This window comes from Lysinibacillus sp. F12 (genome assembly GCF_057773605.1).
Window position 1 is genome coordinate 1,268,772 of sequence record NZ_JBYMLP010000002.1, and the last position, 57,671, is coordinate 1,326,442.

Genomic DNA, 57,671 nt, shown 5'->3' on the forward strand with positions numbered 1-57,671 from the left:
TCCAGATACATACCATTTCCCTTTTAAGAAATAAGATTCATAGCGCTCTGGATTGCCCCAAATTTGACGCATCATAGCTGGCCACCCCCGTTGAATAGCTAAATTCCCCATTGTAAACGGTGGTACTTCGTTGCCAGCATCATCTACAATCGTCGCATGAATACCTGGAAGTGGTTTTCCCATTGAGCCTGGCTTAATATCCATCGAAGGATAATTACAAATCATATGCGCTCCTGTTTCTGTCATCCACCATGTATCATGGATTCGATGACCTAATTCTTCTACTCCCCAGCGAATCACTTCGGGGTTCAATGGTTCACCGACAGATAGCACATGACGCAAAGATGATAGATCATAGCTTTCAAGCAAGCCACTCCCTGCCCCCATCAGCATACGGAATGCAGTTGGTGCACTATACCATACCGTAACACCATAATCTTCAATGGCTTGATACCATGCTTGCGGTGAGAATCTTCCCCCAACAATCACCATTGTTACCCCATTTAACCATGGACCAAAAATACCATAGGCTGTTCCTGTCACCCATCCTGGATCAGCAGTACACCAATAAATATCATCTTCACGTAAATCAAGAACCCATTGCGTAGATTGGTATTGTTGAAGCATTGCATAATGAACATGTAGCACTCCTTTTGGCGCACCAGTTGATCCAGAAGTATAGTGAAGAATCATCCCATCTTCCTGATCTACCCACTCTATATCAAATTGAGCTGAAGCCCTTTTTAATCGTTGATTAAAGTCTAGAATTTGTAATGTTTCTTCAATATCTTCACCTATTAAAAGGACATGCTCTAGGTGAGGTAATTTAGCTATAGGTACACGTTCAAGTAACGCCGGTGTCGTAACCAATACTTTTGCCTCACTATCTGCTAGCCGATCATACACAGCACCTTCCATAAAAGCTTCAAATAATGGTCCAACAATAACACCCATTTTCAACGCACCTAATAATGAAAAATAGAGCTCAGGCGACCGTGGCATAAAAATAAATAAACGATCACCTTTTTGTAGATTAGTAGCTGTTTTAAGAACGTTAGCAGCCTTGTTTGTTAACCTTTTCATTTCATTAAATGAATACGCCTCTTTCCGTTTACCATCATTAAAATAAAGAGCAACTTTATTTTTACGATGTGTTTCAGTATGGCGATCGATTGCCTCATACGCCATATTCACTAAACCTGTCTCGTACCAACTAAATGCTTTTTCTGTATCAGCCCAATTATGAGACTTTGCCACTTCTTCATAATTCATTAACTGGTGCTGACCAGCTAAAGCCGTTAACTTCTCCTTCATTTTCATCCCCATGAAACTACCCCTTTCTTTACGTTTGCTTCAAACTGTTCATTTGCTATTTTCAACAATCCCCTCTGCTGAAATAATAAATTTACGTTCTAAGCAACATATTTACCTAGCTTTTGTTATATAACAGTTTACTGCATCAGAAATGTCCTAACTCTTAATTACGCTACTTTTATCTGTTAAATAACAGAAGCAATATATTATATTTTACACGAATCCAAGGAGATTGTCTTAATATTTTCACTTTTCCAAAAATACAGGTATATTTTGCAAAAATAAGCGTTTTTACGCACGAAATCAGCTATAATGGAATTATTAAACTCAGGTGGTGTCATTATGGAACATAAAAAAACTTTTTTTTCTGTCAAAAGGGAAACTAAGCATGGTACTGTGTATGTGGAAGGACCTGTGCCTCCAGAAAAATTAGCTACATATTCTTTCCATGAAGGCTTGGTTGCCTTTAGACCTCCAAAACAGCAACAACAAGCTATTATTGAAATTGCGGGGCTTCCTGAAGGACGTATAGTTATTATTCGAAACGAAGATATTATTGTAGGCTATGTGACCTATCTTTATCCTGATCCACTTGAACGATGGGCAGAGGATCGAATTGATGACATGATTGAATTAGGTGCCATTGAAGTGATTCCTGACTATCGCGGAACAGGTTCAGGAAAGGCATTACTAGCCGTTTCATTTATGGGTGATGAAATGGAGGATTATCTGGTGATAACTACCGAATATTATTGGCATTGGGATTTAAAGGGGACCGGCTTAAATGTTTGGGACTACCGCAAAATGATGGAGAAGATGATGAGCTCTGTCGGATTTGAATATTTTGCTACGGATGATCCAGAAATCACATCACACCCAGCTAATTGTTTAATGGCGCGCGAAGGTAAGCGCGTGCCTCCTGAGACCATCGAAAGATTTGATAGACTTCGTTTTAGAAATCGTTTCATGTATTAAAACCAATGCAAAGGGGATACGTATATGATCGTAGAAGAAATTATGAATGAAGAACCTTACACATTAGCTCCTACCAATACCGTGTTGGAGGCACTAAAGCTAATGCGTGACAAAAAAGTTCGCCATTTACCTGTTATAGATGAGGAACGTCACGTTATAGGAGTGATTACAGAACGAGACATTAAAGAAGTTTTGCCCTCCTCTTTACAAGATGAACCTAATTCTCCTGTTTTTCATGCAAAAGTAGAAGAAATAATGGTCAAAGATCCGCTTGTTGGTCATCCACTTGATTTTGTTGAAGAAGTCGCTCTTACCTTCTATGAATCTAAAGTAGGGTGTTTACCTATTGTCTCTGGAGGGAAATTAGTAGGAATTGTTACTACAACGGATTTACTCTATACATATATAGAGCTGACCGGCGGAACGGAACCTGGCTCAAAAATTGAAATTCGAGTAGCTGACACGCCAGGTGTTTTATTTGAAATAACAAAGATATTTCATCATCATCATGCCAATGTCCAAAGCGTCTTAGTTTATCCTGATTCTGAAAATACGCAAAATAAAATTTTAAGCGTCCGAGTAAAAACACTGAATCCTTTAGCTATGATTCAAGACCTTCGCAAAGAAGGCTTTGATGTACTATGGCCTAATTTGCCAGGTGTTTCGTTATAATGAAAAAGGCTGTATTCATTTACTCGCCAGAACAACTCGGATATAAATTTTCAGATTCACATCCTTTTAATCATAAACGCTTGACGCTAACGATGGATTTACTAAAAAATATAGATGGACTTGATGATGTAGACATTATTCCCGCTCGTGTTGCAACAGAAGAGGAGCTACTGCTTGCCCATGACCCTAAGTATATTGATATTGTGAAGAGGGCAGGTCATGGTGAATTATCGGTAGCCCAATGTGAAAGCTATGGTATCGGCACTGAAGACACACCGATTTTTGAAAATATGCATGAAGCAAGTGCCCAACTAGTCGGTGGGACGTTAACTGCCGTTGATTATGTAATGGAAGGTAAAGCTGAGCATGCTCTCAATCTTGGAGGAGGGCTACATCACGGTTTTCGTGGTCGCGCATCAGGATTTTGTATTTACAATGATAGTACGGTTGCGATTCGATATTTACAGGAAAAATATAATGCCCGTGTACTATATGTTGATACAGACGCACATCATGGGGACGGAGTACAATGGAGCTTTTACGAGGACCCAAATGTTTGTACATTGTCTATTCACGAAACAGGACGCTATCTATTTCCTGGAACTGGAAATATCACCGAAAGAGGCAACGGACAAGGATATGGTACCTCCTTTAATTTCCCTATGGATGCTTTTACAGAGGATGAAAGTTTCCTAGAAATCTATGAACAATCCATGAGAGAGGTTTTCGAATATTTCAAGCCAGATGTTGTACTCACACAAAATGGAGCAGATGCCCATTTTTTTGATCCTTTGACACACCTTCATGGCACAATGAATATATATCGTGAAATCCCAAAGCTCGCACATCAATTAGCCCATGAATATTGCGATGGTAAGTGGATTGCAGTGGGTGGAGGAGGCTATGATATATGGCGAGTAGTTCCACGTGCTTGGTCCCTACTTTGGTTAGAAATGACTGACCAAGCGTTACCAACTGGACCTCTCCCACAGGCATGGCTTGACCAATGGCAACCCGAAGCTCCCGTACCTTTTATTCCAACTTGGGAGGACCCAATTCCTCTGTATGAGCCCATTCCAAGGAAGGCAGAAATAGAGGAAAAAAATGCTCAAATGTTAGCAAAAGCACTACACCTTATTCGAAATGAAAAACGAGATTAGCACTTTTCCTCACGATTTTCGTGGGGTTTTTTTATTGGTTTGCAGCCAGATCTCCCTGCATTGGTCATTTTATCATGCCTCTTTCCCGCTCCATTTTAAATTAAAAAACACGCAAATCCTTGATAAGATTTACGTGTTCCTACTTATTATTTACTTTTAACAGATTGTCGATGTTCAATACGATGTGGTAAAATCACTGCCTCATCCTCGACAGGCTCCTTACTCATCAATTTAGTAAGTAAGCGCATAGCAACAGCACCAATGTCGTACAGGGGTAATGCAACACTTGTTAGTTGTGGACGAACCATTCGTGCTAGCTTAGAATTCTCAAAGCTAATTACTTCGATATCCTCTGGAACATTTTTACCAGCATCTTGTGCACCATGAATTAAACCAATTGCCAATTCATCACTACCCGCAAAATAGGCTGTAGGTGGCTGTTCAAGCACTGATAAAATCTCCCAAGCTTCTAAGCCCATGTCATAGCTTGATTCTTCAGCAGCAATTAATGCTTCATCTATTGGCAAGCCAGCATCCTGTAATGCTTTCTTATAGGCTGCTAGCTTGAATTTTCCGTTAATTGTATACGAAAGTGGACCTGTTACGAAGCCAATGCGCGTATGTCCATTTTGAATGAGTAAAGATATCGCTTCATAAGCCGCTTGGAAATAGTCTATATTGACCGTAGCTATTGTTTGCGATTCATCTACAGAGCCTGCTAGTACAATCGGGACTGGTGAATGATCCATTGTTTGTTGCATCTTTTCTGTTACTTCATCACTCATCATCACAATACCATCTACTTGTTTCCCAAGCATAGTATCAAGTAACTGTAACTCTTTATCTTCATGTTGATCTGAGTTGGCTAAAATAATATTATAACGGTACATTGTGGCTATATCCTCTACACCACGAGCCAGCTCTGCATAAACATTGTTTGCAATATCTGGGATAATCACGCCAACTGTTGTTGTTTTCTTACTTGCTAATCCACGCGCTACTGCGTTTGGACGGTATTCCAATCGTTCAATTACTTCTAGTACTTTTTTTCGTGTTGCTGGTTTTACGTTTTGATTGCCATTGACTACACGAGAGACGGTTGCCATAGAAACATTTGCTTCTCTTGCAACATCATAAATTGTAACAGTCATCGTACGTGCCTCCCTTTTTTCCTATTATAGCCTTATCATACGATAATTTTCATATTACTTTCAAGAAGAACTACGTAAAAACCAAGTACTAATAGTCCTATTCTAGACATTATTTTGTCACGATATAACAAACACCGCCTGCTAAAGTAAGCAAGCGGTGTGTGCTGTTAACAATTAAGCATGAATTTCATGATTTTTCATGAATTTTTGTAGTGTTTCATAGAATGCATCGAATGTTGGGATATCCATTTGTTGTTGTGAATCAGAAAGTGCTACAGATGGATCTGGATGTACTTCTGCCATGACACCATCAGCACCGATTGCAATGGCTGCTTTGGCACATGGTAACAATAAATCACGACGACCTGTTGAGTGTGTTACATCTACGAATACTGGCAAATGCGTTTCTTGTTTTAACACTGGTACAGCAGAAATATCTAACGTATTACGAGTTGCTTTTTCATAAGTACGAATACCACGTTCACAAAGGATAATATTTTCATTTCCTTTAGACATAATGTATTCTGCTGCATGGATGAACTCATCAATTGTTGCAGCTAAACCTCGTTTTAGTAGGACTGGTTTATTAGTTGCACCTGCTGCTTTTAATAATTCAAAGTTTTGCATATTTCGTGCCCCGATTTGAATCACATCAATATAATCTAAGGCTTCCTCTAAATGACCTGGTGTCACAATTTCTGTAATCACACCTAAACCATATTCCTCAGACACACGTTTTAAGATTTTTAAGCCTTCTAATCCAAGACCTTGGAAGTCGTATGGAGAAGTACGTGGCTTATAGGCACCACCACGGATTAGCTTTTCACCTTTTGCTTTAATAGAAGCCGCTACTGCAGCTACTTGTTCATAAGATTCAACAGCACAAGGACCAAATACGAAAGATGGCTTCCCTTGACCAATTAACTCACCATTGATATTAATAACTGTATCTTCGGATTTTTTCTTACGAGATACAAGTAATTCTTTCTTTTTATCAGCTTCAAGCTGCTTTAAAGCTGTTTTAAAGATTTGTTTAAATATATAGTCTACCGTCATTTGGTTTAATGGACCTTGGTTGTGTTCTTTAATAAGATCAAGCATGTGTCTTTCACGCAGTGGATCATAGCGATTTACACCTTGTTTTTCTTTAATTTTACCGATTTCATCAACTACAGCTGCACGTTCGTTAATAAGACGAAGAATTTCTAAGTTTAATTCGTCGATTTGGCTACGTAAGCTTTCTAAATCTTTTTGGCTCATGCTTTCTTGCTCCTCTCCTCATGACAGACACTTTCAGAACTCTGAAATGTATGTTACATTTTTAGATAATAGCAATATTATAATCAATGTTGTTCAGAATGTCACGCATTTTTAATTTAGCGCTTCAACTCGCTAAATTGAAATTGAGATATAACGCGAAAGGAAGCGATTACATTGAGTTCTAAATTATTTGCACTTGATATTGGTACACGCTCAGTGGTCGGGATTATTCTTCAAGAAGAAAATGACCATTTTCACGTGGAAGATATAGTAGTGAAAGAGCATAAAGAACGTGCCATGGTAGATGGTCAAATACATAATGTCATGTATGTGGCAGAATTAATTAATACAATTAAATACGAACTTGAAGAGAAACATGGTCCTCTTACGAAAGTAAGTGTTGCGGCAGCGGGCCGATCCTTGAAAACTGAACAAGCTAGCGTAACGATTAATATACGTAATCGTCCTATTTTTACAGAAGAAGATATAAGCCGCTTAGAGCTCCAAGCAGTTCAACAAGCCCAACAACAACTTTTACAACATAAAGAAGATGCTAAAATAAGCCACTATTACTGCGTAGGCTACTCAGTTCTCTACTATCGCTTGGATGGTGAAGAAATTGGCAGCCTCTTAGATCAACAAGGGGATGAGGCACAAATTGAAGTCATTGCCACTTTCCTACCTCGTGTGGTAGTCGAATCACTAATTGCCGCTTTAAAACGAGCTGATTTAGAGATGGAAGCTTTGACATTAGAACCTATCGCAGCTATAAATGTCCTTATTCCTTCAACTATGCGTCGCTTAAATGTGGCTCTAGTCGATATAGGCGCAGGTACTTCTGATATTGCCATTACTGATAAAAGTACTGTTGTGGCCTATGGTATGGTTCCAACAGCAGGCGATGAAATAACAGAAGCTTTAAGTGACCATTATTTACTAGACTTCCCTGTTGCCGAAATAGCAAAACGTCAGCTCCAAACAGCAGAAGAAATATTGATTCAAGATATTCTTGGTTTTGATCAGTATTACCCAAAGACTGAAGTTTTATTAGCCATTGAACCTGCCGTCAAGCAGCTTGCCAAGTCCATTGGCGAAGAAATTTTACGACTCAATAACCGAGTGGCTCCAAAGGCTGTTATGCTTGTTGGAGGAGGTAGCTTAACACCTAACCTAACAACAGAACTTGGTCTAGTCCTAGATTTACCAGCAAACCGTATAGCTGTTAGAGGCATTGATGCTATTCAAAACCTGACGAAGGAAGAGCATATTAAAGCATCACCAGAGTTAGTTACGCCAATCGGTATTGCCATTGCAGCGAAAAAAATGCCCATCCAATATATGAGTTTAACTGTCAATAATCAGGTGGTCCGTCTTTTTGAGCTGAAAGAAATGACAGTTGCCGATGCTTTTTTAGCGGCCAATATCCGTGCTAAACAATTGTATGGAAAACCTGGCCACGGTTTATCTATTAGTGTCAATGGACAAGATATATTCATTCCTGGTGGTCATGGGCAGCCGGCTGAAATAGTAGTAAACGGACAACAGGCATCAACGAAAACATTGATTAAAACAGGCGATGCCATTCAGCTAGTGGAGGGACAAGATGGACAGCCAGCCACAGTAACGGTGAGAGATCTTATTGATAATGCTGCAATCAAGACCATTACTATCCAAAATACAAAATATGTAATTGAACCGAAAATTACAGTCAATCACTCTCCTGCATCCATTGATACTGTTTTAAATGATCGTGATAGCGTCGTTTTTGATATAGCGGATACCATTGAGGAAATTTTCAAAGTTACAAATAATTGGGATTTATTAAAGCAATTTGAGTCTTATACCATTCATGTCGATGGACAGCCATTATTTTTACCTGAGTTTTCTTCTCCATTAATGATAAATGGAAAAACGGCAAAATTGAGCTATTCAGTGCAGGATGGCGATGTGATTAACTTTCAGCAGCAATCATTGCCAACTGTTCAGCGAATTGCGGACCAAATGAATCTTTTGCTGGAAGATAAAATGATCATTCATTTCCAAAATGAAGTAGTGGAGCTTTCCAAAACAGTACATGAAGCACTGGTCAATCAAATGATTATATCTCCTCTTTCAACTGTACCGAATGGAGCCACTGTAATTTTTACAGAAAAAGATCGTAGTCCTTGGATCTATCAAGATGTATTTCGCTTTTCTAATTGGCAGCTCCCAAGCACATTCAAAGGAAACTTCACCATTTTAAGAAACGGTCAGCCTGCAAGTTTTGATACGGAAATTTTCGGTGGCGATCGACTTGAAATACTATTAGCCGAAACCCCTATCGTTTAAAAAAGGGATACGTTACACGACGATCATGTAACGTATCCCTTTTCGTTATGCATTATGCACGTACTTCTTCATTTGACTCTTTTGTTTCGTCTTTTTTCTCTTCTGCTTTGACTTCCTCGTTAGGAATAAACTCCTCTAGTGGTTCCTCGCCCTCAAAGGAAACCGTACCATCGTCAAAAACAGCAGGGGCCTTTGCCGTTTTTAAAGTTTTTACTTTCTCCACTAATTGTGTAGATTGTTCTTGAATTTGTTTAGAAAGTTGTACTGTTTTATCTTTTGCAGTTGTCGAGAAGTCTGCACTCTTATCTTTTAAATGAACAGCTTGTACAGCCACATCACTACGTAAATCTTTTCCTGATTTTGGAGCTAATAGTAGACCTGCTGCAGCACCTACAATTCCACCTACTAATGCGCCAATCACAAAATCTTTCATGTTTACACGCTCCTCTTCATAAATCGAGTCTTGCGGATGATAAAGCTGAGGCAATGAACTTTCAAGCTGTTTTTCCTTTACTTCATTAAAATTTGGCTTTTGTGTTGTCATGCAACAATTCCTCCCCATCATATTATCAATTTTGTCTGGACAGGTTGTCCATCTACTTTTTACAGAGGCATGTTCAATTTATGTCCAAGACTTTATTTTTATTCAGACAGTATCAAATACTTACTGAATAATTTTCACTATTTACGACCCCATTTTCTTTTTGGCTTTTCTACTTGTACCGTTTCAAAGCCATACACATCCTCAGATACAGATTCTTGCTCTATGATTTTGCGCTTTTTCCATTTATCAGCAATACCCATTGCAACATTGCTCCACTGTACTACTTGCGCAATTTTTTCTTCATTTTGTTCTACGCTTTTTGAAACAGAAGAAGTAATTTGCTGTACAGAATTATTTAAACCATTGACAGAATCACCAATACCTTTAACAGCTTGAACCACTGAATTTAACTGTTCAGATTTATGTTGAATATCCTCTGCTAAGCTATTTGTTTTGGTTAATAAAGAAGTCGTTTCACGTGTGACCCCTTCCATTTGTCCTTCAATACCTGATAATGTCCCAGATAAACTGCTTAAGATGGACTTGAGCGAGAATAATGTCATTCCTACACTCACACATAAAATTAAAAACCCGATTGCAGCGATAATAGCTGCAATATACAAAATCACTTCCATAAGTTGACCTCCTGCTAGTAAATTCTCTTTACTATTACTTTCCCTATCTTCGACAAAAAAAACGGAATTCCTGCTCAAATTTTAAAAAAACAGCTTAACCCCTACGGACTAAGCTGTTTCATCGTTTTTAAGCACGGCTTCAAAAGCATCTTGGAATTTATGAACATCTCCAGCACCCATAAATAAGAATACTGCACCTTGATGTTTTGTTAGTATATCAATTCCTTCAGTGGTAATCACTGCACTGCCCTCGATTAATGACGCCAAATCTTGAATAGAAAGTGCGCCTTGCGTTTCTCTTGCAGAGCCAAAAATATCACATAAATAGGCTGTATCTGCAAGGCTTAGACTATCTGCGAAATCTTGTAAAAAAGCTTGTGTACGTGTAAATGTATGTGGTTGGAATATAGCAACTAGCTCACGATCTGGGAACTTTTGTCGCGCTGATTGAATGGTAGCACGAATTTCCGTTGGATGATGGGCATAGTCATCTATTAATACATTATCCCCTATATCTGTTTCGGTAAAACGTCTTTTTACACCTTTATATGTGTGCAAACGATCTTGAATAATGTCAGGTGAAATTCCTTCATATTCACATAGAGTAATGACCGCTAATGTATTTAAAATCGCATGATCCCCAAATAATGGAATAAAGAAAGTGCTATAAAATTCATTGCGAACGAAAACATCAAATTTTGTACCTTCTGTCGTTTTTTCAACATTACGAGCTTCGAAATCATTCTCTGAACCAAATCCATAATAAACAACTGGTACTTTTGCTTGGATACGCTGAAGTTGTTCATCATCACCACATGCAATAATAGCTTTTTTTACTTGTAAAGCTAATGATTGAAAAGCAGAATAGACATCCTCTATATTTGCAAAGTAGTCAGGGTGATCAAAATCAATATTTGTCATTACCGCATAGTCAGGATTATATGCTAAGAAATGGCGTCGGTATTCACATGCCTCCATCACAAAGAAGTCAGCATTTGCATGACCAGCACCAGTACCATCACCGATTAAATAAGAAGTTGGTTTGTAACCACCTACCACATGTGCCATTAAACCTGTAGTTGAAGTTTTACCGTGGGCACCTGTTATGGCAATGGAAATATAGTTACCGATATATTCTCCTAAAAATTTATGGTAACGAATAATCTCTACTCCGATTTCTCGGGCACGAATTAATTCTGGATGATCATCAGGAAAAGCATTACCTGCAATTACAGTCATGCCTTCTTTAATATTATCTGCATTAAATGTAAAAATTGGAATATTACGTTCACGTAACGGCTGCTCCGTGAAGAAATATTTATCGACATCTGAGCCCTGTACTTGTTCACCAGCATCAAATAAGATTTGTGCAAGTGAACTCATGCCAGAACCTTTAATGCCTGTGAAATGAAAAACTGTCATTAATTAAACCCCCCGGGAATTTCAATATCCCATCTATCATCTATTAGGTGTATCGTATTATTTCACGAATGATTAGGTATTAATACCTTCACAAGTATTAAAAAATACGTACTATTCAACACATCTTGTCTATTATAGCACTTTTTATGCATAAGGATAGATGTGTAACTTTTCTAAAAAAACTAATTTCGACGTAAATTAGTTAATGTAGACGAAATCAAGGCAATTCTTATTCAAACATAGTAATTAAATCTTCTTCTGTAATGAAACTTTCACGCGGCTTACTACCTCTTGCCTCTGAGATAAAGCCATGTGATTCCAACATATCAATTAAACGAGCAGCACGATTATAGCCAATATGATATTTTCTTTGAATCAATGACGTAGAAGCTCCACCCTGTTCAAAAACAAAACGACAAACATCTTCAAATAAATCATCCTGTTCTGCGGATACCTCTGTTTTCTTCAATAGTTCCTCTTGATCAAAAATATAATCAGGCTCTCCTTGTTCACGAACATGCTCGATAATTGCTTCAATTTCATCATCTGTAACAAATGTTCCCTGGAGACGTACTGGTGCAGACATACCGTTACCTAAATATAGCATATCGCCTCGTCCAAGTAACCTTTCTGCTCCCTGCCCATCCAAAATTGTACGAGAATCAATTTGTGAAGATACTGCAAAGGCAATACGTGTAGGAATATTGGATTTAATTAATCCTGTAATAACGTCTACAGATGGTCTTTGTGTTGCAACAATTAAATGAATTCCACATGCACGTGCCTTTTGAGCAATACGGCAAATTGCCTCCTCTACATCTGCTGGAGACATCATCATTAAATCGGCCAACTCGTCAATAACAATTAAAATATATGGCAATTTCAGGCTATGTTCATTATTTTTATCTGCAATTGCATTATAACGCGTAATATCCCTTGCACCTGCATGCGCAAACAGTTGATATCGACGTTCCATCTCCTCTACAGCCCATTTAAGTGCTGCTGTTGCAGCCTTCACATCTGTGATTACAGGGCTTACTAAGTGTGGGATATGGTTAAATGGCGCCAGTTCTACCATTTTAGGATCGATCAACATTAGTTTTAGTTCATGTGGTGCAGCTTTATATAATAAACTAACCAAAATAGAATTAATACAAACGGATTTACCCGAGCCTGTCGCACCAGCAATTAAACCGTGGGGCATTTTTCGTAAATCTAGTGTAACAGGCTTACCTGTTAGATCAAGACCTAAAGCTGCCTCTAACGGCGAATTTGATTCAAGGAAGGATGCGCTATTCGTCACTTCAGATAATCGTACAGCTCTTGATACTCGGTTTGGAATCTCAATACCAATCGAACTTTTCCCAGGGATCGGTGCTTGAATACGAATATCCTTTGCTGCTAAAGCAAGCTTTAAATCATCTGCTAAATTTCTAATCTTGCTTACTTTCGTACCGTGACTCACAGTAATTTCAAATTGAGTAACTGCAGGTCCCTGCATAATCGATTCAATTTGAGCAGAAACCTGGAAATAAGAAAGTGCTTCCACCAATGTATCACCCTGCTGCTCCATCCAATCTGTATCCTGTGTTTTTTCCTCTGGTGGCTCTAAATATTCGTCAGTAGGCTTTTGATAAACATGAACAGGTTTTGTTTTTTCCTCAACTGGTAGCTCCTGTTCTGCTTCTAAAACCTGTTGTTGGTTTTCCACAGGTTTAACTGGAGAATCCTCTACAATTTCAGGAAGAACTTCAGTAACTGAAATGACCTCTGCTTCTAGCTCTGTTGTTGCAGCAACTTCATCAGCATTAATTCTTTCAATTTCTATTGCATCATTCTCGGATACACTAGTCAAAGTTGTTACAGGAGCCATCGTAATAACCGCTACCGGACTTTCTGATTTAGTTTCTGTGTTAAAATCTCTGTCTTCTTCGTGTCGATGGCATTCAACATCTTCTTGACTACAAAAAGCAGATTGTGAATCACTTTCTTCCTCCAGCTGTGGTTCAACTAGCTGTATAGCATTTGAATCTATGCTCTCAGAAGGCGAGTGTTCCTCTTCTTTAGCTTCCGCCCCATCAATCAGCACATCTTCTACCGCTTCTGGATTACTTTCCACACGAATAGGTTGGACCACTTTCATTTGCTGTTGAATTCGCCATTTTTCTTTATCTGTTTTTAGCATTAGCACATTGAAAGGAATGCGACTTTTTTCTTCTTTTGGGATAGCATCTGATGATGATTGTTCATCAAGCTTCACCGGATGGTCCTCTTCATTACTCGGAGGCTGTACAACCGTTACCTCTCCAATATGAATGGTAGAATTTTCAATTTGGACTTGTTCCACAATCAATTCTTTAACATGAATCTCAGACTGATCTGCTGAAAGCTGTTGTATGGTTTGATCTTGCTTAGCAGCTTCCTTCACTTGATCTTCAAATGCCATGGCAAAAGGTGTGGTTTGTGGTACCACGATATCCGTGGGCGCACTGTCTGGTACATCCTTTTCTTCATCCAATACATCATCATCAAATGTAATAGGTTCAACAATCGGTTCATGGATTTCATGTTCGAATTCAACACGATGAGCTGTACTAGGCGGCTCTTTTTCTTCTAGTATATTTTCATTAGCCTCATTTGTTGTCGCTTCTTTTAATGGCTGATGAATTGTCAATAAATCAGAGGTCATCCTAGTTGTTTCTTGTGACTCATGTTCTTCTTTTCTTTTATCCAATAATTCATTAATAGGACTTGGTTTCGCAAACCCATAGACGGGTGAAGGTACGTCCGTTGGGATAAAGCGTTTACGATTTTCAAGAAAATCGCTATCTACTTTTTGAACTTTTTGTTCTTTCCACTCGAGTTTATCTTTTGGTACAGATGTCGTCTGAGGTATGATTGACTCTTCTCGATCTTGTGCGTCTCGAAAAACTAAACTCGCTCTTGAACGATGTTCGTGTTGGACTGGTTGACTTTTCATTGTTGATTTTCTACCAGTGCGTTTTGAACGATTCGCTAACAAATCTCGAATCCCTGTAACATCTACATCGTAAACACTTGAATCAACGATATGTTGATTTAAATGCTTGGGTAAAGATAAATCCTCAATTTGCCCATAATAATCATCATTTTCTACCTGATCAAACATTTCTTTTTGGCGCGTTTGTGACACGACGCCTTCCTCATCATCGTCAATCAATGGGAAACGGAAAGTTTTTTGCTTAGTCATGGGTTGTTCTTGCTGCATATGTAGCTGTTCTGTTTGTCCCTCTTCGTAGTCCTCATAAAATTCTTCATACTCGTACTCATATTCATCTTTATTTAAAATTTTATTTATTTGTTTTTTAAACCAATTCACTTCATTTCACTCATTTCTCTTACACTTCATTTATAGCATTGTCTAATTTTCTTCAAATCAATAGCTCAATGTCTATATCAAAAGCATACCATAAAAACGATCGCGAAACTTGCATTTAGAGGCTCATTCTACACAAAAAAATCGTTATGTTACTAGCATATTAGTAACATAACGATTTAGGGATTTTCACCTTGACCCATTGGATAATATCATGATAAAAAACTAAACTTTTAATAACTTTATTATCAAAAGATGTATTTATTATTTACCTGATGATTCAAATGCACTACCAACGATAGCATCCTCAGGCAAAACTAAGATTCCTTTTTCAGAAGGAGCATTCGGAATTGCTAGCTCACGTGCTGAACAAAGCATGCCAAATGAATCCACGCCTCTTAAATTCCCTTCTTTTATAAGCATTCCTGAAGGCATGACCGCACCAATTTTTGCAACAACCACCTTTTGTCCCGCCTCTACATTTGGTGCGCCACAAACAATTTGTAAAGTTTCATCTCCAACGTTTACAGAACAGATACTTAATTTATCAGCATTTGGATGCTTTTCTTTCGTTTCTACAAAACCTATGACAAACTTCGGAGAAAAGTCAACATCTAGGCTAATGCTAGCACCGTTCTTTTCGATTGCTGCAGCTAATTGTTCAACTAACACTGGTGTTACCTCAACTAATCCTTTTGCATCTGTTTGTATATATTGGCTCGCGTTAAATAAATTAAATGCTTTAATTTCACCAGTTTGAGCTTCTTTTAATATAGCAATATCCCCAGCACGTTCTACTGCTGTGTTCACGATAGACTCCGTTGCTAGTTGAACTAGTAATACATCTCCTACATGCTCTTTGTTGTAAAATACATTCATTGTTTTTCTTGCTCCTTTTTCACTCTGTTTTTTGCTAAGATAAAGATCGGTTCTAATTCCCCATCTTCATAAATAAAAGATAACGACGTGATCGGTACTGTACCGACTGCAAAGAAATGCATAGTCATCTGCGCTAATACATCATACCCTGTTTCATTCCGAATATCACCTATAATCAGCACATCTTGATGAGGCACAGACAATGTCATATCCCCCTCTATCTGAGTCCGCATATCTTTTAGAAAGCTCTCATTTAAAATTCGACTGGCATCATAGCCATCATTCATATTAACAAAATAAAAGATATTATCGGCGACCTCATCCTTTTTATAGGAAGTTGGTAATTGTTTTACTGAAAAACGTGCCATTTCACGAATTTGCTCTACACTTAATTGTAAAGCTTCTAGCATAGATTCATCGATAAAACGATAGGTTTTGCCTAAATCAAGCGCATAAAAGATGCGTGTTTCCGCTGTATGATCTGTTGTAATAAACGCATGGCCCTCTTTCGATGCTTGAGGATATGATGTGGCACGTATAACAGGATAAATTTGTGTAGTCATTTGAAAACCCTGTTCTTTTTCTTGTTCCATCGCATTAAAAGTTTGTGTAATCGTATACACAACTTCATCAATAGCTGCCTCTTGTTTATCATTGTATTTTGCTAAAATCCCAGGTAGTGAAAGCTCCATACCTTTTTCAATCGTTTTATGATTCAATCTTAATTTTTCGTGCTTTTTATCGAAATGAAAATCGTATTTCTCTGCGTTTAATCGTTTTTTTAAAAGCTCTACAAGTTGCTCTGATTTCAATTGCTTCATTCTTTCTCACATCCTGTCTTCAAAATGAAACGGTTCACATGTTTGTGAACCGTTTTGTTCAATCTTGTTTATTTACTTTATCTTAACCGAATGAACTATTTTCGTCATCTCTCGTAAATTATCTTCTATATGCTTTGCCTGAGAAATCGTGGTCATTTTCACGCCACCACTACTCACAATGAGCTCCATTTCATTCTCATCATCTGTTTTTAGTACCGCTGTAAAGCCAAAACGACCATCCTTATCATAAGTGGTTTCCTGAATGATTTTATCAGCTTCATTTTCTTTTAAAAGTTGATAATAAAGTTTACTATTTGGTGCCTCTCTATCGTTAATGAAAAGGATATAGCTTTCTTTTCCTTTTGAAATAACAATATTGTAAGCATCTGAACTATCTTCAACTTTAAAATTTGAAGGTAGGTAAAAATTAATATCTCCAATTTCCTCGGTATGTTCTTCAGGCTCTTCTGCAAAAACCGTTTCTGTGAATTGAAGCCCGTTGGCAATTTGCTCATCGATCGATTGATTGCAGCCAGAAAGCATCAGAAGTAACAGCGTCAGGCCAATAGCTTTTAGCCATTTATATGACATGTCTCTCTTCCTTTCTCTTTCACTACTAACTTTTTTCTATTTTAAAAAAATTATTAGGAAGATGCAACCTCTCCGCATACGCACCACTAATTCCATTTAACTATTTTTCGGGAAATGTGAACAAATATTGACCAACCAATAGTGATACAATATGCTCAAACATCATTTGTCGACTGACTAAACCTTGAGTGAAAATCCCTACTGCTCCAGCCCCCTGTCGAATATCTCTGCGCTGTGTATATTGCTCCATGAGTGGGCCAAGCTCTCCACCAGCTCTAATTTCCTGGGCAATTTCTTTTGGTAAAATAATTTGTGCACCTGCCGCTGTAAACGTTGTCCCATCAGAGACTGTTAATGCACCCCAATTACATACATACATCTCGCCTTCGATTTCAGTGACACCGCCTTCCAAGCCAAAGGATAATGATGCATCTGTTTTTAGCATGGCATTTTTGGCGCGGTTGATGGCACCTAATCTCGTTTCCTCATTCGACATAGGTTGATCTGACACTTCTGAAGCAGCTTTCACATATGTAAAGATTGTATCCACAAAATAATTTTGAGCAATAGCTTCAACTGCTTCAGTTTTCGCTTTATTAGTTGTTCCAATTGCTATTTTCATCAAACCCCTACTTTCTTTCCATAGAAAAAGATGCCTTTTACAGGCATCTTTCCAACTACTTATACATTAGCGCGAATAGACTCTAAAGTCGAACGATCTGCTTTTTTCACTAATTCAACAATTAATGCTTTAGCAGCAGCATAATCATCAATGTGAATGATAGACGCAGATGTGTGAATATAACGTGAGCAAACACCAATTACTGCACTTGGTACACCATCGTTCGCTGTATGTACTCGCCCAGCGTCAGTTCCACCCTGTGATACAAAGTATTGGTATGGAATATGGTTGGACTCGGCCGTATCTAAAATAAACTCTCTCATTCCACGATGTGTCACCATTGTACGGTCTAGAATACGAAGTAATGTTCCTTTACCAAGCTGTCCAAATTGATCTTTTTTACCTGAAGTATCATTTGCAGGTGATGCATCTAATGCAAAGAATAAATCTGGTTTAATCATGTTTGCTGACACTTGAGCACCACGTAAACCAACCTCTTCCATTACATTTGCGCCTGAATATAAATGAGATCCGAGCTTATCATTTTTGACTTCTTTCATTAATTCAATTGCTAAACCACAGCCATAACGGTTATCCCAAGCTTTGGCCATAATTTTTTTCGGATTGGCCATAGGTGTAAATGGACAAACAGGAATAATGGATTGTCCTGGACGAACCCCCATTGCGACCGCATCTTCCTTGTTGTCAGCGCCAATATCGATTAACATATTTTTTATATCCATGGGCTTAGAGCGCTCTGCATCCGTTAATAAATGCGGTGGAATAGATGCAATCACACCAGGGATAGCTCCATTTTTCGTATAGACTTCTACACGTTGTGCAAGCATAACCTGGCTCCACCAGCCACCTAACGTCTGGAAGCGGATCATGCCGTTATCAGTAATAGAAGTAACCATAAATGCTACTTCATCCATATGACCTGCAACTAAAATTTTTGGAGCATCCGCAACTTCACTATGCTTTACCCCAAAAATCCCCCCTAAATTGTCTTGAACGATTTCATCTGAATACTTTTCCAACTCAGATCGCATGAACGCGCGAACAGCGTGCTCATTACCAGGAGCACCTGGTAACTCTGTTAATGTTTTAAATAATTGCAATGTTTCCTCATTCATGTTGACTCTCTCCCCACGAAGTAGAATATTCTTCCTCGCCTATTGTAACATATTTATTTCCGAATTCGAAATATTGATACATTTCCTAAAACTGTTATCGTGTGAACGTGCATTCACTCTATAGGCTATGCTAAAATATAGGTACAGAAAAAGGAGGAAGATGTATGAAATTACGTGATTTTTTAATTGGTGTTGCAACTGGCTTAGCTGCCGCAGTCATTATTAAAGAAGCTAGTGAAAAAGTTTCTCCGTTCGTACCTGCAGGACAAGTACTTGAAAACATAAAAAAAGAATTTAAAAAGGATGCACCGATTGATGGTTCCTGGATTTTTATGAAAACAGAAGATTATACAAATGGTATCATTACTATTCCTGTCTATCGTGGAGGAATCTCACGTATGCATGAAGGTGACATGCAAACATTTGAATTTGCCGCTGATGCACGCTCAGGCGTTGTAGTTGAATTAACAGAGGTTTAGCGCTAAAAAAGAAGCAAAAGAAGCCATCTCCTTTTCAATTGAGATGGCTTCTCTTTATTATTCTGATAAACCTTTATTATTAAAGTATTTTTTATATTTACGATAGTAATTTAAGTTATTGAGTGTTAGCTTCACCCAACGCTTTGTATTCATATCTTCATTATAGTAAAGGGAGTTTGTGTATTTACCCTCGCTAATTAATTTTTTTGCCTCTAATTTAAGCTTTTCGTTCGATGCATATTTGAACAATACACCTTTTGGAATAATCATCCATAGATGTTTATCCTCCACATAAGTAACTTCTTGCTTAATGTTTAACATATGATCATCAGCAACATACTTCATTAAGTTATGGCCACTTGCCGTTACATAATAGCTGGAACGTCCATTACGTAAATTAATTTCAAACAGCTTGTACTGTTTATCACGAATATCGTATTTCATATCGAAATTGGCAAAGCCTGTATAGCCGATGTCCTCTAAGAAGAAACGTACTTGGTCCATTAATTCTTTATCGTATGTTGTTACGATAGCTGCATAACTGCCGATTCCTTCAGGTGAATGCTCTTCTAGAATAGGATTTCCTAGACACATTAGCTTCACTTTCCCGTCTTTGCCCACATAAGCATTAAGCACACGCATATAAGAATCATCACCAGGGATAAATTCTTGAATAATCATTGTATCTTGATAGCTTGAGCTATAAATCGCTTTTAAAATAGCTGTTTTTTCTGCCTCGTCATGCGCAACAAAAACTTTTTTCTTCCCTGGGAATTTACATGCCCAATATTCCACCGAATTTGACGCCTTTAAAATAATTGGATACTCGAATGGAGGTGTAAAATTTTCATAATTATCTGCTGTTACAGTCGTTGTCCCTGGATATTTAAAATCGTATTTATCACACATCTTGTAGAAATTCTCTTTAAGTAAAATTTCATCCATTAAAGATTCATCGATGTAAGGCACTGTGAAATGCTCCTGCAACGCTGGCTTATTTTTAATAATAAGCTTAGCATAATCGTCACCACACGCTAAGAGCAATAGCTTTTGATCAGCATATTGTTTTGCAACTTGTGCAAGCGCAGGTGCAAATACATCCTGCTCATTTAAACGGTCGATTTCTTGAAACTCCAGGATATGGCTATCTTGTGTTGCTGTTAAATGAGAACGTCCTAAGACAAGTGGTTTAATTCCATATGCTTCATAAAATGCACGGGCCATCCCATATGCATTCATATCTGACCCTAGTAAAACTGGTAAAAATGGTTGTTCAGCTGCCATGTTTATTTCAACTCTCTTTTATATTTTAGTTTCGTGTTTAGTGTATCATATTTTCCATCATCTTCACGAACAAAAAAGCGAGGTATCGACATTTTCATGTCAACTACCTCGTCATTGTTAGAATGTAATAACAGCTTGTCTACTACGTTCGAGCTTAGCCTTGATTTCTTTCCCCGTTTCATCCCATTTAATCATACGATAATAGGCATCATGGTAGAAAATAAAGCCATAGTTATTGGCAAGAGCTTCTTTCATAAGACGTTCTTTCGCAAAAACACTAGTCATTGGATAGTCATCATAAGCTAAAACCCATAATGGATTTTGATGAGCATGTGTAGGCATAATGTCTGCCATATGCAAAAGTACTTCACCTTGTTGTGTAAGTTTGATTACAGCATGACCTTCACTATGACCACCTGTATGAATCATTTCAATTCCTGGAGCTACTTCCAACGTACCTTCATAGGTTTCAACTAAGTGCTGTACAGGCTCCCAATTTTCTTTCCAGTACGTATTTTTGGAGCGAATATTTGGGTTACGCATCTCGTCCCATTCAATTTTTGTTACGAAAATTTTAGCGTTTGGGAAAGTAGGCACAAGCACATCATCTTGCCACTGAGTTAAACCACCAGCATGATCAAAATGTAAATGTGTCATTAGCACCGCATGGATATCTGCTGTCGTTAAACCAAGCTCTTGTAAACTATCCGCTAACGAAGATTCTTCTGTTACACCAAAGTTTCTTAGCTGTTTTTCATTTAATTTGTTAAAGCCAACACCCGTATCAATAAGATAGTTTCTGCCCTCATATTGAACAAGAATTGGTTCCGTTGGTAATTCAATTTGATTTTTTTCGTTGACTGGATATTTGCGCGACCAAAGTGGTTTTGGGACAACTCCAAACATCGCACCACCATCTAGACACGTAACACCCCCGTTAAGCCATGATAATGACATATTGTGAAACTGTAACTGATCCATCCATATTCCCCCTACAATTTAGTGATAAATTGCGACTCTAAGCGGTAAATCGGCTGTCCTTTCGCAGAGAATTTCTGCTCATATTCAGTCATCACATTATCCTCTGGCATGTTTGCATGTAGGTCGAGTGATACATACTTTAATAACATACCATATTCAGATATACTGATTAACGAAAATTCAAACAAACCACGGTTATCCGTTTTAAAATGGATTTCCCCATTATCCACCAAAATCGACTCATATAATTTCAAAAAATCCCCATGCGTCAAACGTCTTTTGGCATGACGTGTTTTTGGCCAAGGATCTGAGAAATTCAAATACACACGTGCTACATCATTTTTATTAAAGAATTTATTTAAATCCGCGCCATTTACTTTAAGTAAACGTAAATTCGCTGGAGATTTTGCTTCTAGAACTTTCTCTAATGCACAAACGATTACACTATCATAAAGTTCGATCCCAATATAATTAATATCTGGATTTTGCAAAGCCATTCCCGTAACAAACTGTCCCTTCCCAGTACCAACTTCAATATGAATGGGGTTGTTATTTCCGAAAACAACCTGCCAATTTCCTTTAAAGTCTTCAGGATTCGGAACGATTACCTCTGGATGATTTGTAATCATTTCCTCTGCCCAAGGCTTATTTCTTAATCTCACTGTTGTTCCTCATTTCTTTCTTATAAAATTATTGATTTTTTATAGTATAACGTATTCCTCTTACATTCGCATAAAATTATTGCGCAATGATATTATTTAAGAACTCTTTGTCGTAATATTCCATGCCTTCTGTTGCACTGTACAGTGGATGGTAGTACCCTGATGGACACGTCCGCTATAATTACCATCCATATGACAATCAACCTTGTGATCATCATTCACGATAATATCGAAATGTTGTCCTTGTAAAAATGTGATTTCTTTAAACTTCGTATGCCTTTCAAAAAAAACAGTAACAAAAATAAGTAATAATTTTAGACGAGAAATATCATGGACAATTGTAATGTCCATTCGGCCATCATCTGCTTTTGCGGCTGGTGATATTTTCATACCTCCGCCGAAATAAGGCTGATTGCACATGGCGACAAACCATGCTCGTTGGAATTGCCACTCTTGATGATCAGAACGTATGGTGACGTTAAAACATTTAAAGCTAAATAAGCCTCTAATGACAGCAACAGCATACGATAGCTTACCCAATCCTAATTTATTGAGGTAAAATTTAAGGCGTGATGTATTAATCGATTTTGTGACATATGCATCAAAACCAATGCCAGCATTATTGACAAAGAATTCATCCCAGCTATCGCTGAGCTGAATGTTCCCTGCATCTATTTGTGTATATGCCATGGTAGAAGCCATTACATAGTCCTCGATTTGCTGAGCATTGTAAAATGTAGGAAACGAGCGAGCAAAATCATTACCAGAGCCAGCACGAACCACACCCAGTACTAACAATTCATTATGTACAACAGCACTAAACACCTCATGGATGGTACCATCTCCACCAACAACTATAAGTAACTTTGGATTCAGCTGTTGTAATACCCATTGTTTGGCAATCTCTCGTCCATGTCCTTCATATTCCGTAAAAGTCACTTGATAGTCTATCGTTAGGTGCTTTTGAAGTTGAGTCCAAACTTTCTTCCCTTTTCCGTTCCCGGCAGCTTCATTGACAATAAATAGAATCTGCATACTTAGTCCTCTGTTGTTTGTGATGCTTGCTGCCAAATATCTCGATTAAACGAAGTGGTTTGTACAGTATTTAAAATTGTTTGAGCCGCACGTATTTGCATATGCTTCATTGGAGAAGAAACCTTTCGCAAATGCTCCATCCATTCTCCGTAATTACGGCGATCAACAAAACGAACCCCATACGGTGAACCCGGATAATCAAAATAACCATTCCGCGTTAGTACAACTTTACGAATGGGCATATCTATGTTTTCTTCTTTAAATAATTGAGATAGTACCGACTCCATACGTGCTAAGTTTATCGTTGGATTCAAAACTTTTAAGTCCTTTGTTCCTACTTTTTTCATCCAAAAGCGATCACTGCCACCAACATATACAGCTTGATTTTCTGCTTCTAAAACGGTAATACAAATACACTCCGTCGGAGACATTAATACGACATCAAGCTCAATCGGTGCTTTTCTGATTTGTAGGATAGGATAATAAAACAACAAAAAATTATCTGGTAATGTTTGTAACAAAGTACGTAGTAACGAATCACGCATGAAGCGAGGATCTACATATGATTTTTCACGTAATGTTGAGCTAGCCCATTTCATTTGGAAATGGAAGAATTGATCAATAAACATACGCTTCAGTTCATGGATGGATTGTGGAGCATACACAATCTTAGGTTCAAATGTTAGTGTTGTTTCTTCTTCTGGAATAGTATCCTCACTACTTATGAGTTCGTTTGATATTTCTATATCTTCAACATCTTCTGTTTCTTTTTGTCGTCCAGTAAATATTTTTTTTATGAAGGAAAATCGCTCTTTTTCCTCTAAAGTATCCGCTTCTGTCTCATTATCAATATGTTGCCATTCGCTTATATCTTCGCCCAATTCCCATTGACGCTTAATACGGTCCCATTGGCTTTTCTTCAAGCGTACAAATTGTGTAGGATATCTTGCTAAGTCAATTTGATAGCGAGAAATATAATCTTGTATTTTTACTAATTGTGCCATGTAAAGGTCACTCCATTCTTACTTACCATCTCTTTAGTTCTCTTTTTTCTCGATCCCTTTTGTAAAAAAGAGTCTATGCATTCTTATGTATTCATTACATCGACATTTGCTCTACAAATTTCAATCTGTAAGATTATTCTACTATCCTTTTTATTTTACATGACGAGACCCAACATTACACCCATAAATAAAGAGAACTATCCATACAGATAGTTCTCTACAAGGTTCTTTTATTTGGTATTCATTGAAAGTGGTAATTTCGCTTCAAATGATTGCTGTAATTGACGAGTCCATTCACCGGGAACTCCAGCCCCAATTTGGTTGCCGTCCACATCAATGACTGGCGTAACCTCAGAAGATACAGACGACACAATGATTTCATCCATTGTTAGTAAATCAGCTTTCGTCATTGGCTCTTCGATTACTGGTAAATTAATTTCTTCCGCACATTTTAAAATGACTTGACGTGTAATACCATTTAAGATGAAATTATTAGCTGGATGTGTATAAAGTTTTCCATCTTTAATTCCGTAAACATTAGCTGAAGAGCATTCTGTCACGATATCTCCGCGATGTAAGATCGCTTCATAACAACCTTTCTCCGCAGCTTCTTGTTTTGCTAATACTGCACCAAGCAAGTTTAAAGATTTAATGTCACAACGCAACCAACGAATATCCTCAACAAAAGTGGCTTTAACACCTTTTTCAAAGTTTTCATATGCACGTTCACCCGCTTTTACATTTCCAGTTAATACAGCAGGAATACTTGCATCCGGGAAAACGTGATTACGTGAATTAGCCCCACGAGTGATTTGAAAATAAACATGTCCTGTTTCTAGATTATTCTTTTCAATTAGCTCATGTAGTAACTTGTGTAAAACATCTTTTGTATAAGGGATAACAAGGCGAATTTTTTCGGCGCTCGCATAGAAACGATCAATGTGCTCTTGTGCTGTAAACATATTTCCGTTATAAACTTTAATTACTTCATAAATACCGTCACCAAACTGATAACCTCTGTCTTCTGGTGAGATTGCAATAGATCCTTCTTCAACAATTTGATCATTCCATAATGAATATGCCATTTTCCGTTCATCCTTTTCGTCTTTATGTTATTTTTTTCCCGCAAGCTCAACAATTGCTTCCGCATAAATAGCCGCTGCTTTTACAAGATTTTCAATCACTACAAACTCATCCGCCCGATGCGCCACATCCTGCTCCCCAGGGAATAGCATGCCAAAGGCCACGCCTTTTTTCAGCACACGTGCATACGTTCCACCACCTGTAGATAATAACGGTGTTTCTGTATCTCCTGATTGACGTCTATAAATAGCCGCTAATGTTTGGATAAATGGATCATCTTCACTGACATAATGGGGCTTGGAGTCGTCTTGAATATCTAATGAAAATCCTCTTTTTACAACTAAACGTTGAGCCTCCGTAATTTTTTCATCGAATGGATAGGATACAGAATAGCGCATACTAATCACTAAACTGCCACCTTTACTGACATCATAGCTAACAATGCCTGGATTTAATGTTGTCTGACCAGACATGGCATCCTCGAATTGCAACTCAAGCTGATGGCCATAATGATCCTGATAAAAAACATCTGCGATAAAGTCGACAAATTGCTTACTTGACTCAGTCGTCAACTCTTGTTGTAAAAACGCAGCAAGATAAACAGCTGCATTGATTCCTTTTTCTGGTTCCATTGCATGGGCTGCTTTACCTTTGATAGTTATTATATAGCGAGAGTCCTCCATTAATAAAGAGCCATCTAGCTGATTTTTGCTTAAGAATGTTTGAAAATTCTGTTCGAATTCCGCTGAGGCATGCTGAATTGAGGCTTCTGCCAAATCTGGTACCATATTTGGACGCTTTCCTGCATTAAATAATAGTAGTTGTTCTTTCGTTACATCACCTACTTTATTTTGAGAGAACACAAGCTCTGCAATGCCTTTCTCAGCATTAATGAGCGGGAAATCTGCATCGGGGGCAAAACCGATTGACGGCATTTCCTCCTGTTTGAAATAGTGGTCGACACAGCGGAACCCTGTTTCTTCATCCGTACCAATAATCATTCGCACTCTTTTATCTAATTGAATACCTGCATCCTTGACAAGCTTCATAGCCATCCATGCCGCAACTGTAGGGCCTTTATCATCAATTGCACCACGTGCATACAGCCTACCATCAGCTACAGTACCGCTAAATGGCGGGTATGTCCAATCAGCTTCATCTCCAACTGGAACAACATCAACATGACATAAAATACCTAATAATTCTTCACCTGTACCCATTTCTATATGTCCAGCATAGTTATCAACATTTTTCGTTAGTAACCCTTCTTTTTGGCCCTTCGCAAGTAACCATTCAAGCGCTTGAAGTGGACCATTACCAAAAGGTACCTCAGTAGTTTTCGTATCCTCATCAAGAACACTATTAATTTGCACAAGCTCCTGTAACTCTTGTACTAATTCATCTTGCCTTTCTTTTGCAGCCTGTAACCAATCCATACCATGTACCTCCTTCAAGTAGTAACATTATTCTACACCTTACAACATATATGACAATCCTCTTTCTGACAACTATTTTCAGTAACTTCTACTGACACTACCACATATAGCATGTTTTTCACGTATTCCCACAAAATACAGTGAAAATTTTATGTTTCTATTGTAAATTTCTCTTGCATTCACTAGAAAATCATGTAGTTTTTCTATATAATGAAGTTATCAGAATAATTGTTCTGACATAAAAATTAGAAAAGGGGATGTCTAAGGCAGCTACTTAATAGCCTAAGTGCACTCCGCACATATTGTCGTCCGCTAGTCTTTGCCAAGAGAATTAAGATGAAGGAGTGGTTCATTTAATGAAACCAACTACTGATCGAATGCTTAATCGTATTAAAGACGTGTACATGTTTATTTTAGACAAAGGAACCGTGTCTACACAGGATTTAGTCGAAGAGTTTAGTATCACTCCTCGCACCGTTCAAAGAGATTTGAACGTGTTAGCCTTTAACGATTTGGTGACGAGTCCAAGTCGAGGCAGATGGACAACGACGAAGAAAAAAGTAAAATTGACGTCTTAGTTTTACGTAGAATGCGTAAAGCATTGTGTATGGAAAAGAATGACCTTTCGTCGGGGTCATTCTTTTTTTGTTGTTAGAAGATTATTAGATAATTTTTATCGTGTTGAATCGGCAGGGAAATAAGCTAACAAATTGAACGGTCTTCTACGTAGTAGCTCTGTCTCATTTTTCTCTTTTAAATGAAGTGTAGCTCGTTCAGTCATTTAGTTTATTTCACTGACGTGTATCTCTAGAGAATATTTTGACTATTTACAGTTTCTTAACAATCCGTTAAACTCGAAACATTCTAAATTGTTGAGAGGAGGGCTTTATATGAAACTGTCAAATTTGTTTCATCCATTAGTTTGGATTATTTTAGGTGGAACAGTTTTCACACGGATTGCAAGCTTTATGGCAATGCCTTTTTTAGCTATTTATTTACATAATGAAATTGAAGCCACTCCTTTACAAATTGGATTGACAATTGGTATTGCACCCCTTATTTCCACTGTTGGCGGGTTTTTCGGTGGATATTTAACGGATCGTTTTGGAAGGAAAAGTGTCATTCTAATAACGATTATAGTGTGGAGCCTCGTATTCTTTGGCTTTGCCACTGTCCATACGGTTTGGTTATTTATTCTATTCAACGCCTTGAATGGTCTTTGTCGCTCATTTTTTGAACCTTCCACTCAGGCATTAATGATTGATTTTACACCTGCTGATAAACGGAAAAGACTTTTTTCATTACGTTACACGGCCATTAATATTGCCGCAGTCATTGGTCCAATAATAGGCGTCTATATCTCTCAGTTAGCAAGTCCTAGTATACCTTTTATGCTAACAGGTATTATGTATATAATTTACGCTGTATTTTTATTTTTCGTGTTAAATCGTTATCAAATGCAACAACAAAAAGCTGTAACTCAAACAAAAATATTGCATACCTTCACAATCCTTTTAACAAATCGTGTGTTACTTAGCTTTATTTTTGGAGCAATCCTTATCAATATTGGCTACTCTCAATTTGATTCGACATTACCACAAGTTATTGAATTAACCGTTGAAAATGGGACAAAATTGTATTCCCTATTGATTTCACTCAATGCAGCGGTCGTCTTATTATTACAATTGCCTATTAGTATTGTGTCTGAACGATTTTCATCCTCCGCCACTCTATTAGTCGGTATTCTGTTTTTTGCTATCGGACTATTTATGTTTGGGTTCTCTAGCAACTATACACTCTATATCATCGCGATGATTATTTTTACAATTGGCGAAATCTTTGCCTTCCCTACAATGAATGTCATGATTGATGAAATTGCGCCTGACACCCAAAAAGCGACCTACCTTGGCGCTGCACAATTTAAAAATTTAGGGGGCTTTATAGGACCCATTATTGGAGGTTGGCTATTAACGCACTATATGGGTGCCATGTTTGCAATTATTGCCATTCTTGTATTATGTAGCTGTATCTTTTATCGATCTAAAACATCAACACATTAAAAAACGCTCCATATCTATAAAATAGCTCACCTTGCTATCTATAGTATGGGGCGTTTTTTTAAATCTTGGTATCTTCGACCTCTGCCACTTCGACAAAGCTAGAATATTGGTCTTTACCAGCATTTTTCGATTGATAGAGTGCTCGATCTGCTCGTTCAAATAAGCTCATTTCTGAATCTTCGGGATGATGATAGATAGCCCCCCCCATACTCACTGATAGAACGGACCATTTTTGAATGGCATGATCTTCCAATTTAAGAGTCCTTATTTGCGTCAAGATAGCATCTGCTACCTGCTGCATATGATGCTCTGTTGTATCGTACAAAACCATGGCAAATTCATCGCCACCAAATCTTACGACAAATCCGTCTTTTTTCACTACTTTTTTTAGGATTTTGGCTGTTCCAATTAGGATCTGATCGCCTTCCGCATGGCCAAATTGATCATTTACTTGTTTAAAATTATCCAAATCGATTAACAATAGTCCAGGTCTATTTAATTTTCGTTTCTTTAGTAAGCTATCCATTTTTCGAATATAGGTCGCTCGATTATAGACACCTGTTAACGGATCAAAAGTGGCGAGATGGATTGTTTTAGAGAGTATTTTATTGATAACTAACAGCATGACAAAGGCAGTTATTAAAGCAATGGTTAATAAAACCCAAAACTGTTTTGTGTTTTTTTGAAGCGCTTCCATTTTTGTGAAATTAGCATACTTCACATAAACAATTCTGTGGGAAGACTCCCCTCTGACCGTCTCTGCTTCATATGGTAAAAAAAGATGCGTTTCCATATAACCCTGATTAAATGCTTCTTGATACTCGACAGGCTGCATCTTCTTCCTTGCTAGCTCAAAATATTTCTGAAACTGTTCGGATTGTTCTTGAACGGTTATCCGCTTCGATTTTGAATCATTAAAGAAAACCCCACCAGCACTAATCGTTTGCACTTCTACTAAATCAACATATTTCGCTACCAAATATTCTGAAGTTTTTTCAAAGTTAAAGGTTTGAAAGACTGGGTTTTTCAATAAGTCTATACTTAGTTCAAGTAGATATTTCTTATCATGTGTCGCAAGGTAGGCAAATTTTCGGTATTCTCCTGTCGTTGTGGAAATGTCTATTCCGTCTGTGAAAAATTCTCCACTCGCACGCCGTTCATCCAATAAGGCAGAAAAACGTTGACAGCACTTAGAAAAATTGAAACCTATATCTTTATCAAATGTTGTGTATAACACTGTATTAGTCTGATCTAATATGTATATATCCATATCATGTTTATTTTTCAATTGTTGTAAATCCCATGTAGCAACATTAGGGTTCTCACGATAATAGTTTTTTAAAGCTCTAAGTTCCTGCTCCATTTCGTCTGACATATTTGCATCAAAATATAAGTGCGCATTATCTACAGCTCGCATATCTGTAAGAATATGATTTTCTATTAACACTCTATTTCTGGCTACTTGTTCTTCTATATCGTCAGCTAATATTTGCCTATTCACATACGAAATCACAGCAACAAGTATGACTGCAAAAGCTATTAAAGATAGTAATAATTTAATTCGCAGGTTCTTCATTTATTGGCCCGCCCTCTACTTATTTTCACCATCATTTTTTGGAAATATCTTAGAGAATGATACGTTTCTTCACTATATTAAGATAACACATTACATATTATACAGTTACGGTTATAAGGCTGTATATAAAAATCCCCGATGCTAAGTCAGCACCGAGGAACATGTTAAGGGTTATTTTGTAAGCAGTCTAATTCTTCTACAGTTAGCTCACGATATTCACCTAGCTCCAGTTGATCGTCTAACTTTAGATTCCCCATAGATATACGTTTTAAATAGGTTACGCGTTTCCCTACAGCCTCGAACATTCGCTTCACCTGATGAAACTTGCCCTCCTGAATGGTTAACTCAATCTCAGATTGTGGTGCAGATTTGAGAATGACAAGCTTTCCAGGCTTTGTCATATACCCGTCATCTAGCTCCACACCATTCGCAAACTTCTCTACGTCCTCTTCCGTTACAACACCTTCAATATGTGCGTAATAAACCTTTGGCACATGTTTTTTAGGAGACAATAAATTATGAGCTAATATGCCATCATTCGTTAATACCAGTAAGCCTTCTGTATCTTTATCGAGTCGGCCAACCGGAAAAGGTTGAAAATGCTGGTCTACTGGCTCCAGTAAGTCAATAACTGTTTCATCTCTTAAATCTTCTGTTGCAGAAATAACACCTGGTGGTTTATTCATCATAAAATAGACAAACTCCGTATAAATGACACGCTCTCCATAGACGGATACATTTTGCTGTTCTGGATCTACATGCATGGCAGCATCCTTGACAGAAGCACCGTCTACTGTGACAGCTTTTTGCTTTAATAGCTGCTTAACTTCCTTGCGCGAGCCATACCCCATATTTGCAAGTAATTTATCTAAACGCATCTTACCACTCCTATTTCATTCCCAGCTTGCTCATAATACGAGTCAACCGTTCACCTAATAGCTTCTGTGCTAAACCTATACGAAGTGACAAGAAGCCGTAGACAGCCACTCCAACAACTGCACAAATAACTGAGAACAGTAATGCAGAGAATTTACTATCGACAGGACCCATTAGTAATTCTAGTAGCTTATGCACAATCAACACACTGATTGCCATTGCCATCGTCAATAATGCAATTAACAGGACTCGCCGAACGACCATTTCTGATCGATAATTTAATGTTTTACGTAGCACAAGTATATTAATAAGAATTGATACACTATACCCGATAGCAGTTGCTACAATTGCACCATCTGCCTCCAACAAACGAATTAATGGGATATTTAACGCTAGCTTAACGAAAATACCTGATAATAAGCTGAAAACAATCCATTTTTGAAAATCAATTCCCTGTAATAGGGCTGCTGTGACTTGGAATAACGCAAATAAAATGGCCACAGGTGCATAATGGGCTAAAATCATCGCACCCATTTCACTTTCGGAATAAAGCATAAAGTAAATCTCATTTGCTAACAGAGAAATACCAACCACTGCTGGCAATGTAATGAAGATTAAAATTTGATAGGTTTTATCCATCGCATGACGCAAGGATAAATATTCACCCTGTGTGTAATATTTTGTAATGGTTGGGACAAGTGCCATCGAAAAACCTGTTGCTAGCATGACAGGAATGATAACTACCTTATGTGTCATAAAATTAATCATCGATAAATAGGTATCTGTCACCTCAGCCAAGCCAATAGATGTCATGGCCCCGTTAAAAGTAAGCATATCGACTAATTGGAATAGTGGATTGGCTACACCTACAAACACCATTGGTATGGAGTAGGTAATAACTTCTTTATAAATATTGGACATTGGCAGCTGTGTAGAGGTTACACTTTGACTGCGTAGTAAGTTAAATTCAGGCTGATATTTTTTCCAATAATAATATAGAACACCTAAGCCACCAATTGCTCCGATAAAGGCTGCAAATACGGCAAAGGAAATGGCTGTCTCAGGTTTACCTTTGAACACAACAACCACGATAAAGGAACCACCTAGTAACACGACAATTCGCACAATTTGCTCCACTAATTGTGATACAGCGGTAGGCTCCATTTTGTCATAGCCTTGGAAGAAACCTCGCCAAAGACTCATAAATGGTACAACGATTAAGGCAAAACTAACCCATCTTATAACCGATGCAATCTGATCTACTGTAAAAACTTGTTCTTCACTCTTAATAACCAATCCCGCAATAGGCGTAGCAAGGAAGAAGAGTGCAATAAATGCTGCAAAACCGGTCATCATCATAATGATTATGCCCGATTTCATCAGTTTACGACCTGATTGATAGTCCCCCATTGCATTGTATTTAGAAACAAATTTAGAGACGGCAATGGGCGCACCTGAAATGGCAATTGCCAGCATAATAGAATAAGGGATGTATGCATACTGATAGAGCGCGATATTTTTCTCTCCAACAATTGCATAAAACGGGAAAATATAAATTAATCCGAGCACCTTCGATAAAAACATCCCCAATGTTAATATCGCAGTACCTTTCATTAAATTGGACATCATACCCATCCATTCATTGTAAAATCAATATTATAGAAATACTCAAAAGCTGACCTATAAATCTTTTTATTATTTTTTGAAGTAACAACATACAAGCGCTATAGCATGTATGTTTCATAAGTAAACCAACTGTAATCTTAACATATTTATAGGAAATGAGACGCATAAAAACAACAAAAAGTTCATTTAAAAGTATACTTGATGAAAAAAGACCTGAAAATAATCGGTGAGGATTACAAAAACCCCACCGATTAAAGCTCATTTCATTATTACATGTCCACAAAGAACTTTTTATACCATACTAGGAATACATAGGCTGTCCAAATATAACGGCCACGGTTTGCTTTTCCTTCATAGTGTTCATCTAGATAGCCAACCAATTGTTTTGTATCAAAGAATTCATTGGCAAAGTCAGTTGTAAACATTTCTTTTACCATATTGTAGTATTTCTCTTCACGCAACCAGTGGCGAATTGGCACTGGGAAGCCTAACTTTGGACGTTTTGCCCATTCTTCTGGTAATTCTTGATGTGCAGCTTGGCGTAGAACATATTTTGTATCAATGTCGTTGACACGATATTGAGATGGAATATTTTTAGCTAATTCCATAACTTCTTTATCTAAGAATGGTACACGTAATTCAATCGAATGCGCCATACTCATCTTGTCAGCTTTTAATAAAATATCTCCTGGCATCCAAAGATTTAAATCTAAGTATTGCATTTTCGTCACATCATCTTCGCCTGGTACTTCGTCATAAATACGTTTTGTAATCGATTTTACAGATGGTGCATTTTTATAGTCAGGCTTTAAAACATTAATCGCATCTACTTCATCCCAAACTACTGCTTCTCCTATAAAGCGTTCTTCTACCGTTTGACCACCTTTAATGAGGAAGTTAGTATATTGGCTTTTAGGTAGAGCTTCTGCTATTCCCCGTAACGTTTTACGAACACCCCATGGAAGTTTTTCATATTTTTGCATTCTTCCTGAGTTTTGATACCAAGAGTAGCCACCAAAAATTTCATCCGCTCCTTCACCTGATAGGACAACTGTTACATCTTTAGAGGCTAGCTCTGAAAGGAAGTACAGTGGTACAGAAGAAGGATTCGATTGCGGCTCATCCATATGCCATTGGATTTTCGGAAGAGCTTCAAAGCACTCGTCTGCTGTAATATATTTACGTTCATTTTGAATATTTAGTGTATCCGATAAATCTTTTGCGAGGTTCGTTTCATTAAACATATCTTCATAATCAGCAAACCCAACTGAGAATGATTTATCGGGACGCAATAATGAAGTAATATAACTTGAGTCAATACCCCCCGATAAGAAAGAACCAACTTTTACATCACTGATTTTATGTGCCTCTACTGATTCTTTAACAGTTGTACGAATTTCTTCAATGTATTTTTCAATGGAAGCTTCTTTTGCATGGAATTTTTTATCCCAATATTGCACAATTTGCTTTTTGCCATTTTGAATAAGCATATAGTGTGCTGGTGGTAATTTAAAGACCCCTTTAAAGAAGGTCTCATCCATCGAAGAATATTGGAATGTTAAATAAGGACGTAATGCCTTTTTATTTAATTCTTTAATAAATGAAGGATGTGGTAAAAATGATTTAATTTCAGAACCAAAAATAAACGTACCGTCTGTTGTATGTTCAGAGTAATACAATGGTTTAATGCCAAAGCCATCACGAGCAATGAATTGTAAATCATTCTTTTTATCCCAAATACAGAAAGCAAACATACCACGTAGCTTTTTCACAAAATCTACACCGTATTCTACATAACCATAAATAATAACTTCACTATCTGATTGCGTTTTAAAGGTATGTCCTTTTTCAATCAGATCTGCACGTAGCTCTTGGAAATTAAAAATTTCTCCATTAAATACAAGCACAATATTGCCGTCTTCACTATATAGTGGTTGATTCGCTACATCCGATAAATCAATAATACTTAATCGTCTGAATCCTAACGTTACTGTATCGTCACTATGAATACCACCACTATCTGGCCCGCGGTGAATAATTGTATTCATCATATTTTCAATTGTTTGATGATGATCAATCACATTTGTTCCATTAATATAACCTATAAATCCGCACATTCTATTTTCACCTCATAATTTAGTGCATAACCTTTACCATAATAGCATGAAAAGACATTCATTTCATGCTGACAATGCTAATAAAGGAAACTTTCATCGATATAATTGTATAATAAAATTTATTGTGTTTCATTCTACTATAAAATCCCCTTCTACACGAGGGAAGGGATAAAGAATTATAAAACACTTTGCTAATATTTTCAATGTCAAAGAAGCCCCTCCTCTATATAGACTTCATGTATAATAGGAAAGATTCCTAAATTGAAAAGAAAGTGAGTTTCTAACTATGTATGATGTAATCGTGATCGGTGGTGGCCCATCTGGTTTAATGGCGGCGATTGCTGCTGGAGAGCGGAAAAAGAAAGTTTTATTGTTAGAAAAAGGTGCAAAACTTGGCAAAAAATTAGCCATTTCTGGCGGCGGGCGCTGTAATGTGACCAATCGTTTGCCTGTTGAAGAAATAGTAAAACATATACCTGGTAATGGCCGTTTCCTTTATAGTCCTTTTACCGTTTATAATAATGAAGATATTATCGCATTTTTTGAAGGGCTTGGTGTGTCTTTAAAAGAAGAGGATCATGGTAGAATGTTTCCGGTATCTAACCGAGCACAAGATGTTGTCGATGCGCTAATTCGTCAGCTTCAACGTTTACATGTTGAAGTTCGTTTACACACAGCCGTTAACAAGCTTGTTATGGATGAAGAAAAAATTTTGGGTGTGCGCCTTGCAGATGGCTCAGAAATTCGTAGCCAAGCCGTCATTGTGGCCGTTGGTGGCAAGGCTGTCCCACAAACAGGCTCGACAGGTGATGGCTATCCATGGGCAGAACGGGCTGGCCATACAATCACAACATTATTCCCAACAGAAGTCCCTGTCATATCGAAAGAGGACTTTATTTTATCACGTGAACTACAGGGTCTTGCATTGCGTGATGTTGCTGTCTCTGTGCTAAATAAAAAAGGTAAGGTACTCGTTACCCATCAAATGGATATGCTCTTTACGCACTTTGGCTTAAGCGGTCCTGCCGTTTTACGCTGTAGCCAATTCGTTGTGAAAGAATTAATGAAAACAGGCTACGAGCCCGTGACAATGCGTATACAAACTTTAACTAATTATAATGAAGAAACATGTCTCCAATATTTAAATAAGTTGATTAAAGAAGATCCGAAAAAGGCTGTGAAAAATGCTTGGAAAGGTATTGCTCCTGAACGTTGGCTATTATTTTTATGTGAACGGGCCAATATCGATGTACAATTAACGGGGGCTGAATTATCCCAAGATAAAATTCGTCACCTAGCGCGTTTACTCGTTAACTTCACATTGACGGTAAGTGGCACACAATCACTTGATAAAGCATTTGTTACGGGCGGTGGTGTCTCCGTAAAAGAAATTGAACCAAAAACAATGGCTTCAAAGAGAAAAGAAGGATTATTCTTCTGTGGTGAAATTCTAGATATTCACGGCTATACAGGGGGATATAATATTACCTCAGCCTTAGTAACAGGACGCATTGCAGGTATGCACGCTGCATTAAAATAATAGAAGAAAAGCGTGTCCGGACAAAACGGACACGCTTTTTTTAGCTTTCACTAGACATATATACTTCCTCAAATGGTTGGATAATGACAAAGCCCTCACCCGAAAACGCCATCTGGATTGATTCGCCACTCCCACGACCGATAAATGTACGGAAGCTGATATCTGTTTTAAACTCAGGTGTTAAATTACCTGACCACGCAACCGTAGCATGTGGATCAGTATATACTGTTTCGCCAGGTTTTACTAATAAGGTTAATGGTTCGAAATGTGTTGTAATCGCTACTTTTCCTGTACCTTGTAACGTTACATTAAATAAGCCACCTGACATGATGCCAGCCATTTTTCGCATTAAACGTATATCCCAGTTGATGCTAGGCTCAAATGCGAGCAGATCATTACCATTAACGCAGAGACTGTCATTTTTCAAATCGAAGACGGTTACTTTCTTGCCTTGATCTGCTAAATAAAGTCTACCCTTCCCGCTCGCTTTCATCAATTGTGTACCTTCACCTGTTAAAGCCTTCTTAAACATCTTACCAAGTCCGTGCTCCAATACGCGCTCACGTTCGAATTTAATGTCTCCTGTATAGGAAATCATTGCGCCCATTTTGGACCATACTTCACCGTTTAAATTTACCTCTAATACACGCTCAGTTTCCAATTCAAAATAATCATTTTCAAGATCATCCTGCTGTGTTTTTTGAACAAATTCATCTAAAGAAAATTTCCCCATAGTAAATCCCTCCCTAAATACTTTATATACGATTACCCTTGAGAAAAGATTCAAATTTTAGCTGTTTATCCCTTATCTCCTCTTTCGTTACAAATTTTCTCTTTTAATAAAGAAATCTTTTTATTTCCAGTAATGGTATTGACATCAGAAATGCGCTGTTATACATTAAATAAGTAATTGAATATTGTTATATAACAACAAAAGCAAAAAAATAACTATATAAGTGCCACGTGCGAAATGACACCTATACAGTTATCCCAAAAATATATTATTGAGTAGCGGAAACGTCTCCAACATTTTGTGCCGCTTTTAAAGCTGTTTGTTTACGTACATCTGCACGTAATGTTAATGAAATGATTAATGAAGCAGCGATTAAACCTGCAAATACATAGAATACAGGAATATAGCTTCCATAAGCATTTTTAATTGTGCTTACTAACAACGGTCCGAAAATACCACCCAATGACCAAGTTGTTAATAAATACCCATGAATAACACCCAGTTGCTTTGTTCCAAATAAATCACTTGCAAAAGCAGGTAAATTTGAGAACCCTCCACCATAGCAACTAACTACTAAGAAAATAAGTGCTTGGAAAATAATTACGTTTGTAGTATGTGGTAAAACGATAAATGTGATTAGCTGTGCTGTAAAGAAAATAACAAAAACATTTGAACGCCCAATATAATCAGACACAGCCGCCCAGATTAAACGACCACCACCATTAAATAACCCCATGATTCCTACCATCGCTGCTGCTCCTGCGACTGATAGGCCAACAATTTCCTGCGCCATTGGTGAGGCAACAGATATCATCATAATTCCTGCTGTAACATTAACTAAATGCATAGACCATAGCATCCAGAAATGCTTTGTTTTGACAGCCTCACGTGCTGACATAACTGCTAAATCTTTCTTTACTACTCCTTTGCCGTTATCGGCTGCTGCCTTCATATTAGCTGGCATATAACCAGGCTTAGGCGGCGCTATATATGAAGCCCCTAAAATCATTAACGTGAAATAACTTGCACCTAAAATAAAGTATGTTGTAGAGATGCCAACTGCCTCCATTAAGTTTGCTGCCACTGGTGCAGTAATCAGGGCACCAGATCCAAACCCAAGTACGGCCATCCCTGTTGCTAGACCTCGTCGATCTGGGAACCATTTTACAAGCGTTGATACTGGCGCAATATAACCAATCCCCATACCTAATCCACTTAGTACACCATATGTTAACCAGTACAACACGACAGAATCCATTGAAATCGCTACACCTGCACCAGCTTGTCCTGCTCCAAATAAGACAGCTGCTACCATCGCCGATTTACGTGGTCCCATTTTCTCTACTAAACTACCAAATAATGCAGCTGAAAACCCAGCAAGCCCCATCATAATGGTAAAGGCAACCGTTACCTTTGTTTCACTCCATCCCATTTCTGTGACAATCGGTAGCTTGTATACACTGTATGCATAGGCTCCACCGATTGAAAGGTGAATAGCGATTGCAGATAATGCAATTAACCATCTATTTTTATTCATAAATTCTCATTTCTCCCCTCTTTTGCTACCTGTGAAAATTCTATGAACGTCCATGTAAAACAATTTACCACTTAGAATTATTCAAATGCAAGATGTTTTTCTAAAAAATATTATTTCTCCAAAAAGTATTTTGTTTTCCCATTAGTGTATTTCATCACATAACCCTTACAGTCTCTAAGCAGAACAGCGTTTATCCTACAAAAAACATTACACCATTTAGCTATTATTACTTTTCTACTCTATTTTATAAATAACTATTAATTATATTGAGATAATTATTTTTGTGCATATTTTCACATTCACTAGATGTATACGTCTCTTTTCACCATTTCTAACAGTACCTCTCTATCACTTAAAACGAAGCAGACGCTAAAGATATAATGTAGAAATTTTTAGAATAAGAGAGAAATTTACAATAGAAACGAACAAAATTTTCATCATTAAAAATAACCTTAAAAATATAATAACGACTGTTTTTTTACTTATATTTGTAAAATGATATTTTTATAACAATACATGGAATGTATAATTTTTAAATCACTTTCAATATCTCTACATTTTTATTATTCAAATATATATTTTTTCAACTTAAAGTTGAACACTCAACACTCTGTAACAGAATAATTCGCTTCTATCAGGTGACAAACATGCTAGAACAAGACCCTTTTTTAAGACATATTATTTTTTCAAAAAAACAATATATACAGAAAAAAACAGCATGCTAGAAACATTTCCAACATACTGTACGGAAAAAAAGATTGTTTAAGTTATTTTTCTTTTCATAAAAAGTAAAGTTCTTATTTCCTTATAGTAAATACATAGTAGAATTCCTAGTAAAATCAATAAGGAGCCGTATATTTGGACACTTGTAGGAAATTGCTTTAAAAAAATTGCACTTAATAGCATTGCGATAGCTGGCTCAAAATTCAATAATAGCGAAGCATTCGTTGAGCCAATCTCCTTCATTTTTTGATTCCATAATAAATTACTAATCCCATGAATAATAACCGCTGATAAAATGAGTAGAATCCAATAAGGGTATGCTACTTGCCAATTTGTTTGTGTCCACATTGTAAACGAAAATGGTACAAGCACTAGCAAACCGATTAAGTTTGTATAGAAGGTGATGGACTGAGCTGACAATTTCAGACTGAGATGATTCACAATAATAAGGAATAAGGCAAAGCTTAGCATCGTTATTAAACTTAGCACCTCCCCCTTCCCTATAGAAATGGTGATGAGGGCTCCCTTAGTAAGGATGAGGCCAACTCCTACGAACGAAATGATTGCACCTAGCCAAAATATACCGTTTCGTGATTCCTGATACATCATTTTATTAAGCAAAGACGTGACAATCGGTGCGCAGGCTAAAATTAAAGCCGCGGTAATAGGAGAGGTATGCTGAAGACTTGCGTAAAAGCTAAAGTGATTGATGGAAACACCTAGTATCCCTGCAATGATTAGTAATAGGAGGTCATTGCGTGTTAATCTTGTACGAATAATAGCCTTCCAACTAATGCAGCCTAAAAATAGGACAATGACAATTAATCTAAAAATGGCAACCATGATCGGAGACCAATGTTCAATTAAAATAGAGCCAATAATAAAGTTACTGGCCCAAAAAAATACACAGCTAAATAAAATCATATAGATTGTTAGTTGCTTCATATTTATCACACCTGTATATAAGAGACTTCTACATCGTTAATGATGAATTCTTTTAAACATCTACTTCCCTTTCTTGTATTTCTTCCTATCTATTAAAACATAAGTATAGCAAACTAGAAAATTTTCTAGTTTGCTATGTAATCTAAATAAGGGGGATTTAGATTGATACTTAATTGATAAACTTGCCTTTTGACATCACCACCCGTTTGGATGGTTTACGTGCAATGACTTCAGCGCTAGAAATGGCGTCAAAGAAAACAAAGCTCGCTTCATCTTGCACGTTTGGCCAAACCTTTTGACCATTGCCATCCAATGGTGTGACACCATTTGTAATATATTTTAAGGTTTGTCGAATAGAACGCTCATCTAGCTTACGTGTATTATCTGCAAAAGTTGTTGCTTTTTCTAAAATATCTCCCGAGCCATTTGGACTCCATGAATCATAAAAACCATCACAACCAAAGCGAACATCTACTCCATGCTCTGTTAGTAAGTCAATCGGTGGGATTAATCGTCTCAAATCAAATGGCACCGTTGACATAATTTTTACTTGCTGTTGTGCTAGACGATCTGCAATTTTGTGCTGTTCCAAAGCCGATACATCTCCAAGTGAAAAGGCGTGACTAATAGCCGTTCTCCCCTGATAGTTTGCATCCTCTACAATATCTATCCATTTATCGATTGTATAATAACCCACATGGCCTCCATCATGGAGGTGAATATCAACATCTACGTTAAATTCTTGTGCAATATTCATTACTTCATAAAGAGAAGGCTCAATCGAATTATCTATGCCAGCAGGATCTAGCCCACCAATCATCGTTGCCCCATTGCGCAAGGCTTCACGTAATAATTTAGGCACATCGTCTCTTAGTAAGCCATGCTGTGGAAAGGCAATAACTTCTGATGTCACAACATCTTTATAATCTTCTAATGCCTCTAGTACACCCTCTAAGTTTTTTAAGCCAATGTACGGATCGATATTGACATGTGTACGGATATGATTGGCACCATTATTGAGAATTTTCTCAATCATGGCTGTTGCTCGTTGTTTACCAGTCGTTGCAAGAATCGATAATTCTTGTGCTTCACGAGCCAAGCGTTCCTTTAAGTTCTTCACAGGCACGCATGCTTTCCACGGTAAGGACAAGTATGTCTTATCTAAGTGATTATGCATTTCTTTAAAGGCTGGTAATAGCAGCTTCCCTTTCATATCTGTTACTTCATCTAGAGAATCAATGGTTTCTGTTGCTGGTACCATTTGAGAAATAAAGCCATCTGTAATTTCAAGGTGAAAAAGCTCCACCTTTGTACCGACAGTACCATTTTCTTTTAGATATTCTCCTGTTTCAAGTAGAACATTTGTAAGCCAGTGCTTCATCTGTATTCTCCTTTCAACTCTCCAATTTCCTGTTGGTGAATAATATATCCTTGTGAAATAACTGTAGAAATAGGGCATCTTCTTGCTACAACATGTGCAGTACTAATTCCATCTACTAAAAGCATATTGGCTTTATCACCAACCTGTGGCCAAACTCGTTCTCCTGCATCATTCAATGGTGTAATGCCACCCGAAGCATATTTCCAAGCGCGACTTAATGAATATTCATCGATAAAACGGAATCTCTCCGCCATTACATTTAATTTCATAATAGTGTTTCCTGTACCATAAGGAGACCAATGATCTGTTAAACTGTCATGTCCAACAGAAACGTTTACACCATTGTTATAAAGGTATGGAATCGGTATCGTCGAGCGATTAATATCCGTTGGTACCGTTGTTGTAACATCCATTTGAACAGCAGCCATTGCCTGAACTAAGTTCTCTAATCGCGCTTGCTCTAAATCCGCAAGCGCCATTGCATGACTAATCGTAACTTGTCCTTCTTTTTTCGCCTGTTTTGTTAATTCTATTAGTTTATAAAATTCAAATTCACCTAAAGTATTAGCTGTATGAATATGAATATCTATCCCTGCATGGTAGTCTTGGGCAATGGCCATCGTTGTTTGCAATGACTTCTCAATATTTCTATCTACAATGGATGGGTCAACTCCTCCAACAAGCGTTGCACCCATTGCCATCGCCTCACGGATAAGTCCCTCCACATTAGAGCGCAGTAAACCATGCTGTGGGAAAGCCACAATATCATAAGTAATTTGATTTTGATATTTTTCTAGTACTTGCTTTGTAATTTCAATATGCTTGGTTCCAATTTGTGGGTCCACATTACAATGCGACCGTATATGTGTATGCCCTTGTGAAATTAACCACTTGACCATTTCCTCAGCCCGATAAGCCGCGGTTGGTAATTGTTTAGGAAGCAGTGTTTTTTCTTCCTCAATGCGCGTTAATATCCCTTTTGTAATAGGTCTTGGCGCTTGCCACTCCCCACCAAAATAAGTTTTATCAATATGAATATGCATTTCTCGGAAAGAAGGGACTAATAATTGCTTCTGAGCATCTACTATTTCAACATTGCCATCAACTACTATATTTTTATCTACTTGTTGAACATATCCATCTACAATTAGAACATCATAAATAGCAGTACGAGTTGCAACAATGCATTCATTTTCATGCTCAAATGCCTCTTCTAATCTCACATTTTTCAGCAGTAATTTATTCATAGTTTCCTCCTCATTGGTATTTTTAGGTTTCACCAAGTTTGATTATTCTACAATTTCAACGCCACTAATCATCGTATAGTTTGACGCATCTAACCAGAACCCTTTGACAGCATTACTATAAACAGCTAAGTGCTCGTAGTTTCGAACTGGAATATAAACAGCATCATCTAACTCCATTTGCATTGCTTTTTTGTAGATTTCATTACGTGCCTCTTGATTTGATTCAGAACGTCCTTGCTCAATTAGCTTGTCTATTTCTGGATTTGAATAGTAGAAATGGTTTCCAGGAGGCCCCATAGAAGCAGTATGGAATAGATTAAATTGGTTATAATCAGCATCGCCAGTTGCATTACCCCAGCCACTAATAAATATTTGGTGTTGTTCTTTCGTAATTTCAGAAATAAATGCGCCGTATTCCATAACTTGAATTTCAACGTCAAGACCAATGCCCTTCAATTGAGATTGAATAACCTCTGCCATATTAATACGCTCTTTACGGTCGCTCGTTAGTAATTTTACTTTTGTTCCTTCTTTAACACCCGCTTCCTTTAATAGTTCTTTTGCTTTGACTACATCGTAATCATATGGCTTTGTCTCACTAGAGTAACCGATAATTTTTGGACTCATTGCGGAATTTGCAAGTGTGCCAACATTATCATAAATACCACTAATAATTGCTTCACGGTCTACTGCATAACTAACTGCTTGACGTACTTTGACATCAGATAACAGTGCATCTTTTACATTGAAACCGATAAATTCTACTGCCAGTCCTTCTGCTCGGAATAGATTCATAGTTGACGAATTTTCAATACGATCAATTTCAGTTACTGGTACTTGCTCAGCGATATGTGCTTCTCCACTTTCAATCATTGCTAAACGTGTAGAGTCCTCAGGTACTACTTTAAATGTTACTTTATCTACTTTTGGTACCGTACCCCAGTAGTCCTTATTTGAACTTAATGTAATTTCTTGACCCGTTTTCCAAGAATCAAATACAAATGGACCTGTCCCTACTGGATGTGTTGCTAATTGATCTCCCTCTTCTGCAATAGCTTTCGGGCTAATCATACTACCTTCCTGACTTGCTAAAATTGATAAAAGTGGTGCATAAGGCTCTTTTAATTTCAACGTAACCACAAACGTATCGTCTACTACTACTTCACTAATCATTGATAATTTATCACGCTGAGGTGACCCAGTCTCAGGATCTAAAATGCGATCGAATGTAGCTTTTACAGCCTCAGCATTAAAATCTGCTCCATCATGGAATTTAATACCTTCATTTAAAATAAACGTCCAAGTGACATCATCTTTCTGTTCCCACTCTTTTGCAAGTAATGGAGCAATTTTACGATCTCTATCAAAAGCAACAAGTGTTTCATATACTTTGCCATGAATAATATTCGCTGACGGAATATCTGTAATAAAGTGAGGATCAAGGCTTGTTGCATCTGATGCTCTTAAAACAACTAATTCCCCTCCTACACTTTTAGCCTCCTCATTGGAACCCTCTACACTCTTATTACTAGCAGTTGAGCACGCCTGCAAAACTAGAACAGTAATGAGTGTCATGAATAAAACAAGCTTCATTTTCTTCATAGACATTTCCTCCTTTTATGTTGTGGTCCTTACATTTCGAATTATAAAGAAATAAAATTCACTTGTTTTTTAAAATTTTTACTTGTTTTTTAAATTTTCTGACTAATACTCCCTATAATATTTACATTCTTTACGCTTTTCACTAAATTGAAAACAAATCAAATAGAAAAGGAGTTTCATTATGGATAAAGTAACTACTACTATCGACCATGCTGTTTTAGTGAATGCACGTAAGGCTTCTAGAAAAAAAAATCTTGTCTCATTCCTAAACAAAATCAAAAAAAATAAGGCTGCCGCCGCAGGGGGTATCATCATTCTTCTATATATATTGATGTTTCTTATCGGGCCAATTATAGCTCCTTATGATCCATTCGATGTTCAGTTAGATCAAAAATTACAAGGACCAAGTTTAGATCATTTAATGGGTACAGATGACAAAGGACGAGATATTTTAAGTCGAATATTATATGGCTCCCGTTTATCGATTGGTGTTGGTATTTCAGCCGTGTTGTTTGGCGGGACAATTGGGACAATCCTCGGCCTTATCTCAGGCTACTATGGAAAATGGATTGATTCGATTATAAGTCGTATTTTAGATATCATGCTTGCCTTTCCTGGTATATTACTAGCTTTAGCAATTGTCAGCGCATTGGGACCAAGTCTTATTAATGTAACTATTGCTGTTGGATTCTTCTCGATCCCTATGTTTGCCCGTATTGTCCGTGGATCGACAATGGAAGTAAAAAAATTAGAATATATCGATGCTGTGAAAACTCTTGGTGCAAATGATATGACCATATTACTCAAGCATATCTTCCCGAATATTTTATCACCTATTATTGTCCAAGCATCTATGCGTTTAGCAACAGCCATTTTATCTGCAGCAGGTCTGTCATTCTTAGGATTAGGTGCACAACCGCCATCGCCAGAATGGGGTGCTATGCTATCCAATGGTCGGGATTTTCTTTTTACCGCCCCATATATGGCCCTTTTCCCTGGTATTATGATTTCCATCCTTGTTCTAGGATTTAACCTATTCGGAGATGGTTTACGGGATGCTTTAGATCCAAGAATGAAAAATTAAAGGAGAGAAGTTATATGACATTATTTATCTTAAAACGACTTGCTCAAATTATTCCCGTGACACTCGGTGTAACGCTTGTTGTTTTTCTAATTATGCAAATGATTCCAGGCGATCCAGCCATTATTTTAGCAGGTGAAGGCGCTTCACAAGAAACCGTTAATGAATTACGTGAAAATTTAGGACTGAATAAGCCTTTAGCCATTCAGTATACAGATTACATCAAAAATCTTTTACAAGGAGACATGGGTCATTCTTTAAAAAATAATCAACCTGTATTTGAAGAAATTACGGCTCGTTTACCAATTACAATTGAGCTGGCCTTTTATAGTATTTTAATCACCATTGTTCTTGGGCTTATTGCCGGCATCATCTCAGCAATCCGCCCTTATTCCTTCATGGATGTTGGTTTAATGATTGTGGCATTATTAGGAATCTCCCTCCCTAGTTTCTGGTTAGGTATTTTATTAATGTATGTTTTCTCCGTACAGTTACATTGGCTACCTGTTGCAGGCTGGGAAAGTGCTAAACATATCATTCTCCCTGCGGTTACACTCGGCGCAGGTGGTGCTGCCATCGTTGCACGTATGACGCGTTCAAGTATGTTAGAAGTTGTCCATCAAGATTATATTCGAACAGCTAAAGCTAAAGGCTTAAAAGGTTACATTATCATTTTAAAGCATGCATTACGAAATGCCTTAATTCCAGTTATTACAGTAGTAGGCTTACAGTTTGGTAGTTTACTTGGCGGCACAGTATTAGTAGAATCTGTTTTCGCCGTGAACGGATTAGGTCGAATGATTGTCGATGCGATTCGCACACGAGATATACCAATCGTTCAAGGCGGCGTGCTGGTCGCCTCATTAATATTCGTTTTCATCAATCTTTTCGTCGATATTTTGTATCGAATCTTTAATAAACGGATGGATTTAAACTAGGAGGGATAAAACAGATGAAACAAGATACAGTGTTAGAAGTAAAAAATTTACAAACTTATTTTTATTCGAGTGAGGGAGTCGCTAAAGCTGTGGACGGTGTTTCTTTTACACTTCAAAAAGGAGAAACACTTGGCATTGTCGGAGAATCTGGTTGTGGGAAATCCATGACTTCCCTATCATTACTTCGATTAGTCCCTTCACCCCCTGGCAAAATTATTAATGGTGAAATTCTTTTAAACAATACAGACATCTTGAAATTGTCGGATGAAGAATTACGTAAAATTCGAGGCAATAAAATATCAATGATTTTCCAAGAGCCAATGACAAGCTTAAATCCTGTGCTATCCGTTGGCGAGCAAATCGCTGAATCCATTCGTTTACACCAAGGTTTATCACGTAAAGAGGCATGGCAAAAAGCGGTAGATATGATTCGCCTAGTTGGAATTCCAGCACCTGAAAAAAGAGCGAAACAAGAGCCGTATCAGCTAAGTGGTGGAATGCGTCAACGTATTATGATCGCGATGGCACTTGCTTGTACCCCAGATGTTTTAATTGCTGACGAACCGACGACTGCCCTCGATGTAACCATTCAAGCTCAAATTATTGATATTATTCAAAATTTGCAAAAGCAGTTAGGAATGAGCATTCTCTTCATTACCCATGATCTTGGTGTTGTAGCTGAGATTTGCGATAAAATTGCCGTTATGTATGCAGGGCAGGTTGTAGAGGAAGGCACAACTGATAGTCTTTTTGAAAAACCATTACATCCTTATACTAATGGTTTAATTCAATCCTTACCAAAGCTATATGAGGACCAAGAGGAATTATCTACTATTCAAGGAACCGTCCCAAGTCCTTATCATTATCCAAGTGGCTGCCGCTATGCAGAACGCTGTCCATTTGCTACAGAATTATGTCGTGAAAAACAGCCTGAACTTCTTACGATTGAGCCAGAGAAAAAGGTAAGATGCTGGATGTACAGTAAGGAATGGCAGGGAGCAACACTTATGGAGGAGATGACCGTATGATAAAAGAGCAGCAAGCACAGCCACTATTACAAGTAAATAATTTAAAACAACATTTTTCCTTAAAAAAAGAAAAACTCTTCGGTCCACAGCAGGTGGTTAAAGCGGTGGACGGTGTTTCTTTTGAGATTATGCCCGGTGAAACACTTAGTATTGTTGGAGAATCTGGCTGTGGTAAATCAACGACAGGTCGCTCTATTTTAAGATTAGACGAACCTACATCTGGAGAAGTGTTATTATTCGGCAAAAATTTAGTAACGATGAATAAAAAAGAGCTGCGAGTAGCGCGCAAGGACATTCAAATAATTTTCCAAGATCCGTATGCATCTTTGAACCCAAGACGCACTATTCGCAAAATGTTAACAGAGGCCATGTCTATTCAAAAAATAGTTCCTCCAGAGCAGCAAGAGGCACTCATGATCGAATTAATGTCACTTGTCGGACTGCGACCAGAATATTTGGAGCGTTATCCACATGAATTCTCTGGTGGGCAACGTCAACGTATTGGGATCGCAAGAGCACTTGCCGTCAATCCCAAAATTATTATTTGTGATGAATCGGTTTCTGCCCTGGACGTATCTATCCAAGCACAAATTTTAAATTTATTGAAACAGCTACAAAAAGATTTAGATTTAACCTTTTTATTTATCTCACATGATTTAAGTGTAGTGCGCCATATATCAGACCGGATAATGGTTATGTATCTTGGAAAAGTCGTGGAAATTGCGGATAAACCATCTCTTTTCACACAGCCACATCACCCTTATACAAAAGCACTATTTTCATCGATTCCAGTCATCGATAAGGAGCATCGTAAGGAACGGATTATATTAAAGGGAGATCTACCGTCACCGTTAAATCCCCCGACAGGCTGTAGCTTCCATACACGTTGTCCGTTCGCTACAGATAAATGTAAAGCAGAGGTGCCCGCATTACGGGAAATTACCACAACACATAAGGTAGCTTGCCATTTTGCAGAAAATTTAGTTTAATGTAACTTACACTTATAAATTCAATGGAGAGGTCATTATGTTACAACTAGAAACCTTCAACATATATATTCTCCTATGTGTAATCGCTCCAATTATTGGAGCTTTTCTGCTTACTTTTATATTTATTTTCGAAAAACAAATTGATAGCCTAGAGGAAGAAAAAAGAAATTTAGAGCTGAAGCAAGATTTACAAAGAGCTAATATTCTTCAGCTAAATCAGCAAATACAGCCTCATTTCTTTTTTAACGCATTAAATTCATTACTGAGCCTAGCCCGCATCAATCGAAAGGAAGATTTGGTGGCGGGCATTGAAGCCTTAGCAACGTTTTTTAAATTTAAATATAATAATCATGAGGTGTTAATTGCTTTAAAAAACGAGGTGCTATTTGTCGATAGCTATTTAAATATTCAACAGCTACGCTTTGGACATCGTTTGACGATCCATAAGTATGTTGATGATGCAGCCTTATCTGTACAAATACCACCATTTATTCTCCAGACCATTATTGAAAATGCATATAAACATGGCTTTGAAAAGCATATAGGACCGGCAGAACTTTCCATTTATATAAAGAAAATGGACAAGTTTTTATTAATTGAAATTAAAAATACACAGCCATCAGAAAAGATAGAAACGGCTATTGAGCAAGTAGAAGATGAATTGCAGCAAGGTTATGGTCTAGAAAATATAAGAAAACGACTCGAGCTTATTTATGGACTCGAAAGTATTTTATTTTCAATTCAAAACGATCAACATTTTTACACTGTAACGATCCATGTTCCCGCTTAGGCTTTCTACTAATTTGAATGCGAAAGGAGAATCTCAACATGAATATTTTAATCGCAGATGATGAACCTTTAGAGCTTGAGCAAATGATTTATTTATTAAAGCCACATTTCCCTAATTGGACATTCCATACTGCTCAGGATGCCTCACAAGCACTGCAATTAGCTAAAAAGCACCGTATGACTATCGCCTTTTTGGATATTCAAATGCCTGGGAAAGATGGAATCACCTTAAGTAAAGAATTAAAAGGACTTTATGATGTAGACATTATTATGGTAACTGCTTATCAGACCTTCGAATATGCCCAGCAAGCATTACGTATCGGGGTGAAGGACTATCTAACAAAACCTGTTATTGCAAGTGAATTAAATGCCATTGTGGAGAAATATAAAGTATGGAGCTCTAATCACGATGCGATACAAAGTGCTCTTTCCTATATTCATGAAAACTATCATGAAAAACTGAGTTTAAATATTATTGCCGAAAAAATCCATTTGAATCCTAGTTATTTAAGCCGTAAGTTTTTGGAGGAGCAATCCATCGGCATTAATGAATATATTAATAATTATCGCCTAGAGATGGCCGTGAAGAAAATAGGTGAAAATCTGGATGCTAGTATGTCAGCAATTGCTGAGAGCTGTGGTTTTAATAGCCAGCACTATTTTAGTGTAGCTTTTAAGAAAAAATATAATCAATCACCTCGTCAATACAAAACATCTAAAACGAGTAAAGGTAATTGAAGGTATGTTAAAAAAATTTTCATTGCTTGTACCATTTGCTAGTTTAAGCACAGCAGCAGGTGTCATCATACTTTTAGCTAGATGGATTAATGGTAATTTATTATTGTCCTCTCCTTCTGCCCTTATTTCTTATGGCTTTATGGCGGGCATTTGTTATACATTCGCAACAGCTATATCTTTTATGGTACTGGGTTCATTATTAAAAAAGAGTGATTACACACAAAATCAGCATACACAAAGCTTTTTACTCTTTACGATACAAAAAAAATTGAGTGGAATGAATTTAAAAGTCATACGATTTTTTTACCTTCTGACAGGCATCGAACTCTGGTTAATTCAATTAATAAGTATTAGTGTGCTTTCAGAAATTATGTTAACGATACCGGTCCCCATTACACTATTTTTATTTTTGATGGGGATGTTACTGCTGGACCGCATTATGTCTGTGAAAAGTATATTGTGGCTAGAGATTTTATTTATTATCTCTCTATTTTCTTTACTTATTTTTATACCCATTTATTACTTTGTCCAAAATGGGGCTAGCACCGTTTATGAAGGTATTCGCTTATATCACCCTTATTTATTTTACTTTAAAAATAGCGAAATCCTGCTGTTCTATGTCATCATTCAACTAGCCGTCTTAGGACAAGTTCTTTTTGATAAATCAACATGGTATTTAATCGCTTTTATTAAACCTAAAAAGGTACGTCGTAGCCTATTTTCATCAGGTGTGATTTTAGCTTTATTAACGCTATCCTTTACAGCTATTTTAATGATTGCTTTATATAGTGGCTCATTTGGTCAGTTCCAAGTTCTAATTTTTACGTTTTTATATGAAGTACAGCCAGGGTTTTTGACATTTGCTTTCCTTGTTATTGCACTGTTGGCCGTTGTTACAACCCTCCTTGTAGATTTGCGAGCAACCAAACGATTTTTTGTGAAGAAAAGACCCTACTACTTTTATTTAATAGGTCTACTAGGCATCTTATTTACCTTTTTCTTATCTGTAGATTTAACGATTTTAGGAGTTATTTATTCTTTCGCATTTCTACATATTACCATGCTACCATTTATGTTCATTCTTTTATTTACAAATCGTCATATCCATAAATATACCTGGCTTGTCATACTGTTATCCATCATTATAGGAATCGGTGTTGGTTTAATCTTCAATGCTCTTTACGGATTAGCAACTAGCATGATGATTTCTAGTATTTATCTATTAATGCTTCAGACTGAAACGGAAGATAAAAACGCCTGAACTCCCAAAATAGCGGGTTCAGGCATTTGTTTTACATTTATATACGTCTTTTAAAGAGAATCTTTGCTCGATGTAATCCCAGTTGACATAGTAGGTGAAATCTATATTTTGAACAATTTCTGTAGCTAATCGTTCAGTCCTTTACATACTCGTAAATAATTTTCTTTATGCTCCTCTTCCTCTAAATGCTTCCACCCTAACACCTCCTTATTGGTGGTTCCCTTAAAAGAAATATCATTTCAAAGTATACTTTTAATTCAAACGATGGACATAATATTTCAAAAACATCACACAATAAAATGGGAATCGACGTTTGTAGGAGATTCCCACTATTAAATTTATGTTAACAACTTTAAGCAAGACAAAGTTTTGTATTCATCCATTCAGGGAAATCATCATTTAAGAAAGTCTAAAAAAAATATGATTTAGTTGTTTTGATACTGGATTTTTCCTTCTTGTATGCCGAGTCGCATACTTTTTTTCTTTTAGCTCTTGAATAGCTAGTTAAAAAACTGTTATAGTGAGATTGTTTGTCTGACGTCTGACAAATTAAAATCTTTGGCTGCTCTGAAATTTTTTAGAAAAACATAATGAGCGAAAGAGCATTTGTTGTCTTGGAATCAAACGCCCTAAATTATACTTATGGAGGAATTTATGAAATACTTAATATCCCTTTGTGGATTGTTACTTGTTTTTGGCTTAGCTCTGTTAATGAGTAAAAACAAAAAAGAAATAAAATATAAATATATATTGATTATGTTAATCATCCAATTTATATTAGCAGCTTTACTATTAAATACAACGTTTGGTTATGTACTAATTAAAGGAATAACAAATGTATTTGATCATTTATTATCCTACGCAAATACAGGTATATCATTTGTTTTTGGTGGTATAGCGAATGAAGGAGAATCCCCATTCTTCTTAGGTGTCTTATTACCAATTGTTTTTATATCTGTGTTAATTGGGATTTTACAGCATTTCAAAATCCTTCCTTTCCTTATGAGATGGATCGGCTATTTTTTAAGTAAAGTAAGTGGCATGGGAAAATTAGAGTCCTATAATGCTGTTGCTTCGGCAATGGTAGGTCAATCTGAGGTTTTCATTACAGTAAAAAAACAACTAGACAAGGTTACTCCTCAGCGTATGTATACATTATGTGCATCAGCGATGTCGACCGTCTCTATGTCAGTTGTTGGCGCGTATATGACAATGATTGAGCCTAAGTATGTCGTAACGGCGATTGTTTTAAACTTATTTGGTGGTTTTATAATTGTTTCCATCATTAATCCTTATACTGTCAAAGAAGAGGAAGATATCTTAACCATTGAAGACGAACAAAAGCAAGCTTTCTTCCAAATGCTTGGTGAATATATTATGGATGGCTTTAAGGTAGCCATCATTGTTGGAGCGATGCTTATCGGTTTCGTAGCATTAATGGATTTAATCAATTCATTGTTTGATATGATTATCGGTGTTTCTTTCCAAGAAATATTAGGCTATATTTTTGCACCAATAGCTTTCTTAATGGGTATCCCATGGGCAGACGCTGTTTCAGCTGGAGGAATAATGGCCACTAAATTAGTAACGAATGAATTTGTTGCTATGATCAACCTTGGCGATGTCTCAGAGTCCATGAGTGAACGTACACTAGGCATTATTTCGGTATTCCTTGTATCCTTTGCCAACTTTTCATCCATTGGTATTATTTCAGGAGCAGTTAAAGGGTTAAATGAAAGACAAGGAAATGTTGTTGCACGATTTGGCTTAAAATTGCTTTACGGAGCGACACTTGTAAGTATTTTAACGGCAATAATTGTTGGCTTGATTATTTAAGTTGAAAGTCATTTTGTTATTTAAACTGCACCTACATCTATCTGTTGGTGCAGTTTTTTATAACATTAGGACTTTCTCTAACATAAAAAATGTACATCACTAAAATTTAATTTAGTCATGTACATCTTTATTAGTTATATCAATTTATTTAACGACAATATTGACAAGTTTGCCTGGAATAACGATGACTTTTACTAAGTCCTTTCCTGCCATATATTCTTGTACTTTTTCATCAGCAAGTGCTACTTTTTCAATGTCTTCTTTTGAAGCATCTTTAGCTACGACAATTTTTGCACGAACTTTACCAGCAACCTGCACTGCTACTTCTACTTCATCATCTACAAGTTTCGACTCATCATATGTTGGCCATTGCTCATAAGAAAGTGTTCCTTCATGACCTAATAAGTTCCATAGCTCTTCTGCGATATGCGGCGCAATTGGTGCTAGCATTTTAACAAAGCCTTCCGCATAAGCTGTTGGGATGACTTCAGCTTTATAACAATCATTGATAAATACCATCATTTGTGAAATAGCCGTGTTAAAGCGGATACCTTCATAATCCTCTGTCACTTTTTTCACTGTTTGATGATATGATTTTTCTAGTGTTTTATCGTCAGACACTTGAATTTTCGCTGAGATCGTTCCATCCTCTTCATTGACAAGTAGACGCCAAATACGGTCTAAGAAGCGACGTGCCCCATCTAAACCATTTGTAGACCAAGCTACAGAAGCCTCAAGTGGTCCCATAAACATTTCATATAGACGCAATGTATCTGAACCATGTGACTCAATGATTTCATCTGGATTCACGACATTGCCCTTAGATTTAGACATTTTTTCATTACCTTCACCAAGAATCATACCTTGGTTAAATAATTTTTGGAAAGGCTCTTTCGTGTGAACAACACCTAAATCATATAGAACTTTATGCCAGAAGCGAGCGTATAGTAAATGTAGTACAGCGTGCTCAGCCCCACCAATATAAATATCAACTGGTAGCCATCGTTTTAGCAATTCTGGATCTGCAATTGCTTCTGTATTAGTAGGATCGATATAGCGTAGGAAGTACCAGCTAGAACCTGCCCATTGCGGCATTGTATTTGTTTCACGACGGCCTTTTTTACCTGTCGCTGGATCTACAACGTTTACCCATTCAGCAATATTTGCTAATGGTGACTCACCAGTACCCGATGGACGAATATTATCTGTTTTCGGAAGCATTAATGGTAGCTCCTCTTCTGGAACAGGAGTGATGGTACCATCTTCCCAATGAATCATTGGAATCGGTTCACCCCAGTAACGTTGACGAGAGAATAACCAGTCACGTAGACGATAGGAAATTTTCTTCTCTCCTACGCCTTTTTCCTCTAACCATTCAATTGCTTTAGCAATACCCTCTACTTTATTTAAGCCATTTAGGAAATCAGAGTTAATATGTTGCCCATCACCTGTAAACGCTTCTTTACTGATGTCCCCACCTTCAAGTACAGGAACAATGTCTAAGCTAAATGCTGATGCAAATTCATAGTCTCGTTCATCATGTGCAGGAACTGCCATAATAGCACCTGTTCCATAAGACACTAACACATAGTCTGCAATCCAAATCGGTACTTTTTTACCGTTAATCGGATTTACTGCATAGGCACCTGTAAATACGCCTGTTTTTTCTTTCGCTAAATCTGTACGCTCAAGATCAGATTTCATTTTAACCTTTTCTAAATAATCCTCGACTGCTTGGCGTTGTTCAACTGTAGTAATTTGTTCTACTAATTTATGTTCAGGTGCAAGCACGCAATATGTAGCACCAAATAATGTATCAGGACGTGTTGTAAATACCGTGAAGTTTTCATCTGTGCCATCAATACCAAATGTTACTTCTGCACCTTCCGAACGACCAATCCAGTTACGCTGCATATCTTTAATAGACTCTGGCCAATCAACTTCCTCTAAGTCATCAATTAAACGATCTGCATATGCAGTAATTTTAAGCATCCATTGCTTCATTGGTCGACGTTCTACTGGATGCCCACCACGCTCTGATTTGCCATCAATTACTTCTTCATTCGCCAATACCGTACCAAGTGCTGGACACCAGTTAACAGCTACTTCATCCACATAAGCTAAACCTTTTTTATATAGCTGAATAAAAATCCATTGTGTCCATTTATAATACGCTGGATCAGTCGTGTTAATTTCACGATCCCAATCATAACTAAAGCCTAGCTCTTGAATTTGGCGTTTAAAGGTCGCAATATTTTTCGCTGTAAATTCTGCGGGATCATTTCCTGTATCAAGTGCATATTGCTCCGCTGGTAAACCAAATGCATCCCAGCCCATTGGATGTAATACATTGTAGCCTTGCATACGTTTAAAGCGAGATAGAATATCTGTCGCCGTATATCCTTCTGGATGTCCTACGTGCAAGCCTGCGCCAGATGGATATGGGAACATATCTAGTGCAAAGAATTTAGGCTTTTCTGTTTCATTTTCAGTTTTAAATGTTTTGTTATCAGCCCAATATTGCTGCCACTTTTTTTCAATTTGTTGATGATTAAAACTCATTTTTTTTCCTCCTTCAATGAATCTGCTGTTCTCCGTTAGAATTGACAAAATATTTAAAAAATAAAAAAACTCGCCCCTTCCTTATAGAAGGGACGAGAGAATTAGCACTCCCGCGGTACCACCCAAATTAGTGATTACACTCGGCTTAAGCTTCCTTAACGCGGAAGAAACGACACGCGCTATTTCACGCGGGCAGACTCAGTAGGCGAGTTCGATTTGCTTTCCTACTAGCTCTCACCAGCCGCTAGCTCTCTAAAAAGAACCACAAATCTACTATTCCTCATCACAGTCTTTACATGATATTGCATTTATTCTAATGGAAAGTATTGAAAAGCACAAGCCTTTGTTTACAGGTTACCCATTACTGAACAATTAAATCCTTTTTTTCCTCAGATTTTGATAAATCTTTGCATTCATGAAAAGCAAAATGCTGACATCCGATACATTGAGTTCTGTCCAAATAGTTGAGGGCTCTTGAAATCGCTTCTCCTGTATGCTGATAAAAATGATGTGCTCCTATTTTAGCGTAAAGACCATTTTGCTGAAGGGCAACCTTTAGGTCATCCTGCACCCCTGTTACCAAAATATTACCTCCCTGTGTTGTAAAGTTGTCTATAATATTGCTAAAATATGCTTCCCCTGTAGAGTCCATAAAGGGCACTTTCCCCATGCGTAATATCAAAACTCTTGGTCGCTGTTGTAAGGTGCCTTCAATCATTTGTTCAAATCTTTGTGCTGCACCAAAGAACAGCGGACCTTCGATGGTATACATGCTTATTTGTGGACAATCATGCTGTTGATGAACGACATGAGGCTGTACCTTCTCACTTTTATTCGAATGATCTGGCAGTACCTTTGTCACAACAAGCTTTTCACTCATTCGTTTCGCAAATAATAGCACGGCTAACACAAGCCCCACTTCAACAGCTAATGTAAGGCTAGTAAATACGGTTAATAAAAAGGTAATTAATAAAACAAGCGAATCTCCAGATTTCAACTTTATAATATGAGAAAAATGCTTCCGTTCACTCATATTCCAAGCAACTACCATTAATACTGGTGCCATACTTGCTAAAGGTATATGTGAAGCATATGGCGCTAATAACAATAATGTAAGTAATACAAACACACCATGGATGATACCAGACATTGGGGATACTGCCCCAGTTTTAATATTAGTTGCTGTACGAGCAATCGCACCTGTCGCGGGTATTCCTCCAAACATAGGCGTTACGATATTGGCAATTCCTTGTCCGATTAGCTCTCGATTACTATTATGCTTGCTATTAGTCATTCCATCTGCCACGACTGCAGATAACAAAGACTCTATACCTCCAAGCATTGCGATGACAAATGCTGGTCCAATGAGCTGCTGTAGACGCTCAAATGTCATAGTAGGTAATGCAAAATTGGGTAATGTATTAGGTATTTGACCATAGGCTGTGGCAATCGTAGCCACTTGTCCTGAAAAAAAGAAAGTCGCCACAAGAGTGGAGACAACAATCCCTACCAATGCCCCGGGAACCTTTGGAAAAAATTTAGGTGTCATTATTATGGTGATTAAACAAATGACTGCCGTTAAAATACTGTAAATATTAGTAGTACCAATTTGCTTTCCTATCTCTTGAATATTCGCTATAAAATACTCATGTCTTGT

The 57,671-nt window shown here is 37.3% G+C and carries 47 protein-coding genes and 1 other annotated feature (2 of these 48 cut by a window edge); of the genes, 16 read left to right on the forward strand and 31 right to left on the reverse strand.

Translation table 11 applies throughout. The features are described from left to right. On the reverse strand, positions 1 to 1,326 hold the 5' portion of the coding sequence (gene acsA / locus AC3CH7_RS13320) for an acetate--CoA ligase (protein WP_373561630.1). It extends 402 nt beyond the left edge of the window; only the first 1,326 of its 1,728 coding nucleotides appear in the window; it begins with the start codon at positions 1,324 to 1,326; its stop codon lies beyond the left edge, outside the window. A gap of 330 nt (positions 1,327 to 1,656) precedes the next feature. Here acsA and AC3CH7_RS13325 point away from each other — a divergent pair, with 330 nt between their 5' ends. From AC3CH7_RS13325 to AC3CH7_RS13335, 3 genes are read left to right on the forward strand one after another with little or no spacing between them, the layout of a single operon-like run. Next, positions 1,657 to 2,289, forward strand: a complete 633-nt coding sequence (locus AC3CH7_RS13325; RefSeq protein ID WP_031418591.1) for a GNAT family N-acetyltransferase — start codon at positions 1,657 to 1,659, stop codon at positions 2,287 to 2,289. Positions 2,290 to 2,313: 24 nt separating this feature from the next. Further along, positions 2,314 to 2,961: an acetoin utilization AcuB family protein gene (locus AC3CH7_RS13330; protein ID WP_012295689.1), complete on the forward strand. Its 648-nt coding sequence runs from the start codon at positions 2,314 to 2,316 to the stop codon at positions 2,959 to 2,961. Beyond that, positions 2,961 to 4,121, forward strand: coding sequence for an acetoin utilization protein AcuC (locus tag AC3CH7_RS13335; protein WP_012295690.1), 1,161 nt, complete (start codon positions 2,961 to 2,963; stop codon positions 4,119 to 4,121). The genes AC3CH7_RS13330 and AC3CH7_RS13335 overlap by 1 nt, the downstream gene beginning before the upstream one ends. Before the next feature lie 146 nt (positions 4,122 to 4,267). Here the strand turns inward: AC3CH7_RS13335 and ccpA are convergent, their stop codons facing one another. After that, positions 4,268 to 5,272, reverse strand: a complete 1,005-nt coding sequence (ccpA, locus tag AC3CH7_RS13340; RefSeq protein WP_012295691.1) for a catabolite control protein A — start codon at positions 5,270 to 5,272, stop codon at positions 4,268 to 4,270. A 174-nt stretch (positions 5,273 to 5,446) separates the two neighbouring features. Next, the gene (locus AC3CH7_RS13345) at positions 5,447 to 6,532 is read right to left on the reverse strand and encodes a bifunctional 3-deoxy-7-phosphoheptulonate synthase/chorismate mutase (RefSeq protein ID WP_031418590.1); all 1,086 of its coding nucleotides are present in this window, start codon (positions 6,530 to 6,532) and stop codon (positions 5,447 to 5,449) included. A gap of 174 nt (positions 6,533 to 6,706) precedes the next feature. Between AC3CH7_RS13345 and pilM the strand changes: the two genes are divergently transcribed. Then, positions 6,707 to 8,860 carry a pilus assembly protein PilM gene (pilM, locus tag AC3CH7_RS13350; RefSeq protein WP_488381782.1) on the forward strand — a complete coding sequence of 718 codons (2,154 nt, stop codon included), beginning with the start codon at positions 6,707 to 6,709 and terminating at the stop codon, positions 8,858 to 8,860. Between the two features lie 52 nt (positions 8,861 to 8,912). Here the strand turns inward: pilM and AC3CH7_RS13355 are convergent, their stop codons facing one another. The 9 genes from AC3CH7_RS13355 to AC3CH7_RS13395 all read right to left on the reverse strand — a co-directional run bounded on the left by AC3CH7_RS13355 (position 8,913) and on the right by AC3CH7_RS13395 (position 18,865). Beyond that, entirely contained in the window at positions 8,913 to 9,404 is a 492-nt protein-coding gene (locus AC3CH7_RS13355; RefSeq protein ID WP_488381783.1) for a YtxH domain-containing protein, read from the reverse strand. A gap of 137 nt (positions 9,405 to 9,541) precedes the next feature. Then, positions 9,542 to 10,039: a DUF948 domain-containing protein gene (locus AC3CH7_RS13360; protein ID WP_031418589.1), complete on the reverse strand. Its 498-nt coding sequence runs from the start codon at positions 10,037 to 10,039 to the stop codon at positions 9,542 to 9,544. Positions 10,040 to 10,147: 108 nt separating this feature from the next. Beyond that, positions 10,148 to 11,461 carry a UDP-N-acetylmuramate--L-alanine ligase gene (murC, locus tag AC3CH7_RS13365; protein ID WP_031418588.1) on the reverse strand — a complete coding sequence of 438 codons (1,314 nt, stop codon included), beginning with the start codon at positions 11,459 to 11,461 and terminating at the stop codon, positions 10,148 to 10,150. A 229-nt stretch (positions 11,462 to 11,690) separates the two neighbouring features. Further along, positions 11,691 to 14,819, reverse strand: a complete 3,129-nt coding sequence (locus tag AC3CH7_RS13370; protein ID WP_488381784.1) for a DNA translocase FtsK — start codon at positions 14,817 to 14,819, stop codon at positions 11,691 to 11,693. 261 nt (positions 14,820 to 15,080) lie between these two features. After that, on the reverse strand, positions 15,081 to 15,695 hold the full coding sequence (ytpR, locus tag AC3CH7_RS13375) for a YtpR family tRNA-binding protein (RefSeq protein WP_012295698.1): 615 nt from the start codon (positions 15,693 to 15,695) through the stop codon (positions 15,081 to 15,083). Beyond that, positions 15,692 to 16,516, reverse strand: a complete 825-nt coding sequence (locus tag AC3CH7_RS13380) for a DUF1444 domain-containing protein (protein WP_012295699.1) — start codon at positions 16,514 to 16,516, stop codon at positions 15,692 to 15,694. The genes ytpR and AC3CH7_RS13380 overlap by 4 nt, the downstream gene beginning before the upstream one ends. Positions 16,517 to 16,588: 72 nt before the next feature. Further along, the gene (locus AC3CH7_RS13385) at positions 16,589 to 17,107 is read right to left on the reverse strand and encodes a hypothetical protein (protein WP_036164672.1); all 519 of its coding nucleotides are present in this window, start codon (positions 17,105 to 17,107) and stop codon (positions 16,589 to 16,591) included. A 100-nt stretch (positions 17,108 to 17,207) separates the two neighbouring features. Then, on the reverse strand, positions 17,208 to 17,729 hold the full coding sequence (locus AC3CH7_RS13390; protein ID WP_012295702.1) for a DUF84 family protein: 522 nt from the start codon (positions 17,727 to 17,729) through the stop codon (positions 17,208 to 17,210). 59 nt (positions 17,730 to 17,788) lie between these two features. Continuing rightward, the gene (locus tag AC3CH7_RS13395) at positions 17,789 to 18,865 is read right to left on the reverse strand and encodes a M42 family metallopeptidase (protein WP_012295703.1); all 1,077 of its coding nucleotides are present in this window, start codon (positions 18,863 to 18,865) and stop codon (positions 17,789 to 17,791) included. Positions 18,866 to 19,029: 164 nt separating this feature from the next. Here AC3CH7_RS13395 and AC3CH7_RS13400 point away from each other — a divergent pair, with 164 nt between their 5' ends. Then, positions 19,030 to 19,344, forward strand: coding sequence for a hypothetical protein (locus tag AC3CH7_RS13400; RefSeq protein ID WP_008176726.1), 315 nt, complete (start codon positions 19,030 to 19,032; stop codon positions 19,342 to 19,344). 57 nt (positions 19,345 to 19,401) lie between these two features. Here AC3CH7_RS13400 and AC3CH7_RS13405 read toward each other — a convergent pair whose 3' ends face one another. The 7 genes from AC3CH7_RS13405 to pepV form a co-directional block, all read right to left on the reverse strand. Further along, on the reverse strand, positions 19,402 to 20,628 hold the full coding sequence (locus AC3CH7_RS13405) for a carboxylate--amine ligase (protein WP_012295704.1): 1,227 nt from the start codon (positions 20,626 to 20,628) through the stop codon (positions 19,402 to 19,404). Between the two features lie 117 nt (positions 20,629 to 20,745). Continuing rightward, positions 20,746 to 21,609 carry a YtnP family quorum-quenching lactonase gene (locus AC3CH7_RS13410; protein ID WP_031418585.1) on the reverse strand — a complete coding sequence of 288 codons (864 nt, stop codon included), beginning with the start codon at positions 21,607 to 21,609 and terminating at the stop codon, positions 20,746 to 20,748. 11 nt (positions 21,610 to 21,620) lie between these two features. Further along, the gene (gene trmB, locus AC3CH7_RS13415) at positions 21,621 to 22,271 is read right to left on the reverse strand and encodes a tRNA (guanosine(46)-N7)-methyltransferase TrmB (RefSeq protein WP_012295706.1); all 651 of its coding nucleotides are present in this window, start codon (positions 22,269 to 22,271) and stop codon (positions 21,621 to 21,623) included. 96 nt (positions 22,272 to 22,367) lie between these two features. Then, positions 22,368 to 23,306 (reverse strand): diacylglycerol/lipid kinase family protein, encoded by a 939-nt coding sequence (locus AC3CH7_RS13420; RefSeq protein WP_012295707.1) that lies wholly within the window; start codon positions 23,304 to 23,306, stop codon positions 22,368 to 22,370. 2 nt (positions 23,307 to 23,308) lie between these two features. Then, complete coding sequence (locus AC3CH7_RS13425; RefSeq protein ID WP_012295708.1) at positions 23,309 to 24,310, reverse strand: nuclease-related domain-containing protein; 1,002 nt, start codon at positions 24,308 to 24,310, stop codon at positions 23,309 to 23,311. Positions 24,311 to 24,540: 230 nt separating this feature from the next. Continuing rightward, positions 24,541 to 25,395: a D-amino-acid transaminase gene (gene dat, locus AC3CH7_RS13430; protein ID WP_012295709.1), complete on the reverse strand. Its 855-nt coding sequence runs from the start codon at positions 25,393 to 25,395 to the stop codon at positions 24,541 to 24,543. 27 nt (positions 25,396 to 25,422) lie between these two features. Further along, positions 25,423 to 26,829, reverse strand: coding sequence for a dipeptidase PepV (gene pepV / locus AC3CH7_RS13435; protein ID WP_036162322.1), 1,407 nt, complete (start codon positions 26,827 to 26,829; stop codon positions 25,423 to 25,425). A gap of 356 nt (positions 26,830 to 27,185) precedes the next feature. Between pepV and AC3CH7_RS13440 the strand changes: the two genes are divergently transcribed. Further along, positions 27,186 to 27,407, forward strand: coding sequence for a DeoR family transcriptional regulator (locus AC3CH7_RS13440; protein ID WP_004226074.1), 222 nt, complete (start codon positions 27,186 to 27,188; stop codon positions 27,405 to 27,407). 312 nt (positions 27,408 to 27,719) lie between these two features. Then, positions 27,720 to 28,889, forward strand: a complete 1,170-nt coding sequence (locus tag AC3CH7_RS13445; protein WP_012295711.1) for an MDR family MFS transporter — start codon at positions 27,720 to 27,722, stop codon at positions 28,887 to 28,889. Positions 28,890 to 28,947: 58 nt separating this feature from the next. On the opposite strand, the gene AC3CH7_RS13450 is transcribed toward AC3CH7_RS13445, so the two are convergent. The 4 genes from AC3CH7_RS13450 to asnB all read right to left on the reverse strand — a co-directional run bounded on the left by AC3CH7_RS13450 (position 28,948) and on the right by asnB (position 35,084). Beyond that, on the reverse strand, positions 28,948 to 30,465 hold the full coding sequence (locus tag AC3CH7_RS13450) for a GGDEF domain-containing protein (RefSeq protein WP_036217496.1): 1,518 nt from the start codon (positions 30,463 to 30,465) through the stop codon (positions 28,948 to 28,950). Between the two features lie 164 nt (positions 30,466 to 30,629). Next, complete coding sequence (locus AC3CH7_RS13455) at positions 30,630 to 31,343, reverse strand: pseudouridine synthase (RefSeq protein WP_012295713.1); 714 nt, start codon at positions 31,341 to 31,343, stop codon at positions 30,630 to 30,632. Positions 31,344 to 31,353: 10 nt separating this feature from the next. Then, positions 31,354 to 32,967: a putative polysaccharide biosynthesis protein gene (locus AC3CH7_RS13460; RefSeq protein ID WP_031418581.1), complete on the reverse strand. Its 1,614-nt coding sequence runs from the start codon at positions 32,965 to 32,967 to the stop codon at positions 31,354 to 31,356. 269 nt (positions 32,968 to 33,236) lie between these two features. Then, a complete protein-coding gene (asnB, locus tag AC3CH7_RS13465; RefSeq protein WP_012295715.1) occupies positions 33,237 to 35,084 on the reverse strand; it encodes an asparagine synthase (glutamine-hydrolyzing) in 1,848 nt (615 codons plus the stop codon). 286 nt (positions 35,085 to 35,370) lie between these two features. Here asnB and AC3CH7_RS13470 point away from each other — a divergent pair, with 286 nt between their 5' ends. Then, entirely contained in the window at positions 35,371 to 36,624 is a 1,254-nt protein-coding gene (locus tag AC3CH7_RS13470; protein WP_012295716.1) for a BaiN/RdsA family NAD(P)/FAD-dependent oxidoreductase, read from the forward strand. 40 nt (positions 36,625 to 36,664) lie between these two features. Here the strand turns inward: AC3CH7_RS13470 and AC3CH7_RS13475 are convergent, their stop codons facing one another. The 6 genes from AC3CH7_RS13475 to AC3CH7_RS13500 form a co-directional block, all read right to left on the reverse strand. After that, entirely contained in the window at positions 36,665 to 37,357 is a 693-nt protein-coding gene (locus AC3CH7_RS13475; RefSeq protein ID WP_012295717.1) for an AIM24 family protein, read from the reverse strand. A gap of 268 nt (positions 37,358 to 37,625) precedes the next feature. After that, positions 37,626 to 38,894, reverse strand: a complete 1,269-nt coding sequence (locus AC3CH7_RS13480; protein WP_422761700.1) for an L-lactate MFS transporter — start codon at positions 38,892 to 38,894, stop codon at positions 37,626 to 37,628. Between the two features lie 762 nt (positions 38,895 to 39,656). Further along, positions 39,657 to 40,562, reverse strand: coding sequence for a DMT family transporter (locus tag AC3CH7_RS13485; protein WP_036164679.1), 906 nt, complete (start codon positions 40,560 to 40,562; stop codon positions 39,657 to 39,659). 169 nt (positions 40,563 to 40,731) lie between these two features. Next, entirely contained in the window at positions 40,732 to 41,943 is a 1,212-nt protein-coding gene (locus tag AC3CH7_RS13490; RefSeq protein WP_036164683.1) for an amidohydrolase, read from the reverse strand. Next, a complete protein-coding gene (locus AC3CH7_RS13495; RefSeq protein WP_036164686.1) occupies positions 41,940 to 43,190 on the reverse strand; it encodes an amidohydrolase family protein in 1,251 nt (416 codons plus the stop codon). Before AC3CH7_RS13495 ends, AC3CH7_RS13490 begins: the two co-directional genes overlap by 4 nt. A 42-nt stretch (positions 43,191 to 43,232) precedes the next feature. Continuing rightward, complete coding sequence (locus AC3CH7_RS13500; RefSeq protein ID WP_447402511.1) at positions 43,233 to 44,792, reverse strand: glutathione ABC transporter substrate-binding protein; 1,560 nt, start codon at positions 44,790 to 44,792, stop codon at positions 43,233 to 43,235. A gap of 181 nt (positions 44,793 to 44,973) precedes the next feature. On the opposite strand from AC3CH7_RS13500, the gene AC3CH7_RS13505 reads away from it, so the two are divergent. From AC3CH7_RS13505 to AC3CH7_RS13540, 8 genes are all read left to right on the forward strand, one after another. After that, complete coding sequence (locus AC3CH7_RS13505) at positions 44,974 to 45,876, forward strand: ABC transporter permease (protein ID WP_012295723.1); 903 nt, start codon at positions 44,974 to 44,976, stop codon at positions 45,874 to 45,876. 14 nt (positions 45,877 to 45,890) lie between these two features. Then, positions 45,891 to 46,811 carry a nickel ABC transporter permease gene (gene nikB, locus AC3CH7_RS13510; RefSeq protein ID WP_012295724.1) on the forward strand — a complete coding sequence of 307 codons (921 nt, stop codon included), beginning with the start codon at positions 45,891 to 45,893 and terminating at the stop codon, positions 46,809 to 46,811. 14 nt (positions 46,812 to 46,825) lie between these two features. After that, the gene (locus tag AC3CH7_RS13515) at positions 46,826 to 47,839 is read left to right on the forward strand and encodes an ABC transporter ATP-binding protein (protein ID WP_447402512.1); all 1,014 of its coding nucleotides are present in this window, start codon (positions 46,826 to 46,828) and stop codon (positions 47,837 to 47,839) included. After that, positions 47,836 to 48,828, forward strand: a complete 993-nt coding sequence (locus tag AC3CH7_RS13520; protein WP_488381785.1) for an ABC transporter ATP-binding protein — start codon at positions 47,836 to 47,838, stop codon at positions 48,826 to 48,828. The genes AC3CH7_RS13515 and AC3CH7_RS13520 overlap by 4 nt, the downstream gene beginning before the upstream one ends. Before the next feature lie 37 nt (positions 48,829 to 48,865). Beyond that, a complete protein-coding gene (locus tag AC3CH7_RS13525) occupies positions 48,866 to 49,618 on the forward strand; it encodes a sensor histidine kinase (protein ID WP_198695852.1) in 753 nt (250 codons plus the stop codon). Positions 49,619 to 49,656: 38 nt separating this feature from the next. Then, complete coding sequence (locus AC3CH7_RS13530; protein ID WP_012295728.1) at positions 49,657 to 50,355, forward strand: response regulator transcription factor; 699 nt, start codon at positions 49,657 to 49,659, stop codon at positions 50,353 to 50,355. Between the two features lie 4 nt (positions 50,356 to 50,359). Continuing rightward, a complete protein-coding gene (locus tag AC3CH7_RS13535; RefSeq protein ID WP_012295729.1) occupies positions 50,360 to 51,616 on the forward strand; it encodes a hypothetical protein in 1,257 nt (418 codons plus the stop codon). A 654-nt stretch (positions 51,617 to 52,270) separates the two neighbouring features. Continuing rightward, positions 52,271 to 53,452: a NupC/NupG family nucleoside CNT transporter gene (locus AC3CH7_RS13540; RefSeq protein ID WP_031416438.1), complete on the forward strand. Its 1,182-nt coding sequence runs from the start codon at positions 52,271 to 52,273 to the stop codon at positions 53,450 to 53,452. Positions 53,453 to 53,596: 144 nt separating this feature from the next. Here AC3CH7_RS13540 and leuS read toward each other — a convergent pair whose 3' ends face one another. Further along, the gene (leuS, locus tag AC3CH7_RS13545) at positions 53,597 to 56,014 is read right to left on the reverse strand and encodes a leucine--tRNA ligase (protein ID WP_012295731.1); all 2,418 of its coding nucleotides are present in this window, start codon (positions 56,012 to 56,014) and stop codon (positions 53,597 to 53,599) included. A gap of 85 nt (positions 56,015 to 56,099) precedes the next feature. After that, positions 56,100 to 56,310, reverse strand: a binding site (T-box leader). A gap of 65 nt (positions 56,311 to 56,375) precedes the next feature. Continuing rightward, positions 56,376 to 57,671 carry the 3' portion of a SulP family inorganic anion transporter gene (locus AC3CH7_RS13550; protein WP_488381786.1) on the reverse strand. 447 nt of this gene lie beyond the right edge of the window, so the window shows 1,296 of its 1,743 coding nt (coding positions 448-1,743); the start codon falls outside the window, past its right edge — the gene reads right to left on this strand; its stop codon occupies positions 56,376 to 56,378.

What these genes read in the sequence shown, in the direction of transcription:
- AC3CH7_RS13325 (WP_031418591.1), top strand. Translation starts at nt 1,657, where the DNA reads ATGGAACATAAAAAAACTTTTTTTTCTGTCAAAAGGGAAACTAAGCAT.
- AC3CH7_RS13330 (WP_012295689.1), top strand. Translation starts at nt 2,314, where the DNA reads ATGATCGTAGAAGAAATTATGAATGAAGAACCTTACACATTAGCTCCT.
- AC3CH7_RS13335 (WP_012295690.1), top strand. Translation starts at nt 2,961, where the DNA reads ATGAAAAAGGCTGTATTCATTTACTCGCCAGAACAACTCGGATATAAA.
- ccpA (WP_012295691.1), bottom strand. Translation starts at nt 5,272, where the DNA reads ATGACTGTTACAATTTATGATGTTGCAAGAGAAGCAAATGTTTCTATG.
- AC3CH7_RS13345 (WP_031418590.1), bottom strand. Translation starts at nt 6,532, where the DNA reads ATGAGCCAAAAAGATTTAGAAAGCTTACGTAGCCAAATCGACGAATTA.
- AC3CH7_RS13355 (WP_488381783.1), bottom strand. Translation starts at nt 9,404, where the DNA reads ATGACAACACAAAAGCCAAATTTTAATGAAGTAAAGGAAAAACAGCTT.
- AC3CH7_RS13360 (WP_031418589.1), bottom strand. Translation starts at nt 10,039, where the DNA reads ATGGAAGTGATTTTGTATATTGCAGCTATTATCGCTGCAATCGGGTTT.
- murC (WP_031418588.1), bottom strand. Translation starts at nt 11,461, where the DNA reads ATGACAGTTTTTCATTTCACAGGCATTAAAGGTTCTGGCATGAGTTCA.
- ytpR (WP_012295698.1), bottom strand. Translation starts at nt 15,695, where the DNA reads ATGAATGTATTTTACAACAAAGAGCATGTAGGAGATGTATTACTAGTT.
- AC3CH7_RS13380 (WP_012295699.1), bottom strand. Translation starts at nt 16,516, where the DNA reads ATGAAGCAATTGAAATCAGAGCAACTTGTAGAGCTTTTAAAAAAACGA.
- AC3CH7_RS13385 (WP_036164672.1), bottom strand. Translation starts at nt 17,107, where the DNA reads ATGTCATATAAATGGCTAAAAGCTATTGGCCTGACGCTGTTACTTCTG.
- AC3CH7_RS13390 (WP_012295702.1), bottom strand. Translation starts at nt 17,729, where the DNA reads ATGAAAATAGCAATTGGAACAACTAATAAAGCGAAAACTGAAGCAGTT.
- AC3CH7_RS13395 (WP_012295703.1), bottom strand. Translation starts at nt 18,865, where the DNA reads ATGAATGAGGAAACATTGCAATTATTTAAAACATTAACAGAGTTACCA.
- AC3CH7_RS13400 (WP_008176726.1), top strand. Translation starts at nt 19,030, where the DNA reads ATGAAATTACGTGATTTTTTAATTGGTGTTGCAACTGGCTTAGCTGCC.
- AC3CH7_RS13405 (WP_012295704.1), bottom strand. Translation starts at nt 20,628, where the DNA reads ATGGCAGCTGAACAACCATTTTTACCAGTTTTACTAGGGTCAGATATG.
- AC3CH7_RS13410 (WP_031418585.1), bottom strand. Translation starts at nt 21,609, where the DNA reads ATGGATCAGTTACAGTTTCACAATATGTCATTATCATGGCTTAACGGG.
- AC3CH7_RS13420 (WP_012295707.1), bottom strand. Translation starts at nt 23,306, where the DNA reads ATGCAGATTCTATTTATTGTCAATGAAGCTGCCGGGAACGGAAAAGGG.
- AC3CH7_RS13425 (WP_012295708.1), bottom strand. Translation starts at nt 24,310, where the DNA reads ATGGCACAATTAGTAAAAATACAAGATTATATTTCTCGCTATCAAATT.
- dat (WP_012295709.1), bottom strand. Translation starts at nt 25,395, where the DNA reads ATGGCATATTCATTATGGAATGATCAAATTGTTGAAGAAGGATCTATT.
- pepV (WP_036162322.1), bottom strand. Translation starts at nt 26,829, where the DNA reads ATGGATTGGTTACAGGCTGCAAAAGAAAGGCAAGATGAATTAGTACAA.
- AC3CH7_RS13440 (WP_004226074.1), top strand. Translation starts at nt 27,186, where the DNA reads ATGAAACCAACTACTGATCGAATGCTTAATCGTATTAAAGACGTGTAC.
- AC3CH7_RS13445 (WP_012295711.1), top strand. Translation starts at nt 27,720, where the DNA reads ATGAAACTGTCAAATTTGTTTCATCCATTAGTTTGGATTATTTTAGGT.
- AC3CH7_RS13450 (WP_036217496.1), bottom strand. Translation starts at nt 30,465, where the DNA reads ATGAAGAACCTGCGAATTAAATTATTACTATCTTTAATAGCTTTTGCA.
- AC3CH7_RS13455 (WP_012295713.1), bottom strand. Translation starts at nt 31,343, where the DNA reads ATGCGTTTAGATAAATTACTTGCAAATATGGGGTATGGCTCGCGCAAG.
- AC3CH7_RS13460 (WP_031418581.1), bottom strand. Translation starts at nt 32,967, where the DNA reads ATGTCCAATTTAATGAAAGGTACTGCGATATTAACATTGGGGATGTTT.
- asnB (WP_012295715.1), bottom strand. Translation starts at nt 35,084, where the DNA reads ATGTGCGGATTTATAGGTTATATTAATGGAACAAATGTGATTGATCAT.
- AC3CH7_RS13470 (WP_012295716.1), top strand. Translation starts at nt 35,371, where the DNA reads ATGTATGATGTAATCGTGATCGGTGGTGGCCCATCTGGTTTAATGGCG.
- AC3CH7_RS13475 (WP_012295717.1), bottom strand. Translation starts at nt 37,357, where the DNA reads ATGGGGAAATTTTCTTTAGATGAATTTGTTCAAAAAACACAGCAGGAT.
- AC3CH7_RS13480 (WP_422761700.1), bottom strand. Translation starts at nt 38,894, where the DNA reads ATGAATAAAAATAGATGGTTAATTGCATTATCTGCAATCGCTATTCAC.
- AC3CH7_RS13485 (WP_036164679.1), bottom strand. Translation starts at nt 40,562, where the DNA reads ATGAAGCAACTAACAATCTATATGATTTTATTTAGCTGTGTATTTTTT.
- AC3CH7_RS13490 (WP_036164683.1), bottom strand. Translation starts at nt 41,943, where the DNA reads ATGAAGCACTGGCTTACAAATGTTCTACTTGAAACAGGAGAATATCTA.
- AC3CH7_RS13495 (WP_036164686.1), bottom strand. Translation starts at nt 43,190, where the DNA reads ATGAATAAATTACTGCTGAAAAATGTGAGATTAGAAGAGGCATTTGAG.
- AC3CH7_RS13500 (WP_447402511.1), bottom strand. Translation starts at nt 44,792, where the DNA reads ATGAAGAAAATGAAGCTTGTTTTATTCATGACACTCATTACTGTTCTA.
- AC3CH7_RS13505 (WP_012295723.1), top strand. Translation starts at nt 44,974, where the DNA reads ATGGATAAAGTAACTACTACTATCGACCATGCTGTTTTAGTGAATGCA.
- nikB (WP_012295724.1), top strand. Translation starts at nt 45,891, where the DNA reads ATGACATTATTTATCTTAAAACGACTTGCTCAAATTATTCCCGTGACA.
- AC3CH7_RS13515 (WP_447402512.1), top strand. Translation starts at nt 46,826, where the DNA reads ATGAAACAAGATACAGTGTTAGAAGTAAAAAATTTACAAACTTATTTT.
- AC3CH7_RS13520 (WP_488381785.1), top strand. Translation starts at nt 47,836, where the DNA reads ATGATAAAAGAGCAGCAAGCACAGCCACTATTACAAGTAAATAATTTA.
- AC3CH7_RS13525 (WP_198695852.1), top strand. Translation starts at nt 48,866, where the DNA reads ATGTTACAACTAGAAACCTTCAACATATATATTCTCCTATGTGTAATC.
- AC3CH7_RS13530 (WP_012295728.1), top strand. Translation starts at nt 49,657, where the DNA reads ATGAATATTTTAATCGCAGATGATGAACCTTTAGAGCTTGAGCAAATG.
- AC3CH7_RS13535 (WP_012295729.1), top strand. Translation starts at nt 50,360, where the DNA reads ATGTTAAAAAAATTTTCATTGCTTGTACCATTTGCTAGTTTAAGCACA.
- AC3CH7_RS13540 (WP_031416438.1), top strand. Translation starts at nt 52,271, where the DNA reads ATGAAATACTTAATATCCCTTTGTGGATTGTTACTTGTTTTTGGCTTA.
- leuS (WP_012295731.1), bottom strand. Translation starts at nt 56,014, where the DNA reads ATGAGTTTTAATCATCAACAAATTGAAAAAAAGTGGCAGCAATATTGG.